Raw genomic sequence first — 55,918 nt, forward strand, 5'->3', positions numbered from 1 at the left:
GGCTTGTGGGGTGCCGCTAAATCCCTAAGGCCTCTCTTGTTGTGCGTTCCATTGGTCGGATTGGGCGTGCCCGTAAATCCATTTTTCTCCCCCTTTTGTGCCGAGCCATGCTCGGCACTACATGTGCAATTCCGGCGCCGCGCAACATCACAGCTGCCAGCCCCATCTGCACCACGCATATGGATAGTCCTGTGCTCGCTCGCATAGGCCCGCCCGCACCGGGTTATGCAGCAGGTAATTGGCCACACCTCGCAGCGACGCATCTCGCCTGATTGCGTGATCGTGATAGCCGGTCTGCCAAATTGATCCTGCGTCGCCGATGGCCCTTGCTGAGCGCGATTTCAGGCGCTGCAGGCAGGCGCCCAGCGATCCGGATTGGAGCTGTAGCAGCCAATGCAGGTGATCAGGCATCACTACCCAGGCAAGGCTGTGGGTGATTCCGGCGAGTTCGCAATGATGGAGCGCCTCGATCACCTGCTCGGCGTTATGCGGGTTGGCGAACAGCGGCATTCGCCCGTCGGTTACCGTGGTGATTGAGTAAGTGCTATTGAGCAGCGAAACGCGTCCGAGCAACAATTTTGAACTAGACATCGCTGCAGCCTGAGGCCGGCGATCAAGAAGGTCTGTCAGTGATTCAAGGAAGCACCTGTAGTGCCGAGCCATGCTCGGCATGTGGCATTACCGGTAAAGCCCCTGCCGAGCATGGCTCGGCACTACAGATGGTGCACTACCGGTAAAGCCTCTGCCGAGCATGGCTCGGCACTACAGGTGATGCTTTGCCGGGAACGCTCCTGCCGAGCATGGCTCGGCACTACAGGTGCGACCATCAGCCTTGTTTGCGGACGATGGCCATGGCGATCTCCAGCGATTGCTCGTAGTTCAAACGCGGGTCGACACTGGAGCGGTAGGCGCGTTCCAGGTCGCGCTCGGTGAGCTCACGCGCGCCACCAGTGCATTCGGTGACATCCTCGCCGGTCAACTCCAGGTGCACGCCACCCAGACGCGTTCCGGCCGCCGCATGCAGGTCGAAGGACAGCTCAACCTCGCTACGGATATTGTCAAACCGCCGGGTCTTGTAGCCGTTGCTGGTGCTCTCGGTATTGCCGTGCATGGCGTCGCAGACCCACAGCACGCGGCGACCATCGCGCTTGATCGCATCCAGCAGCGGCGGCAGCTTGTCGGCAATCTGCGCCGCCCCCATGCGGTGGATGAAACTCAGCCGCCCCGGCTCGTCGTCCGGGTTCAATACGTCGATCAATCGCAGCAACTGATCCGGCTGCACCGACGGCCCCACCTTGATCGCAATCGGATTACGCACACCACGCAGGTACTCCACGTGCGCACCATCCAGCGCCGCGGTGCGCATGCCGATCCACGGGTAATGCGTGCTCAGGTTGAACCAGCCGTTCTGGCGTGGCACCTGCCGGGTCAGCGCCTGCTCGTACGGCAGCAACAGGGCTTCATGCGAGGTGTAGAAGTCCACCCGATTGAGGTTGTGCACCTGCGAGCCCGACAAGGTCTCCATGAAGCGCACCGCATCGCCGATCGAGGCCACCATCTTCTGGTACTCCTCGGCCAGCGGCGAGCAGCGCATCCACGCCAGGTTCCAGTACTCGGGGTGGTGCAGATCAGCGAAGCCGCCATCGATCAGCGCACGCACGAAGTTCATCGTCAGCGCCGAGCGCGAATGCGCGGTGATCATCCGCTGCGGATCAGGCACGCGCGCAGCCTCGGTGAACGCCGGCGCATTGATCACGTCGCCGCGGTAGCTGGGCAAGGTCACCCCGTCGCGGGTTTCGGTATCGGCCGAGCGCGGCTTGGCGTACTGGCCGGCAAAGCGGCCAACGCGGATCACCGGCATGCGCAGGCCATGCACCATCACCAGGCTCATCTGCAGCAGCACCTTGAGCCGATTGGAGATCGTTCCCGATTCGCAGTCGACGAAGTTCTCGGCGCAGTCACCGCCCTGCAGCAGGAAACGCTTGCCTTCCTGCGCCTCGGCCAGCTGCTGCTTGAGCGCGAAGATCTCCCACGAGGTCACCAGCGGCGGCAGTTGCCGCAGCTCGCTCAACGCGGCCTCCAGCGCCTGCGGATCGGGGTACGTCGGCATCTGCAGCGCGGGCTTGCCACGCCAGCTATCCGGCGCCCAGCTGCTGGCGGTGGCGACGGATGACGGGGAGGAGGAAGCGTTCATGCAGATACCAGTTGAAGAAGTGAAAGAGTCAGATCAAACGTTTTTTTCGTGTGCGCAGGCCGGCATACAGGGCCCAGCCAGCAAGCAGCACAAACCACACCAGGCTCCACATCGGCATGCTCAGGCCGAGGAAGGTCCAGTCGATGTTGCCGCAGTCACCGGTACCGGTCAGCACGGTGCGGAACACTTCGAACGGGCCCATGGTTTCGGCGAGGAAGCTCAATGGCGGGCCACAGCTGCTACCCAGGTCCTTCGGCAACAACTGCACGTAGACATGGCGCCCGGCGATGCCGACGCCCACCAGCGCGGCCAACAAGGTCAATACGCCATAGCCGGCACGACCGCCGCGACTGGACGGCCCGTGCAGCGCACCGAGCAGGAACAACACCCCGACGGCGGCAAATGCGATGCGCTGGTAGATGCACAGCGGGCACGGTTCCAGCCCCATCTGGATCTGCATGTAGATCGCAAATGCGAGCAGGCCTGCGCAGGTCAGGAAGCCCAGCAGGCACTGCGCGCGGAAACTCCAACGCAAAGGGTTCATCGCAACTTTCCGGAGTGAACAATGCAACAAGAGTAACAGGCCATCCGCGCGCGATCAGCAGTGATGGCAGCTGTAACCACATACACAAAAAAGCCCGGCATAGGCCGGGCTTCTCCTGCATCCGTCGTTGGACGGAAGCGTGCGATTACTCGCCGACTTCTTCCGCAACGGCGACCGGACGGTCAACCAGTTCAACGTAAGCCATCGGAGCGTTGTCGCCAGCGCGGAAGCCGCACTTCAGCAGGCGCAGGTAGCCGCCCGGACGGTTGGCGTAGCGCGGGCCCAGGATGGTGAACAGGATGCCTACGGCTTCCTTGTCACGCAGGCGGGCGAACGCCAGACGACGGTTGGCAACCGAATCAACCTTGGCCAGGGTGATCAGCGGCTCGGCAACGCGGCGCAGTTCCTTGGCCTTCGGCAGGGTGGTCTTGATCAGCTGGTGCTTGAACAGCGACGCAGCCATGTTCTTGAACATTGCTTCGCGGTGGGCGCTGGTGCGGTTGAACTTGCGGCCCGACTTCATATGACGCATGGGTGTATTCCTTGGTTAATGGTGAAACGTTGGACATCGTTGTCGCCATCCTGGCGTTGAAAGTGGACTGCGGATGGTCCTGGTCGCCCGTCCTGGACGACCGGCATTGCGGCGTTGTTTAACCGTCAATGCGGGTACTGCTGAAACAATATTCCCCCGCATGGTCGCCCATGCGGGGGAACAGGTAGTACTTATCAGCCGAGCATGCCGTGAGCGGCGACACCGGCCGGCGGCCAGTTCTCCAGCTTCATGCCAAGCGACAGACCGCGCTGGGCCAGCACTTCCTTGATCTCGGTCAGCGACTTCTTGCCGAGGTTCGGGGTCTTGAGCAGTTCAACTTCGGTCTTCTGGATCAGATCGCCGATGTAGTAAATGCTCTCAGCCTTGAGGCAGTTGGCCGAACGCACGGTCAGTTCCAGGTCGTCGATCGGGCGCAGCAGCACCGGATCCACGCCGTTGTTGGCCGGCTTGGCTGCACCGCGGTCGCGGTGGGTGAAATCACCGAACACCGACAGCTGATCGCTGAGGATGTCGGCCGCGGTGCGGACAGCTTCCTCGGCATCGATCGTGCCGTTGGTTTCGATATCAATGACCAGCTTGTCCAGATCGGTACGCTGTTCGACGCGAGCGGCTTCCACCGCATAAGCGACGCGGCGGACCGGCGAGAACGAAGCGTCCAGCACCAGACGACCAATCGCACGCGATTCTTCGTCCGGACGACGACGCGCAGCAGCCGGCTGATAGCCGAAACCGCGCTCGACCTTCAGACGCATGTTGATCGCAGTGTCCTTGGTCAGGTTGCAGATCACATGGTCGCCGTTGATCACTTCGACGTTGTGGTCAACCTTGATGTCGGCAGCGGTGACAACACCCGGACCCTGCTTGGACAGGGAAACGGTGGCGCTGTCGCCGGTGTGCATACGGATCGCCACGTCTTTCAGGTTCAGCAGGACGTCAAGCACGTCTTCCTGCAGGCCTTCCAGAGTGGTGTACTCGTGCAACACGCCGTCGATCTCGACTTCGGTAATGGCGAAGCCCGGGATGGACGACAGCAGCACGCGACGCAGGGCGTTGCCCAGCGTATGCCCGTAACCACGCTCCAAAGGCTCGATCACGACCTTGGCGCGGGTCTCGGTAAGGCGTTCGATCTGCGGACCGCGAGGACGCAGAACCTGGTTTGCGGTAACCGTCATGTTGCGGGTTCTCCTGCGAACCTCCGGTGCAACCCGGAGGTTCTCCATTGTGAATTACTTCGAATACAACTCGACGATCAGCGCTTCGTTGATATCCGCAGGCAGGTCCGCACGATCCGGCACAGCCTTGAAGACGCCGCTGAACTTCTTCGAATCGACTTCGACCCACGACGGGCTGAGGTCGTGCTGTTCGGCAACGACCAGGGCTTCCTGGACGCGCAGCTGCTTGGCAGCCTTTTCAGACAGCGCAATCGCGTCGCCGGCCTTGATCTGGTACGAAGCCAGGTTGACCGACTTGCCGTTGACCGTGACACCGCGGTGCGAGACCAGCTGACGAGCAGCCGGACGGGTCACTGCGAAGCCCATGCGGTAGACGACGTTGTCCAGACGGGTTTCCAACAACTGCAGCAGGTTCTCGCCGGTGTTGCCCTTCTTGGTCGAGGCCTTCTTGTAGTAGTTGCGGAACTGACGCTCCAGCAGACCGTAGATACGCTTGACCTTCTGCTTTTCGCGCAGCTGGGTAGCGTAGTCGGACAGCTTGCCCTTACGGGCAGTGGCGCCGTGCTGGCCGGGCTTCTGCTCCAGCTTGCACTTGGAATCCAGCGCGCGGGCCGGGCTCTTCAGGGAGAGGTCGGCGCCTTCGCGGCGGGCGAGCTTACAGGTAGGACCGATATAACGAGCCATTTCTTATCGCTCCTTTAGACGCGACGCTTCTTCGGCGGACGGCACCCGTTGTGCGGGATTGGCGTCACGTCGATGATGTTGGTGATCTTATAGCCGACGTTGTTCAACGAACGTACGGCCGACTCACGGCCCGGACCCGGACCCTTGATGCGGACTTCCAGCGACTTCAAGCCGTAATCCAGCGCAGCCTTGCCAGCCTTTTCGGCGGCAACCTGAGCAGCAAACGGAGTCGACTTACGCGAACCACGGAAGCCAGCGCCACCGGAGGTCGCCCAGGACAGTGCATTGCCCTGACGGTCGGTGATGGTCACGATGGTGTTGTTGAACGAAGCGTGGACGTGGGCAACGCCATCAGTGATGACGCGCTTGATCTTCTTCTTGGTTTTTGCAGCAGCGGGCTTAGCCATTTCTTAGGTCCCTTACTTCCTGATCGCCTTGCGCGGACCCTTACGGGTGCGGGCGTTGGTACGGGTACGCTGGCCACGCAGCGGCAGACCGCGACGATGACGCAGGCCGCGGTAGCAACCCAGGTCCATCAGACGCTTGATTGCGATACCGATTTCGCGGCGCAGATCGCCTTCGACAATGTACTTGCCGACTTCGAGACGCAGGCGCTCGATTTCCGGCTCCGACAAATCGCGGATCTTGGTGGTCGAAGCAACGCCTGCGACTTCGCAGACCTTCTTCGAACGGGTACGGCCGATGCCGTAAATGCTTTGCAACCCGACCCAGACATGCTTCTGGGCTGGCAGGTTGACGCCTGCAATACGCGCCATGACGCGGTTCTCCAGCTGAGTGATGGCCGAATACGCACCATGAGGCGCGCCAATCCGGCAGGATGGATCAAAAATGTGAACTAGCGATACTAACAAGGCTTCGGTTTGCTTGGAAGCCCGTGGAACATACAGTTCCACAAGCCCGGCGTGGGGAGTGTGCCCATGCTCCGGCGCCGGATGTGCCTGGCAAGGAGAGAGGTCTCCAAGCCGCCCGCGCTACTCCCGCGCGGAACAACCACATCACACCCCCACCCGAAACCGCTGCAGGGGCCGCCCTTCTGTTTGGAAAGCCGCCCCGGGAACCGGAGCGGGTTTCTCGCTATGAAGCGGAAAGTATAACCGGTGAATCAGCCGCGTGCAAAACCGCCGCGGTTGCCGCCCTTCAGGTTGGCCTTCTTCAACAGGCTCTCGTACTGGTGCGACATCAGATGTGCCTGAACCTGTGCGATGAAATCCATCACCACCACCACCACGATCAGCAGCGAAGTGCCGCCGAAGTAGAAGGAGGCGTTGAGCTGGGTGCGCATGATTTCCGGCAGCAGACAGACGATCACCAGATACAGCGAGCCAGCAGCCGTCAGACGGGTCAGCACGGCATCGATGTAATCAGCGGTAGCCTTGCCCGGACGGATGCCCGGAATCAGCGCGCCCGACTTCTTCAGGTTGTCAGCGGTTTCCTGCGAGTTGAACACCAGCGCGGTGTAGAAGAACGCAAAACCGGTGATCAACGCAGCGAACACGATCATGTGCAGCGGCTCGCCCGGACCCAGCGCGTTTGCCACCTTCTGCAGCCACGTGGCCGAGCTGGCCTGACCGGACCACATCGCCAGCGTTGCCGGGAAGGCAAGGATGCTGGATGCGAAGATCGCCGGGATCACACCTGCCATGTTGAGCTTCAGCGGCAGGAACGAGGTCTGGTTCATATAGGCATTACGGCCACCCTGACGGCGGGCGTAATTGACCGTGATACGACGCTGACCGCGCTCCACGAACACCACGAAGTAGGTGAAAGCCAGCACCACCAGCACGATGATCAGCAACGAGATGAAGCTCATGTTGCCGTCACGGTAGGCTTCGACGGTGTGGATCACCGCAGCCGGCAAGCCGGCCACGATGCCTGCGAAGATGATCAGCGACACACCGTTGCCGATGCCACGCTCGGTCACCTGCTCACCCACCCACATCAGGAAGATGGTGCCTGCGGTGAGCGCGATGATCGCGGTCAACACGAAGCCCATGCCCGGGGCATACACCACCGGTGCACCGCCCGGCGACACCTGGTTCTGCAGTGCCAGCGCGATACTGCCGCCCTGCACTACCGCCAGGAGCACCGCGCCAATGCGCGAATACTGGGTGATCTTGCGACGACCAGACTCACCTTCCTTCTGCATGGCCTTCAAGGCCGGGAAGATGTGGACCGCCAGCTGCATCACGATGGATGCCGAGATATACGGCATCACATTCAACGCGAAGATACTGAAACGGTGCAGGGCGCCGCCCGAGAACATGTTGAACATGTCCACGATGCCGCCGCCCTGCGCCTGCATCAGCGCAAGCATGGCCTCGGGATTGACGCCCGGCACCGGCACATAACAGCCGATGCGATAGACGAGCAATGCCCCAAGTACGAACAGAAGGCGTTGGCGAAGTTCAGTGAACTTGCCTGCCCCTGCCGCGAGGTTACCGATGCCAGCTTGCGCCATGTTCCAGTTACTCCTGTACGCTGCCGCCGGCAGCTTCGATCGCGGCCTTGGCGCCGGCAGTAGCAGCAATACCCTTCAGGGTGAATGCCTTGCTCAGCTCGCCCTTGAAGACGACCTTGGCCTTCTTCGCGGTCGACGGGATCAGCTTGGCTGCACGCAGTGCGGCCAGATCGATCTCACCAGCTTCCAGACGATCAAGGTGGTAGGACAGCACTTCTGCAGTGTCCTTGGCCTTGTGCGAGAAGAAGCCGATCTTCGGCAGACGACGCTGCATCGGGGTCTGGCCGCCTTCGAAGCCAGCCTTGATCTTGCCGCCACCCTTACGAGCGAACGAACCCTTGTGGCCGCGGCCGCAGGTCTTGCCCAGGCCGGAGCCGATACCGCGACCGACGCGGGTACGCTCGGTACGAGCGCCCGGTGCCGGGCTCAGTTCATTGAGACGCATAGTCATGGTCGATTACTCCTCAACCTGGACGAGGTACTGAACCTTGTTGATCAGACCGCGAACCTGCGGGCTGTCTTTCAGTTCACGCACATCATTGAGCTTGTTCAGGCCCAGGGCACGCACCGACAGGCGGTGACGCGACTGGGTGCCACGCAGGCCGCGCACGAGGCGCACCTTGACGGTCTTGGCAACTTCATTAGCCATGGTTCAGATCCTCCACCTTCTTGCCGCGCTTGGCAGCAATACGGGCCGGGGACTGTGCACCTGCCAGACCCTTCAGGGTGGCACGGACCAGGTTGATCGGGTTACGCGAACCCACAGCCTTGGCCAGCACGTTCTTCACGCCAACGGCTTCCAGCACGGCGCGCATGGCACCGCCGGCGATGACGCCAGTACCTTCCGAAGCCGGCTGCATGAACACGCGAGCTGCGCCGTGACCATCTTTGATGGTGTGCCACAACGTGCCGTTGTTCAGATCAACGCTGACCTGGTTCTTGCGAGCCTGCTCCATCGACTTCTGGATGGCGACCGGCACTTCGCGTGCCTTGCCGTAACCGAAGCCAACCTTGCCTTCGCCATCACCGACCACGGTCAGTGCGGTGAAGGTGAACTGGCGACCGCCCTTGACGGTCTTGCTGACGCGGTTGACCGCGACCAGCTTTTCGATCATGCCATCGTCGACTTTCTCTTCGCGGTTACGGTCGCGATCGCGACCCCGCTGCTGACGCTCTTCTGCCATTTCGATTCCTTGATTGATTGGGTTATGTACGGCTCGAAGCCGCTTATGGTTGTGTAGTGACGCAATGAATCGCCAGACGCTGCAGAAGAACGAAGGGCGCCCGGTACAAACCCGTACCGGCAGGCAGGCGGAAAGGGGCCAATGGCCCCTTTCCTGTATTGCTTAGAACTGCAGGCCGCCTTCGCGGGCAGCATCAGCAAGAGCCTTGATGCGACCGTGGTAGCGGTAGCCCGAGCGGTCGAAAGCGACCTTCTCGATACCAGCAGCCTTGGCGCGCTCTGCAATCAGCTTGCCAACCTTGGTGGCGGCTTCCATGTTCTTGCCGCTCTTCAGGCCTTCCTTGACGTCGGCCTGTGCGGTGTTGGCAGCAGCCAGCACCAGCGAACCGTCGGCAGTGAAGATCTGTGCGTACAGGTGCTGACCGGTGCGCAGGACCGACAAGCGCGCAACACCCAGGGTACGGATGTGCGAACGGGTCGACTTGGCGCGACGCAGACGGGCGATGTTCTTGTTCATGTTCTTTATCCTCGAAAGCTGAAAACCTAAGAATTAGGCCTTCTTGGCTTCCTTGCGAATGATGACTTCACCGGCGTACTTCACACCCTTGCCCTTATAGGGCTCCGGCGGACGGAAACCACGGATCTTGGCGGCGACTTCACCAACAACCTGCTTGTCCACGCCCTGCACGACGATTTCGGTCTGCGTCGGGGTCGAGATGGTGATGCCTTCCGGCGCCACGAACAGGACAGGGTGGGAGAAGCCCAGCGACAGGTTCAGGTCCTTGCCCTGCATGGCAGCGCGGTAACCCACGCCGACCAGCTCAAGCTTGCGCTCGAAGCCTTCGGACACGCCCTGCACCATGTTGGCCAGGATCGCACGCACGGTGCCAGCCAGCGCGTCGAAGGAGATGTCCTTCGGGTTCAGCGTGGCAACGCCGTTGTCGAGAGTGATTTCAACGCCAGCGGTCTTGTTCAGCGACAGGGTGCCCTTCGGGCCCTTCACGCTCACAACTTCCGGCTGGATGGTCAGTTCAACGCCCTTGGGCAGGTTGATCGGCTTCTTGGCTACACGGGACATAGTGGACTCCTTCCCTTAGGCCACGAAGCACAGGACTTCGCCGCCGACGCCCAACTGGCGCGCCTGCGCATCAGTCATGATGCCCTTGGAGGTGGAAATGATCGAGATACCCAGGCCATTCATGACCTTCGGCAGCTCGGACTTGCCACGGTACTGGCGCAGACCCGAACGCGAGAAGCGCTTCAGGGTCGCGATGACCGGCTTGCCTTCGAAATACTTCAGGACGATTTCGAGCTCGGCCTTGTTGTTTTCGATGTTGTTGACGCGCAGGTCGGTGATGTAACCCTCGTCCTTCAGGACCTGGGCAATAGCCACCTTGACCTTGGACGACGGGGCTTTCACCGTCTGCTTGCCAACCGCGGCCGCATTTCGAATGCGTACCAGCAGGTCGGCGATGGGATCAGTCATGCTCATGTAGATACCTTTGAGTGCACCGATATCCGCTTTCGCGAAAATCTTGTGTTTTCCTGGGATGGGCCAGGGCCCTTGACGCACCTGCCGCCTGTTTCGGGCAGGCAAGGAGCGGGATTATACGACAAAAAGCCCGACTTGCGTCGGACTTTTTGCTTTGCCTTCAGATTGACCCGAAAGCCCTGCTGGGCGGGCCTTTCGGTCCGCCCAGCGGGTTGTTGCTTACCAGCTTGCCTTGCGCAGGCCCGGCACGTCACCGCGCATGGTGGCTTCGCGCAGCTTGTTGCGGCCGAGGCCGAACTTGCTGTACACGCCACGCGGACGACCCGACAGTTCGCAACGGTTGCGATGGCGGCTCGGCGACGAATCGCGCGGCAGCTTCGACAACTTGATCACGGCTTCAGCCTTCTCTTCGTAGCTCGCGTCCACCGAGGACACGATCTTCTTCAGAGCTGCACGCTTGTCGGCGAACTTCAGAGCCAGCTTCTTCCGCTTGATGTCGCGGTTGACCATTGAGGTCTTTGCCATTTCGGTATCCTCGACGAATCAGTTACGGAACGGGAACTTGAACGCTGCGAGCAGCGCCTTCGCTTCCGCGTCGGTCTTGGCGGTGGTGGTGATGGCGATATCCATACCGCGGATCGCATCGACGGCGTCGAAATCGATTTCCGGGAAGATGATCTGTTCCTTCACACCCATGTTGAAGTTGCCACGACCGTCGAACGAACGACCCGACACGCCGCGGAAGTCACGCACGCGCGGCAGCGAGATGTTGATCAGGCGATCCAGGAACTCAAACATGGTGTCACGACGCAGCGTGACCTTGCAGCCGATCGGCCAACCATCACGGATCTTGAACGATGCCACCGAGACGCGCGACTTGGTGATGACCGGCTTCTGGCCGGTGATCTTGGTCATGTCGCCAACGGCGTTCTCAAGAACCTTCTTGTTGGTCGCAGCTTCACCAACGCCCATGTTCAAGGTGACCTTGACCAGACGCGGGACCTGCATCGGATTGGTGTAACCGAACTGCTTGGTCAGCGCCGGTACCACTTCTTCCTTGTAAAACTTTTCGAGACGTGAATTCATCGGTCAGTCCTTAGGCGTCGAGCGCCTCACCGCTGGAGCGGAACACACGCAGTTTGCGTCCATCCTCCAGCACCTTGAAGCCAACGCGCTCGCCCTTGCCCGAAGCCGGGTTCAGCACATTCACGTTGGAGATATGGATCGACGCTTCACGCTCGACCACGCCGCCGGCAACGCCTGCCTGCGGGTTCGGCTTGGTGTGGCGCTTGACGATGTTCACGTTGGCGACGATCACACGATCGCCGTCGACGCGGACGACTTCGCCCTGCTTGCCCTTGTCCTTGCCGGTGTTGACGACGACCTGGTCGCCCTTCTTGATACGGTTAGCCATGATTATCTCCTGGCGCTCACAGAACTTCGGGAGCGAGCGAGACGATCTTCATGAACTTCTCGGAACGAAGTTCACGGGTCACCGGTCCGAAGATGCGGGTGCCGATCGGCTCTTGCTTGTTGTTGAGCAGGACCGCAGCGTTGCCGTCGAAACGGATCAGCGAGCCATCGGCGCGACGCACACCCTTACGGGTACGCACCACGACGGCGTCATACACTTCACCCTTCTTGACTTTGCCGCGCGGGATTGCGTCCTTCACGGTGACCTTGATGATGTCGCCGATGTGGGCATAACGGCGCTTGGAACCACCAAGCACCTTGATGCACATCAGTTCCTTGGCACCGGAATTGTCCGCAGCATCAAGGTAGCTCTGCATCTGGATCATGAGTCAGATCTCCTTATTCAGCCGCACGCATGATGACTTCCACCACGCGCCAGTTCTTGGTCTTGGACATCGGAGCAATCTCGGTCACACGAACGACATCACCTTCTTTACAGGTGTTGTCGGCGTCGTGTGCGTGCAGCTTGGACGAGCGCTTGATGTACTTGCCGTACAACGGGTGCTTGACCTGGCGCTCCACCAACACGGTGACCGTCTTGTCCATCTTGTTGCTGACGACACGGCCTTCGACCGTGCGCAGCGTCTTCTTTTCAGTATTTTCGCTCATAGCAGCCATCCTTACTTCGTGCTGCCGATCAGGTGCTTGACGCGAGCAATCTCGCGACGCACCCGGCGGGTTTCGTGGGTCTTCGGCAGCTGGCCGGTGACCTGCTGCATACGGAGCGAGAACTGCTCCTTACGCAGGTCGGTCAGGTGGGCCTTGAGTTCGTCAGCCGACTTCTCGCGGAGTTGTTTGATGTCCATCAGCGCACCGTCCGGGTTACGAAAGTGGTGGTCACCGAGAGCTTGGCAGCGGCCAGGCGGAACGCCTCGCGTGCCACTTCCTCGGTCACACCCTCGACTTCATAAATCATGCGGCCCGGCTGGATCTGAGCGACCCAGTATTCCACGCCACCCTTACCAGCACCCATTCGGACTTCGATGGGCTTCTTGGTGATCGGCTTGTCGGGGAACACACGGATCCACATCTTGCCACCGCGCTTGACGTAGCGGCTGATCGAGCGGCGAGCCGCTTCGATCTGACGCGCGGTCAGCTGACCGTGGGCAGTAGCCTTCAGGCCGAACTCGCCGAAGCTGACGGCGTTGGCGCTCCAGCTCAGGCCGTCATTGCGGCCCTTGAACATCTTGCGGTATTTGGTTCGCTTGGGTTGCAACATTGCCGTTACCTCGCTTCACGAGCCGGGCGCGACGGACGGTCACCGCGGTCGCCGCGATCGTTACGATCGTTGCGCGGGCTGTCGTCCTGCTTTTCCTGGCCAACCTGGGAGAAATCAAAGACTTCACCCTTGTAGATCCAAACCTTGATGCCGATGATGCCGTAGGTGGTGCTGGCTTCAGCGAAACCGTAGTCGATATCCGCACGCAGGGTGTGCAACGGCACGCGGCCTTCGCGGTACCACTCCGAACGGGCGATTTCAGCGCCGTTCAAGCGGCCGCCGACGTTGACCTTGATGCCCAAGGCACCCAGGCGCATCGCGTTGCCGACCGAGCGCTTCATTGCACGGCGGAACATGATGCGGCGCTCCAGCTGCTGCGCGATCGACTCGGCAACCAGCTGTGCGTCCAACTCCGGCTTGCGCACTTCGGTGACGTTGATGTGCGCCGGGACGCCCATCATTTCGCTCACTTCCTTACGCAGCTTTTCGATGTCCTCACCACGCTTGCCGATCACCACGCCCGGACGGGCGGTGTGGATCGTCACGCGAGCCGTCTTTGCCGGACGCTCGATGAGGATCTTGGAGATACCGGCCTGAGCAAGCTTCTTGCGCAGCATCTCGCGAACTTTCAGGTCGGCTGCCAGGTAACCAGCAAACTCGGCCTTGTTGGCGTACCACTTGGAGTTCCAGTCCTTGGAAATACCGAGGCGGATACCAACCGGATGAACTTTATGACCCATGGTCTTTATCCTTTCCGCTTACTTGCCGGCGCCCACAACCACAGTGATGTGGCTGGTGCGCTTGAGGATGCGGGTACCGCGGCCTTTCGCCCGCGCCATGAAACGCTTCAGGGTCGGACCTTCATCTACCATGATGGTCTGGACCTTCAGCTCGTCGACGTCAGCGCCCTGGTTGTTTTCGGCATTTGCGATAGCCGACTCCACCACCTTCTTGATCAGGTGGGCAGCCTTCTTATCCGAAAACTTCAGCAGGTTGACCGCACGCTCGGCCGGCAGACCGCGCACCTGGTCAGCGACCAGACGAGCCTTCTGCGCAGAGATGCGCGCGGAGCGCAGGATTGCTTTCGCTTCCATTGTCATCTCTCCTTACTTGCCCGACTTCTTGTCGCCACCGTGACCCTTGAAGGTCCGGGTGACGGCAAATTCGCCGAGCTTGTGGCCGACCATGTTCTCGTTGACGAGCACTGGAACGTGGTTCTTACCGTTATGAACGGCGATGGTGACGCCTACCATTTCCGGCAGGATCATCGAACGGCGCGACCAGGTCTTGATCGGCTTCTTGCTACCCGCAGCGGCCTCCACCTTCTTGACGAGGTGGTGATCGACGAACGGGCCCTTCTTAAGTGAACGTGCCATGGTCGATTAGCCCCTACGATCGCGGACGATGAACTGCTGAGTGCGCTTGTTATGACGCGTCTTGTAACCCTTGGTCGGAACACCCCACGGGGTGACCGGATGCGGATTACCCTGGCCGGCCTTGGCTTCACCACCACCGTGCGGGTGATCCACCGGGTTCATGGCCGCACCGCGGACGGTCGGCTTGACGCCGCGCCAGCGCTTGGCACCAGCCTTGCCCAGCTTTTCCAGGTTGTGCTCGTCGTTACCGACTTCACCGATGGTGGCGCGGCATTCGACCGGCACCTTACGCATTTCACCCGAGCGCAGACGCAGGGTGGCGTAGATACCTTCACGAGCGACCAGCTGCACGCCTGCACCAGCGGCACGAGCGATCTGAGCGCCCTTGCCCGGCTTCAGCTCGATCCCGTGGACGGTGGTACCGACCGGGATGTTGCGCAGCGGCAGGGTGTTACCGGTCTTGATCGGGGCGTGAGCACCCGAGATGACCTGGTCACCAGCCTTCAGGCCCTTCGGGGCGATGATGTAGCGACGCTCGCCGTCGACGTAGCACAGCAGGGCGATATGGGCAGTGCGGTTCGGATCGTATTCGATACGTTCCACGCGTGCCGGAATGCCTTCCTTGTTGCGCTTGAAGTCGATCAGACGGTAGTGCTGCTTGTGACCACCACCCACGTGACGGGTGGTGATGCGGCCGTGGTGGTTACGACCGCCGGACTTGCTCTGCGGCTCCAGCAACGCAGCATGCGGCGCGCCTTTGTGCAGATCAGGAGTGACCACGCGCACGGCCGAACGACGGCCGGGAGAAGTGGGTTTGAATTTCATCAATGGCATGGGATGTACCTCAGGCCTTGGCCGTTACATCGATGGACTGGCCATCGGCGAGACGCACATACGCCTTGCGCCAATCGCCGCGGCGGCCTGCACGGTTACGGAAGGACTTGTTCTTGCCCTTCACGTTCAGCACATTGACCGACTCGACCTTGACGTCGAACAACTGCTCAACCGCGGCCTTTACATCGGCCTTGGTGGCTTCGTTCGAAACTTCGAAGACGTATTGGTTGGAGATTTCCTGCAGGCGCGCGGTCTTTTCAGAGACTCGCGGTGCACGCAGCACGCTGAAGATTTTTTCGTTGGCGCTCATGCCAGCCACTCCTCGACCTTCTTGACCGCGTCAGCGGTGATGACGACCGTGTCGGCACCGACCAGCGAAACCGGGTCCAGACCCTGCACGTCACGCACTTCCACGTAGGGAATGTTGCGAGCCGACAGGTACAGGTGCTCGGAAGCTTCTTCGGTGACGATCAGCGGGCGCTTGCCCACTTCCAGGCCAGCCAGCTTGGTGATCAGAGCCTTGGTGCTGGTCGCTTCGACATCGAACGACTCAACGATGGTCAGGCGGCCCTGGCGGTTCAGCTCGGACAGGATGGCGCACATGGCGGCGCGATACTGCTTACGATTGACCTTCTGTTCGAAGCTACGCGGCTTGGCCGCGAAGGTGACACCACCGCCGACGAAGATCGGAGCGGTCAGGGCACCGTGACGAGCGCCACCACCCTTCTGCTTCTTCGACTTCTTGGTGGTACCAGCCACTTCAGAACGCGTCTTCTGTGCCTTGGTGCCCGAACGTGCGGCGTTGCGGTAGGCAACGACGACCTGGTGAACCAGATCTTCGCTGAAATCGCGACCGAACACGGCGTCGGAGACCGAGACCTTGTTGTTGCTACCCGTGATAACGAGTTCCATCGTCATCTCTCCTTATGCCTTGCTAGCCGGACGCACGATCACGTCACCACCGGCTGCGCCAGGCACGGCGCCGCGGATGGCAATCAGACCACGCTCGACATCGACCTTGACCACTTCCAGATTCTGCGTGCTCTGCTGCACCGAACCCATGTGGCCGGACATCTTCTTGCCCGGGAAAACGCGACCCGGGGTCTGGCGCTGGCCCAAGGAACCCGGCGCGCGATGCGACAGCGAGTTACCGTGGGTTGCATCGCCCATACGGAAGTTGTAGCGCTTGATGGTGCCCTGGAAGCCCTTACCCTTGGTGACGCCCTGGACGTCAACCGTCTGGCCGACTTCAAAGATGTCTGCCTTGATTTCGCCACCGACGGCGAAATCGCCGATCTGTGCGTCTTCAACGCGGAATTCCCACAGGCCACGACCGGCTTCGACCTTCGCCTTGGCGAAGTGACCGGCTTCCGGCTTGTTGACCAGCGCAGCGCGACGAGCGCCGACGGTCACCTGCACGGCGCTGTAGCCGTCGGTTTCGACGGTCTTGATCTGCGCGATGCGGTTCGGGGTTGCTTCAATCAGGGTCACTGGGATGGACTGGCCATCTTCAGTGAAAACGCGGCTCATGCCAGCCTTGCGGCCCACGAAGCCCAACGAATATTTCTTCGTCATGGTCGTAGTCCTTAGGTCAGCTTGATCTGAACGTCGACGCCGGCAGCCAGTTCGAGCTTCATCAGCGCGTCCACGGTCTTGTCGTTGGGGTCGACGATATCGAGCACGCGCTTATGCGTGCGGGTCTCGTACTGGTCACGCGCGTCTTTGTCGACGTGCGGGGAGACGAGGATGGTGTAACGCTCGATCTTGGTGGGCAGAGGGATCGGGCCACGCACTTGCGCGCCGGTCCGCTTTGCCGTTTCAACGATCTCGCTGGCCGAACGGTCGATCAAACGATGATCAAACGCCTTCAACCGAATTCGGATCTTTTGGTCCGCCATGACGGTATTCCTATGGGTCTAAAGAGCGACAGGTTCGGCCCCTGAGTGTGCCGAACCCCATGAAAACGACGTTTAGCGCCGAAGCACTGCCCGTCGCGCGAATCCTTTCATAACAGCAAGGCGGCCCGGTTTCCCGGCCCGCCCCAGACTTGTTCAAACGCACAAAAAACACCCCGTTGAACGGAGTGCCTCCCATGCGACCTGTCCTTGTCTGGCGAATACGAGGTGCGTCCTGCCCCTCTTTTCGCTGGTTGCGGAATTCTCGTAAACGAGCCCTTCCGCGAGTGGTCGTGCATTCTGTCAGTATTCTTTTCCTATTGCAACTCACCCCTCTGCCGAGGTATGGGGTACTTCAGCTGGCAGCAGGATTTACGGCGTTTTTCGCGTATACGCGGGTTTTGGCCCTGGCAACCGCGCGGCGGATCTGCGCGGCTGCGGATATCCCGGCTAACTGCGGGATGAATGGCCGGATGGCAGGCGCGACAGCGGGAAGGCCGGGAAACCCGCGTAACGCTACTGCGCTGGCACCCTACCCCGCCCCAGGCCCAGCACCCGTGCTGGCCGAAGCCAGCCAGGCCCTGGACAGACCCGAATGTGAATGCGCCGCCCCCGCCACTTCCACTGGAGAACACCATTATCCATGCGGGCCGAGCCGAAGTAAAAATCCGCCGCGACTGCAGTCGCGCCTATTCAGATTTTCCGAACTTTCCGCGAAAAGCTGCCCTCACCCCAACCCCTCTCCCGTAAACGGGAGAGGGGCCAGGATTGCGTGCGCTCGCAGTGCACCAGCAGTCGACGCATTGCGAGCCCCTCTCCCGTTTACGGGAGAGGGGTTGGGGTGAGGGGAAGCTTTTGACTTTTTGCTTTTGACCCCCGACTTCCAGCTTCTGGCTTTTTAGCCAATTGAAGCCTCGAACCGTCAAAGCCCATCACCCTTGGAGCTTTTGCCGCCGAAACCTCCAGCCTCTGAAGCATCCGCCACAAGCGTCAAACAGAAACGCCGCACGAAGCCCCAACTACGCCCCACCCCGCCCACAGAACAAACAAAAAAGGGCGGCCCAGAGGCCGCCCTTCTTCAACACCTTGCTTCGCGAGGAAGCGTGGCGTTATTAGGCAACGATCTTTGCAACCACGCCGGCGCCGACGGTACGGCCACCTTCACGGATTGCGAAGCGCAGGCCTTCGTCCATTGCCACCGGGTTGATCAGGGTGACGGTCATCTTGACGTTGTCGCCCGGCATCACCATCTCGACGCCTTCCGGCAGCTCGCAAGCGCCGGTGATGTCGGTGGTACGGAAGTAGAACTGCGGACGGTAGCCCTTGAAGAACGGGGTGTGACGGCCGCCTTCGTCCTTCGACAGAACGTAGACTTCGGCTTCGAACTGGGTGTGCGGCTTGATCGAACCCGGCTTGGCCAGAACCTGGCCACGCTCGACGTCGTCACGCTTGGTGCCGCGCAGCAGCAGACCGGCGTTGTCACCTGCCTGACCCTGGTCCAGCAGCTTGCGGAACATTTCCACGCCGGTGACGGTGGTCTTCTGGACCGGACGGATACCGACGATTTCGATTTCTTCGCCGACCTTGATCACGCCGCGCTCGATACGACCGGTCACCACGGTGCCGCGGCCCGAGATCGAGAACACGTCTTCCACCGGCATCAGGAACGGCTTGTCGACGTCGCGCTCCGGGGTCGGGATCCAGCTGTCCAGTGCATCGACCAGCTTCAGGATGGCCGGCACGCCGATCTCGCTCTGGTCGCCTTCCAGCGCCATACGAGCCGAACCGTGCACGATCGGGGTGTCGTCGCCCGGGAAGTCGTACTTGCTCAGCAGCTCGCGGACTTCCATTTCGACCAGTTCCAGCAGCTCGGCATCGTCAACCATGTCGGCCTTGTTCAGGAACACAACGATGTACGGCACGCCGACCTGACGCGACAGCAGGATGTGCTCGCGGGTCTGCGGCATCGGGCCGTCAGCAGCCGAGCAGACCAGGATCGCGCCGTCCATCTGGGCAGCACCGGTGATCATGTTCTTGACGTAGTCAGCATGGCCCGGGCAATCCACGTGCGCGTAATGGCGCGAAGCGGATTCGTACTCGACGTGTGCGGTCGAGATCGTGATACCACGTGCCTTTTCTTCCGGCGCGGCATCGATCGAGGAGTAATCCTTGAACTCGCCGCCGAAGCGCTCTGCACCGATCTTGGTCAGTGCTGCGGTCAGGGTGGTCTTGCCATGATCGACGTGGCCGATGGTGCCGACGTTGACGTGCGGCTTGGTGCGCTCGAACTTACTCTTGGACATTGTTGTTCCTTAATTAGCTAAGACTTGGAAGGAGAGGCTGAGTCTGAGACTCAGCCCTTCTTGATAACGGTTTCGGCGATGTTGTTCGGCGCCGGCTCGTAATGGTCGAATTCCATCGTGAAGGTTGCGCGACCCTGGGTCTGCGAACGCAGCGCGGTGGCGTAACCGAACATTTCGCCCAGCGGGATCATCGCATTGATGATGCTGGCCGAGCCGTCACCGGTGGTGCCCGAACCCTGCAGAACGCCACGACGACGGCTTACGTCGCCCATCACGTCACCCTGGTATTCCTCCGGGGTCACGATCTCGACCTTCATGATCGGCTCCAGCAGAACCGGCTTGGCCTTGGCGAAGCCCTGCTTGAAGGCCATCGACGAAGCAAGCTTGAACGCCATTTCCGAGGAGTCAACGTCATGGTACGAGCCGAACACCAGCTTGACCTTGACGTCCACCACCGGGAAGCCCGCCAGCGGACCACTGGTGATGGTTTCGCGCAGGCCCTTTTCCACGGAAGGAATGAATTCCTTCGGGATCACGCCGCCGGTGATGTCGTTGATGAACAGGAAGTCATCCTTGATCGCCGCAGACAGCTTCGGATCGGCACGGTCTTCAGCGGTGATCGGCGACAGCTCGATCACGACGTGACCGTACTGACCCTTACCACCGGACTGCTTGGCGTGCTTGTAATCCGACTTGACGTCGGCCATCTGGATGGTTTCGCGGTAGGCCACCTGCGGCTTGCCGACGTTGGCTTCAACGTTGAACTCGCGCTTCATGCGGTCAACGATGATGTCCAGGTGCAGCTCGCCCATGCCGGAGATGATGGTCTGGCCGGATTCTTCGTCGGTCTTGACGCGGAACGACGGATCTTCCTGTGCCAGACGGCCCAGTGCCAGACCCATCTTTTCCTGGTCCGACTTGGTCTTCGGCTCGACAGCCATCGAGATCACCGGCTCCGGGAACACCATGCGCTCGAGCACGATCGGTGCTTCAAGCGAGCACAGCGTGTCACCGGTGGTGGTGTCCTTCAGGCCAACAGCAGCCGCGATGTCACCAGCCAACACTTCCTTGATTTCTTCGCGGTTGTTGGAGTGCATCTGCAGGATGCGGCCGATGCGCTCCTTCTTGTTCTTCACCGAGTTCAGCACGGTGTCGCCACCGTTCAGAGTGCCCGAGTAGACACGGAAGAAGGTCAGCGCGCCAACGAACGGATCGGTGATGATCTTGAACGCCAGCGACGAGAACGGAGCCTTGTCGTCCGACTTGCGGGTCATCTCGATGGAGTCATCGTCAACGTCGGTGCCCTTCACGTCCGGCACGTCGATCGGCGACGGCAGCAGCTGGATCACGCCGTCGAGCATGGCCTGCACGCCCTTGTTCTTGAACGCCGAGCCGCAGAACATCGGCACGATTTCCACGGCCAGCGTACGGGTACGCAGGGCCTGGATGATCTCAGCCTCGTTCAGCTCTTCGCCGCCCAGGTACTTTTCCATCAGCTCTTCGCTGGCTTCAGCCGCGGTTTCGATCATGAAGGTGCGGGCTTCTTCAGCCGCTGCCTGCATGTCAGCCGGGACTTCGCCGTACTCGAACTTCATGCCCTGCGAAGCGTCATCCCAATGGATGGCCTTCATCTTGAGCAGATCGACCACGCCCTTGAAGCCTTCTTCAGCGCCGATCGGCAGCTGCATCGGCACGGCGACAGCGCCGAGCTTGGCCTTCAGCTGGTCACGGACCTTCAGGAAGTTGGCACCGGTACGGTCCATCTTGTTGACGAACGCGATGCGCGGCACTTCGTAACGGTTGGCCTGGCGCCACACGGTCTCGGACTGCGGCTGCACGCCACCAACGGCGCACAGCACGAACACCGCACCGTCGAGCACGCGCAGGGAGCGTTCGACTTCGATGGTGAAGTCAACGTGCCCGGGGGTGTCGATGATGTTGAAACGGTGCTCCGGCAGGGACTTGTCCATGCCCTTCCAGAACGCGGTGGTAGCAGCGGACTGGATCGTGATGCCACGTTCCTGCTCCTGCTCCATCCAGTCCATGGTGGCGGCGCCGTCATGCACTTCACCGAGCTTGTGGCTCTTGCCGGTGTAGAACAGGATGCGCTCGGACGTGGTGGTCTTGCCGGCATCGATGTGGGCCATGATGCCGAAGTTACGGTAACGCTCGATAGGAGTGGTGCGGGCCACGGGAGCCTCTCAATTTCTTGGAATTCGGATGGCCGAACGCCGCCTTGCGGCGGCCTTCGGATTTAAGCAGCGCTCAAAGCGCTACAAGCAGCACCAACATGGGTGCCAGGGGCCCTGTTTCCAAGGCCCCCACAACTCACCAGCGGTAGTGAGCGAAGGCCTTGTTCGCTTCCGCCATACGGTGGGTTTCTTCGCGCTTCTTGATGGCGCCGCCGCGGTTTTCCGAAGCGTCCAGCAGTTCAGCAGCCAGCTTGCGCGGCATGGTGTTCTCGCCGCGCTTACGCGCCGAGTCGATCAGCCAACGCATGGCCAGGGCCATCTTGCGCGAAGCACGCACTTCGACCGGCACCTGATAGGTGGCACCACCGACGCGACGCGACTTCACTTCCACGCCCGGAGCAACGTTGTCCAGTGCCTTCTGCACCAGCTCGATTGCGTTCGGGTTCTTTTCGCCGATCACGTCCATGGCGCCATAGACGATCTTTTCAGCAACGGACTTCTTGCCGCTCAACATGACCATGTTGATGAAGCGGGCAATGGTTTCGCTCTTGTGCTTCGGATCCGGCAGGACCGAACGCTGGGGAGTATTACCTTTACGTGACATGTCTTATTCCTCAGGCCTTCGGACGCTTTGCGCCGTACTTGGAACGCGCCTGACGACGCTTGGCGACGCCGGCGGCATCGAGCGAGCCACGGACGGTGTGGTAACGCACACCCGGCAGATCCTTGACGCGACCGCCGCGGATCAGGACCACGGAGTGCTCCTGCAGGTTGTGGCCTTCACCACCGATGTAGGAAATCACTTCTTCCTGGTTGGTCAGGCGGACCTTTGCAACCTTACGCAGAGCCGAGTTCGGCTTCTTCGGGGTGGTGGTGTACACGCGCGTGCAGACGCCACGGCGCTGCGGGCACTTGTCGAGTGCCGGCGAGGCACTCTTGTAGGTGGTGGCTTGGCGCGGCTTGCGCACCAGCTGGTTGATCGTCGCCATCAGTAGGTTCTTCTGATTGGGGCCGCAAAAAACGGCCAGGATGCGGAAATTGTAAAGCAGGCCAAAATTTTGGCCTGCTGAGACAGACGATTGTAGCAACTTGTCAAGAGCCCAGTCAAACAAGCCCATGCCAAGCCAGCCCTGATCCAGAGCTGTTACAGGGGTATCTCCATATGCCCCGTTCAGGTCGAACTGCCGGTCCGCGAGCGGACCGGCCGATCAAACTACTTACTCTTCACCAGTCGCCGGTTCAGCTTCCGGTACCACGACCGCCGGTTCAGCGACCACGGCCGGACCGGCCAGGGTTGCGATTTCCGAATCGGTCAGACCCGACGCGTTACGGCGGCGCTGGGCATGGTACGCAAGGCCGGTACCCGCCGGAATCAGGCGGCCGACGATCACGTTTTCCTTCAGACCGCGCAGGCCGTCGGAGGTACCGCGGACGGCAGCTTCGGTCAGCACGCGGGTGGTTTCCTGGAACGAAGCCGCCGAAATGAACGACTCGGTGGCCAGCGATGCCTTGGTGATACCCAGCAGCACCGGCTCGAAACGTGCCGGCAGCTCGTTACGGGCGATCAGCTTGGCGTTCTCCTCGATCACGCGCTGGCGCTCGGCCTGCTCGCCATTGAGGAACTTGCTGCTGCCCTGGTCAACGATTTCCACCTTGCGCAGCATCTGACGCGAGATCACTTCAATGTGCTTGTCGTTGATCTTCACGCCCTGCAGGCGGTAAACGTCCTGGATTTCCTTGACCAGGTAACGGGCCAGTTCTTCCACACCCTTCAGGCGCAGGATGTCCTGCGGGCTCGGCTCGCCGTCCACCACGGTTTCACCGCGGGTCACGTGCTCACCTTCGAACACGATGATCTGACGGTACTTCGGAATCAGCTCTTCGTGCTCCGAACCATCGGTGTCCTTGATGATCAGGCGCTGCTTGCCCTTGGTGTCCTTGCCGAAGCTGATGATACCCGAACGCTCGGCCAGGATCGCCGGGTCCTTCGGCTTGCGGGCTTCGAACAAGTCGGCAACGCGCGGCAGACCACCGGTGATGTCGCGGGTCTTCGAGGCTTCCTGCGGGATCTTGGCAACCACGTCGCCCACGCCTACCGGCGCGCCATCCTGCAGGTTGACGATCGAGCGCGGCGGCAGCAGGTACTGTGCCGGCAGGTCGGTGCCCGGGATGGTCAGGTCATTGCCCTTGCCATCGACGATGCGGACCAGCGGACGCAGATCCTTGGCCTGCGAGCCACGACGCTTCGGATCGGTGATTTCGCGCGAGGCCAGACCGGTCAGTTCGTCGGTCTTCTCGATCACGGTCACGCCATCGATGAAGTCGATGAAGCGCACGAAACCAGCCACTTCCGACACGATCGGGTGGTTATGCGGATCCCAGTTGGCCACGGTCTGGCCAGCCTTGATTTCCGCACCGTCCTTGACGCCAATGCTGGCACCGTACGGCAGCTTGTAACGCTCACGCTCACGGCCATGCGGGTCGAGCACGGAGATTTCACCCGAACGCGAGACCGCAACCAGCGAACCGCTGGCCTGCTCGACGTGCTTCAGGTTGGAGAACTTCACCGAACCAGTGGTCTTGACGGTGATGTTGTCGACCGCAGCCGCACGCGATGCCGCACCACCGATGTGGAACGTACGCATGGTCAGCTGGGTACCCGGCTCACCGATCGACTGTGCGGCGATGACGCCGACCGCTTCACCGATGTTGACGATGTGGCCACGGGCCAGATCGCGGCCGTAGCACAGGCCACAGACACCGAACGAGGAGGCGCAGGTGATGGTCGAACGGACCTTGATGGTCTGCACGCCAGCTTCTTCCAGCTTGTTCACCCACTGCTCGTCGAGCACGGTGTTGCGGGTCACGATCGGATCTTCGTCGTTGCCCGGCAGGAACACGTCCTCGGCCACAACGCGACCCAGCACGCGGTCCTTCAACGGCTCAACCACGTCGCCGCCTTCCACGATCGGAATCATGGTCAGGCCTTCGGAGGTACCGCAATCGACCTCGGTGATCACCACGTCCTGTGCCACGTCGACCAGACGACGGGTCAGGTAACCCGAGTTCGCCGTCTTCAACGCGGTATCGGCCAGACCCTTACGGGCACCGTGGGTGGAGTTGAAGTACTCCTGCACGTTCAGGCCTTCACGGAAGTTCGCCTTGATGGGCGTCTCGATGATCGAGCCATCCGGACGCGCCATCAGGCCACGCATACCGGCCAGCTGACGGATCTGTGCCTGGCTACCACGGGCACCGGAGTCGGCCATGATGTACAGCGAGTTCATCGACTTCTGGTCGACCAGCTCACCGTCGCTACCAATGACTTTTTCGGTACCGATGGTTTCCATCATCGCCTTGGCGATGCGCTCATTGGTGCGCGACCAGATGTCGACCACCTTGTTGTAGCGTTCGCCAGCGGTGACCAGACCGGACTGGTACTGCTCCTGGATTTCCAGCACTTCGGCTTCGGCTTCGCCGAGGATGCCCTTCTTCTCGTCCGGGATCAGCATGTCGTCGATACCGATCGACACACCAGCGCGGGTTGCGTAGGCATAGCCGGTGTACATCAGCTTGTCGGCGAACACCACGGTGTCCTTCAGACCCAGCAGACGGTAGCTCTGGTTGATCAGGCGCGAGATGTTCTTCTTGGTCATCTCGGTGTTGCACAGCTCGAACGGCAGGCCTTCCGGCATGATCTCGCTCAGCAGCGCACGGCCGACGGTGGTGTCGACGATCGAGGTCTTCTTGACCTTGTTGCCGTCTTCGTCACGCTCGACCTGCACGATGCGCACCTTGACGCGGGCGTGCAGTTCAACCAGACGGTTGTCGTAGGCACGCTTCACTTCGTCGGTGTTCGCGAACACCATGCCCTCGCCCTGCTTGTTCACCAGCGAGCGCGCCATGTAGTACAGGCCCAACACGACGTCCTGCGACGGCACGATGATCGGCTCGCCGTTGGCCGGCGACAGGATGTTGTTGGTGGACATCATCAGCGCACGCGCTTCCAGCTGGGCTTCCAGCGAGAGCGGCACGTGGACGGCCATCTGGTCACCGTCGAAGTCGGCGTTGAATGCGGTACACACCAGCGGATGCAGCTGGATGGCCTTGCCTTCGATCAACAGCGGTTCGAACGCCTGGATGCCCAGACGGTGCAGGGTCGGCGCACGGTTCAGCAGCACCGGATGTTCGCGGATGACTTCTTCCAGGACGTCCCAGACTTCGCCTTCTTCGCGCTCGACCAGCTTCTTGGCAGCCTTGATGGTGGTAGCCAGGCCACGACGCTGCAGCTTGGCGAACACGAACGGCTTGAACAGCTCAAGCGCCATCTTCTTCGGCAGGCCGCACTGGTGCAGCTTCAGGTACGGACCCACGGTGATCACCGAACGGCCCGAGTAATCGACGCGCTTGCCCAGCAGGTTCTGACGGAAGCGACCCTGCTTACCCTTGATCATGTCGGCCAGCGACTTGAGCGGGCGCTTGTTGGTGCCGGTGATGGCACGGCCACGACGGCCGTTGTCCAACAGGGCGTCAACCGATTCCTGCAGCATGCGCTTTTCGTTGCGCACGATGATGTCCGGAGCGTTGAGCTCCAGCAGGCGGCGCAGACGGTTGTTACGGTTGATGACGCGGCGGTACAGATCGTTCAGATCCGAGGTCGCGAAGCGGCCACCGTCCAGCGGCACCAGCGGACGCAGATCCGGCGGCAGCACCGGCAGCACGGTCATCACCATCCACTCCGGGCGGTTGCCCGACTCGAGGAAGGCTTCGACCAGCTTGATGCGCTTGGTCAGACGCTTGAGCTTGGTTTCCGAACCGGTCGAGGCGATTTCCTCGCGCAGGCGAATCATTTCGGCCTGCAGGTCGATGGTGCGCAGCAGCTCGTACACGGCCTCGGCGCCCATGGCGGCGTCGAAGTCATCGCCATGTTCCTGGCGTGCCTGCAGGTACTGTTCTTCGGTCAGCAGCTGGCGGCGCTCCAGGGCGGTCAGGCCCGGCTCGGTCACCACGTAGGCTTCGAAGTACAGCACGCGCTCGATGTCACGCAGGGTCATGTCCAGCATCAGGCCGATGCGCGACGGCAGCGACTTGAGGAACCAGATGTGCGCGACCGGCGATGCCAGGTCGATGTGGCCCATGCGCTCGCGGCGCACCTTGGCCAGGGTGACTTCGGTGCCGCACTTTTCGCAGACGACGCCGCGGTGCTTCATGCGCTTGTACTTGCCGCACAGGCACTCGTAGTCCTTGACCGGTCCGAAGATGGCGGCGCAGAACAGGCCGTCACGTTCCGGCTTGAAGGTACGGTAGTTGATGGTTTCCGGCTTCTTCACTTCGCCGAAGGACCACGAACGGATCAGGTCCGGCGAGGCCAGCGCGATCTTGATCGCGTCGAAGTCCAGCGTCTGGCGCTGCTGGTTGAAGAGGTTGAGCAGGTCTTTCATGGTGTTCTCCGAAAGGAGGAAATCTGTGTCGATGGGCTGTCAGTCAGTGCTGGCGGCGCTGCTGCATCACTGCAGCAGCGCCTGCGCAATCAACCGCCTTCCAGTTCCATGTTGATGGCCAGCGAGCGGATTTCCTTCACCAAAACGTTGAAGGATTCCGGCATGCCCGCAACCATCTCGTGCTCACCGTCGACGATGTTCTTGTACATCTGGTTACGGCCCTGTACGTCATCGGACTTCACCGTCAGCATTTCCTGCAGGGTGTAGGCCGCGCCGTAGGCTTCCAGTGCCCAGACTTCCATTTCACCGAAGCGCTGACCACCGAACTGCGCCTTACCACCCAGCGGCTGCTGGGTAACGAGCGAGTACGGACCGGTCGAACGGGCATGCATCTTGTCGTCGACCAAGTGGTTCAACTTCAGGTAATGCATGTAGCCGACCGTGGTCTTGCGGTCGAAGGCTTCGCCGGTGCGGCCGTCATACAGCTGCATCTGCGTCTTGCTGGCGTTGAAGCCCAGGCGAGCGGTTTCCGGTGCTTCATCCGGGTAGGCCAGATTCAGCATCTCGCGGATCTCGTCTTCCGCCGCACCGTCGAACACCGGGGTTGCCATCGGCACGCCGTCGGTCAGGTTCTTGGCCAGGTTCAGCAGCTCTTCGTCGCTGAACTGGGACAGGTCCACGCGCTGCTCGGAAATGGCCGAGTCATGGTTGTAGATCTTGCCCAGGAACTCACGCAGTTCGCTGACCGCACGCTGCTGTTCCAGCATGCCCTGGATGCGCTTGCCCAAGCCCTTTGCGGCCCAGCCCAGGTGCACTTCCAGAATCTGGCCGATGTTCATACGCGACGGCACGCCCAGCGGGTTCAAGCAGATGTCCACGGTGTTGCCGTCAGCCATGTACGGCATGTCTTCGACCGGCACCACGTTGGAGACCACACCCTTGTTACCGTGGCGGCCTGCCATCTTGTCACCCGGCTGGATGCGACGCTTCACGGCCAGGAACACCTTGACCATCTTCAGCACGCCCGGTGCAAGATCGTCGCCCTGGGTGATCTTGCCGCGCTTGTCGGCGAAGCGACGCTCGAATTCCTTCTCGTGTGCCTGGATCTGCATCTGGGCACGTTCGATGGCGTCGGACGCGTCGTCGTCCTTCATGCGCAGGGTGAACCAGTCGGACTTCTTCAGGCCGTCCAGCAGCGCGTCGGAAACAACGTCACCCTTCTTCAGGTTGGCGCCGCCGTTGGCAACCTTACCCACGATCTGCGAACGCAGACGTGCATAGATGGCGCCTTCCAGGATGCGGAACTGGTCGTCGAAGTCCTTCTTGACGCGCTTGATCTCGTTTTCTTCGATCTGGCGTGCGCGCTTGTCCTTCTCGATACCGTCGCGGGTGAAGACCTGCACGTCGATGACGGTGCCGTCCATGCCCGGCGGAACGCGCAGCGAGCTGTCCTTAACGTCCGAAGCCTTCTCGCCGAAGATCGCGCGCAGCAGCTTCTCCTCCGGGGTCAGCTGGCTCTCGCCCTTCGGCGTGACCTTGCCAACCATGATGTCGCCGGAGCGCACTTCCGCACCGATGTACACCACGCCGGATTCGTCCAGACGATTCAACGCCTGCTCGGACACGTTCGGGATGTCGGCGGAAATTTCCTCCGGCCCCAACTTGGTGTCACGTGCAACGCAGGTCAGCTCTTCAATGTGGATCGTGGTGTAACGATCCTCTTCCACCACGCGCTCGGACAGCAGGATGGAGTCTTCGAAGTTGTAGCCGTTCCACGGCATGAAGGCGATCAGCATGTTCTGACCCAGCGCCAGTTCACCGATATCGGTGGACGGACCATCGGCCAGCACGTCGCCGCGCGCGATCACGTCACCCACGTTCACCAGCGGACGCTGGTTGATACAGGTGTTCTGGTTCGAACGGGTGTACTTGATCAGGTTGTAGATATCCACGCCGGCATCTGCCGGATCGGTGATCTCGTTCTCGTTGGCCTTGACCACGATGCGGCCGGCGTCGATCTGCACGATCTCGCCGCCACGCAGGGCGTTCACGGTCACACCGGAGTCACGTGCCACGGCGCGTTCGATACCGGTACCCACCAGCGGCTTCTGCGCACGCAGGGTCGGCACGGCCTGACGCTGCATGTTGGCGCCCATCAGTGCGCGGTTTGCGTCATCGTGCTCCAGGAACGGAACCAGTGCCGCAGCGACCGACACGGTCTGCATCGGCGAGACGTCCATGAAGTGGACTTCTGCCGGCGGCTTGAGCAGCGACTCACCCTGGAAGCGGCACGGTACGAACTGCTCGGTGAGCATGTTCTTGGCATCGGTCAGGGCGTTGGCCTGGGCGATGACGTACTCGTTTTCTTCGATGGCCGACAGGAACTCGATCTCGTCGGAGACCTTGCCGTCATGCACCTTGCGGTAAGGGGTTTCCAGGAAGCCGTACTTGTTGGTGCGTGCGAACACGGCCAGCGAGTTGATCAGGCCGATGTTCGGGCCTTCCGGCGTTTCGATGGTGCAGACGCGGCCGTAGTGGGTCGGGTGCACGTCGCGGACTTCGAAGCCAGCGCGTTCGCGGGTCAGACCGCCCGGGCCCAGCGCCGAGACGCGACGCTTGTGCGTCACTTCCGACAGCGGGTTGTTCTGATCCATGAACTGCGACAACTGCGAGGAGCCGAAGAATTCCTTGATCGCGGCAGCCACCGGCTTGGCGTTGATCAGTTCCTGCGGGGTCAAGCCTTCCGACTCGGCCATCGACAGGCGCTCCTTGACCGCGCGCTCGACGCGGACCAGGCCCACGCGGAACACGTTCTCGGCCATTTCGCCGACCGAACGCACGCGACGGTTGCCCAGGTGATCGATGTCATCGACCACGCCGCGACCGTTGCGGATCTCGGTCAGCACCTTGATCACGTCAAGGATGTCCGAACCTTCGCCGTGTGCAGCGACCAGGCGCTTGGATTCCTCGTCGTTACGCTCGCCGAAGTACTTGCGGTCGTACAGCACCGACTCACCGGTGACTTCCTTGCGGCCGACACGACGGTTGAACTTCATGCGGCCAACCGTGGACAGGTCGTAGCGCTCGAAGGTGAAGAACAGGTTGTGGAACAGGTTCTGCGCGGCGTCCTTGGTCGGCGGCTCGCCCGGACGCATCATGCGATAGATTTCGACCAGCGCTTCGAGCTGGGTCTTGGTGCCATCGATGCGCAGGGTGTTGGACAGGTAGGGGCCACGATCCAGATCGTTCACCCACAGCGTGCCCACTGCATCAACGCCCGCCTTGCGGAAGTTCTGCAGCTGCTCGTCGCTGATTTCGTCGTTGGCCTGGGCCAGCAGCTCACCGGTGTTGGAATCAACCACGTCGTGCGACAGGATGCGGCCGACGATGTAATCGTCCGGCACGGCCAGGGCAGCAATGCCCGATGCCTGCAGCTGCTTGATGTGGCGTGCGGTGATGCGCTTGCCGGCTTCCACGATGACCTTGTCGCCGTCAGCCAGGTCGAAGTTCAGCGTTTCGCCACGCAGACGCTCCGGCACCAGCTCCAGCTGCACGCCTTCGTCCGGGTTGATGTGGAAGGTGTTGACCTCGAAGAACTCGGCCAGCATCTCTTCGTTGTTGTAGCCCAGCGCACGCAGCAGCACCGACACCGGCAACTTGCGGCGGCGATCGATACGGGTGAACAGTGCGTCCTTCGGGTCGAACTCGAAGTCCAGCCAGGAACCGCGGTACGGAATGATGCGGGCGCTGTACAGCAGCTTGCCCGAGCTGTGGGTCTTGCCACGGTCGTGGTCGAAGAACACGCCCGGCGAACGGTGCAGCTGCGACACGATGACGCGCTCGGTACCGTTGACGATGAAGGTGCCGTTGTCGGTCATCAACGGGATTTCGCCCAGATAGACCTCCTGCTCCTTCACATACTTGATCGCCTTGGTCGACGACTCGCGGTCGTAGATGACCAGACGCACGGTGACGCGCAGCGGCGCGCCGTAGCTCATGCCACGCTGACGGCACTCGCGCTCGTCAAACACCGGGTCGCCCAGCTTGTAGCCGACGTATTCCAGGGCAGCATTGCCGCTGTAGCTGGAAATCGGAAACACCGACTTCAGCGCAGCATGCAGGCCGTGGTCGGAGCGCTTGGCCGGGTCGATGTTTTCCTGCAGGAATTCGCGGTACGAATCAACCTGGATCGCGAGCAGGAACGGCACCTCGAGGATCGAGCGCTGCTTGCCGAAATCTTTGCGGATGCGCTTTTTTTCGGTGTACGAATAGGACGTCATGAGGTCTTCCACCTTGTTGTGCGAGCCGTGCGTCCACGACCCGTAAGGAAATCTTGAAATTGTCAGTTGGAAGTCGCTGGTATTGCCGGCACCAGCACGCCTTCTATTGCTACTTCCAACTGCCAACTCGCTTGTATCGGCTGCGGGTCACCCCATCGTCTGGAGCGCAGCGCCTGACACTTGCCACGTTGGTCTTTCTATTGCCTGCCAGGCACGCCCGGCATTACAACGGTTTGAAACGACCAAAGGCCGGGGGCTTTACGCCCCCAGCCTTGGCTGCATCGCCGTGAATCGATGACGATGCAAGAACTGATTACTTCAGCTCGACGGTCGCGCCGGCGGCTTCCAGTTCCTTCTTGAACTTGTCGGCGTCTTCCTTCGAAGCGCCTTCCTTCACGACGCCGCCGGCTTCAGCCAGGTCCTTCGCTTCCTTCAGGCCCAGGCCGGTGATGGCGCGGACAGCCTTAATCACTTCGACCTTCTTCGCGCCGGCATCCTTCAGGATGACGTTGAATTCGGTCTGCTCTTCAACGACAGCAGCCGGGCCAGCAGTAGCAACTGCAACCGGGGCAGCAGCCGACACGCCGAACTTCTCTTCGATGGCCTTGACCAGCTCCATCACTTCCATCAGGGACTTTTCGGCGATCGCGTCGACGATCTGATCATTGGTAAGGGACATTTTGATTACCTTTTGAAAATATTCTGGATTGAGGTTCCTTGCGGAACCACGTGGACGTCGAACTTAGACGGCTTCAGCTTCAGCGGCCGGCGCTGCAGCTTCCGCTGCGCCACCTTCCTGCTTCTCACCGATAGCCTTGACGGCGCGGGCGAACATGGTGACCGGCTCGGTCAGGACGCGGGCCAACATGGCCAGGGCCTGATCACGGGTCGGCAACGATGCCAGCACGTCGACGTGGCTGGCCGGGAAAACTTCCCCGCCGATTGCCACGACTTTCGCCTTCAGCTTGTCGTTACCCTTGGCTGCATCCTTGATCAGGCGACCGGCAGCGCCGGGCTCCTCAAGCGAAAACGCATACAGCAGCGGACCAACCATCTGGTCTTTTGCAACTGCGAAATCGGTGCCTTCAACGGCGCGCGAGGCCAGCGTGTTCTTGACAACTTTCAAGAAAACACCGGTTTCGCGGGCCTGCTTACGCATCGCGGTCATCTGAGCGACCGTGGTGCCAGCGTATTCGGCTGCGATCAAGGAGTGAGCCTTGGCGGCGATGTCTGCCAGCTCGGCGACTACTTCTTGCTTCTGGGACAGATTGAGAGCCATTGCACTCCTCCGTTTAAGCGGGGACTGGGGATTCGGAACCAGCGCAGGCAGATAAACCACTCCGCCGACAACGAACCGCAGATCTCTGCTTCAAACATATTCCGCTTACGGCTCCTAGCCGTGTGCGGTCCTGGGCGGCATCCGTCCTGGACGCCGGGAACATCGGGTGATGTTCCGGTGGTGGCCGTTCTAGAGCTGGAGTGTGCAGACCTGGGCGGACCCAGACATACGTGAACCAGAAAAATCCAGAAGGGCGGCACCATCTACGCAGGGTGATCCGAGAACGAATCGATTAAGCGACCTCGCTGTGCCGGCGGCGACTCCTTGCCAAATCGAGCTTCCGTGCCCGTCGCCGGTATGCGCTGACCGCGCCTGCGGTCTTTGACGGCTCCACGCAGGTAAACCTGCGCGACGCCTTCAAAAGTCAGCATCACCGTTGCCGATGACGCTGGTGTTTCTTTGTGCTTTGAATCTTTACAGCAAGAGCCTAAAAGCTTCAGAGCGATCCCCGCCTGCGCGGGGATGACGTGCCGGCAAAACCGTGCGCGTTATACGCGCACGGGCCGGTACGTCACTTGAGGGTCAGCGAGGACTGGTCAACAGTCACGCCCGGGCCCATCGTCGAGCTGACCGACACCTTCTGCAGGTACAGGCCCTTCGAAGTGGCCGGCTTGGCCTTGATCAGGTCAACCAGCAGTGCCTGCAGGTTCGACTGCAGCGCGCCGTTTTCGAAGCTGGCCTTGCCGATGGTGCAGTGGATGATGCCGGCCTTGTCGGTGCGGTAACGCACCTGACCCGACTTGGCATTCTTGACGGCTTCGCCCGGGTTGGCCGAAACGGTGCCGACCTTCGGGTTCGGCATCAAGCCACGCGGGCCCAGCAGGGTGCCCAGCTTACCGACAACGCGCATCGCGTCCGGGGTAGCAATGACGACGTCATAGTTCAGATCGCCGGCCTGCATCTTCTCAGCCAGGTCGTCCATGCCGACGGCTTCGGCGCCAGCGGCCAGGGCTTCGTCAGCCTTGGCACCAGCCGGAGCGAACACGGCAACGCGGACCGACTTGCCGGTACCGGCCGGCAGCACGGTGGAACCGCGCACCTGCTGGTCGGACTTCTTGGCGTCCACGCCAAGACGCACAGCAACGTCGATCGACTCGACGAACTTGGCCTTGGTGACGGTCTTCAGGATGTTGATTGCGTCCTCGAAGGCATACGCCTTACCCGGGACAACGGCGGCCTTGATGGCCTTCTCACGCTTGGTCTGTGCCATCAGATTAACCCTCTACCACCAGGCCCATGGAACGGGCAGAGCCCGCGATCGTACGCACGGCGGCGTCAAGGCTGGCAGCCGTCAGATCCGGCTCCTTTGCCTTGCAGATTTCTTCCAGCTGCGCGCGCGTCACCTTGCCCACCTTGTCGGTGTTCGGCTTCTTCGAGCCCGAAGAAATGCCAGCGGCCTTCTTCAGCAGCGTGGTCGCCGGGGTGCTCTTGGTGATGAAGGTGAACGTACGGTCCGAGTAGGCCGTGATGATCACCGGCACCGGCAGACCCGGCTCCAGCTTCTGCGTAGCGGCGTTGAACGCCTTGCAGAATTCCATGATGTTCAGACCACGCTGACCCAGCGCAGGACCGACCGGCGGCGAGGGATTGGCCTGACCGGCCTTTACCTGCAGCTTGATATAACCGACAACTTTCTTTGCCATTAGAGTGCTCTCCGGGTGCTAGCGCCTTGCGACAACAGGCTCCCCATCGGACCGGGAATCACGCGTCCCGGCATCGCGTTGTGAAATCGCACCAAAGGCCACCTTGCGGCAGCCCTTGATTTGCTCCCTCATTGGGGAGCCGAAAATTGTAGCAGCTTTTTGCGACGCCACCTGAACAGGCGGTACGCAGCGCCTTAGATCGCCTTCTCGACCTGGCCGAACTCGAGCTCGACCGGGGTGGCGCGACCGAAGATCAGCACCGAGACGCGCAGGCGGCTCTTTTCGTAATTGACTTCCTCGACAACGCCGTTGAAATCGTTGAATGGGCCTTCGGTGACGCGGACCATCTGGCCCGGCTCGAACAGCACCTTCGGACGCGGCTTCTCGACACCTTCCTGAACGCGATTCAGGATGGCAGCAGCTTCGCTGTCCTGAATCGGCAGAGGACGGTCAGCGGTGCCACCGATGAAACCCATGACCTTCGGGGTTTCCTTCACCAAGTGCCAGCTTTCGTTGTCAATGCGCGGGATACCGGCTTCTTCGTGGGTCTCGATCTGTACCAGCACGTAACCCGGGAAGAACTTACGCTCGGAGCGGCGCTTCTGGCCTGCGCGCATTTCCACCACTTCTTCAGTGGGGACCAGCACATCACCAAAAAGCTCCTGCATCTCGTCACGCGCAATGCGATCACGCAGCGCCTGCGCAACCGACTTCTCAAAACCTGAATAGGCGTGAACGACGTACCAACGCTTCACAGATATCTCCTTAACGACCCAAGAACCACTGGGTCAGCTTCTGGATCACGAAGTCAAAGCCACCCAACAGCAGGCTCAGCACGATCACCACCACAACCACTACCCACGTCATGCGGATAGCTTCCTGGCGGGCCGGCCACACAACCTTGCGCAGCTCAAAACGGGATTCAGAAAGGAATTCGATTGTCTGACGACCCTTCGTGGTCAGCATGAACACTGCACCACCTGCCACCAGACCCAAAACCACTGCCAGTGCACGCCACTGTCCAGCCCACGCGCCCAGCTGGGCTTGACGCGGCTGATCGGCGAACCAGAACCAGACAAACAGACCTGCCAGCACCAACAGCGCAGCGCCGACGTACTTGACGATATCACCACCCGATGAAGCGGCGGACTTGGAATGTTCGATCTTGCTGTTCATCCGACTCTTGTAGCTGGTGCGACCAAGGTCACTGGATAGAGAGTTGCAAGTGGCACGCCAGGAGGGACTCGAACCCCCAACCTGCGGTTTTGGAGACCGCTGCTCTGCCAATTGAGCTACTGGCGTATGACTTGACTGTTACACATCACCTTAGACGGCGAAGGCGGACCGAGTTACCCGGCCCGCCTTTCGCGCAACCAACAGCGTTTACTGCTGGCGCTACAGGCTTATTAAGCGACGATCTTTGCAACCACGCCGGCGCCGACGGTACGGCCACCTTCACGGATTGCGAAGCGCAGGCCTTCGTCCATTGCCACCGGGTTGATCAGGGTGACGGTCATCTTGACGTTGTCGCCCGGCATCACCATCTCGACGCCTTCCGGCAGCTCGCAAGCGCCGGTGATGTCGGTGGTACGGAAGTAGAACTGCGGACGGTAGCCCTTGAAGAACGGGGTGTGACGGCCGCCTTCGTCCTTCGACAGAACGTAGACTTCGGCTTCGAACTGGGTGTGCGGCTTGATCGAACCCGGCTTGGCCAGAACCTGGCCACGCTCGACGTCGTCACGCTTGGTGCCGCGCAGCAGCAGACCGGCGTTGTCACCTGCCTGACCCTGGTCCAGCAGCTTGCGGAACATTTCCACGCCGGTGACGGTGGTCTTCTGGACCGGACGGATACCGACGATTTCGATTTCTTCGCCGACCTTGATCACGCCGCGCTCGATACGACCGGTCACCACGGTGCCGCGGCCCGAGATCGAGAACACGTCTTCCACCGGCATCAGGAACGGCTTGTCGACGTCGCGCTCCGGGGTCGGGATCCAGCTGTCCAGTGCATCGACCAGCTTCAGGATGGCCGGCACGCCGATCTCGCTCTGGTCGCCTTCCAGCGCCATACGAGCCGAACCGTGCACGATCGGGGTGTCGTCGCCCGGGAAGTCGTACTTGCTCAGCAGCTCGCGGACTTCCATTTCGACCAGTTCCAGCAGCTCGGCATCGTCAACCATGTCGGCCTTGTTCAGGAACACAACGATGTACGGCACGCCGACCTGACGCGACAGCAGGATGTGCTCGCGGGTCTGCGGCATCGGGCCGTCAGCAGCCGAACAGACCAAGATCGCGCCGTCCATCTGGGCAGCACCGGTGATCATGTTCTTGACGTAGTCAGCATGGCCCGGGCAATCCACGTGGGCGTAGTGACGCGAAGCAGATTCGTACTCAACGTGCGCGGTCGAGATCGTGATACCACGAGCCTTCTCTTCCGGTGCGGCATCGATCGAGGAATAATCCTTGAACTCGCCACCGAAGCGCTCTGCACCGATCTTGGTCAGCGCGGCAGTCAGCGTGGTCTTGCCATGATCGACGTGGCCGATGGTGCCGACGTTGACGTGCGGCTTGGTACGCTCGAACTTGCTCTTGGACATGGCTGCTTCTTCTCGGTAACAGGGTTAGTTGTGCACTATCAGCGAAAGATGGTGCTCACGAAAGGAATCGAACCTTCGACCTCCTCCTTACCAAGGAGGTGCTCTACCGACTGAGCTACGTGAGCGAGTTGTCTATTATGCCGTGTTTTTTCGTTTCGTTCAATGGAGCGGGAGACGGGAATCGAACCCGCACCATTAGCTTGGAAGGCTAAGGTTCTACCGTTGAACTACTCCCGCACCGGGAAAACACGTCACAACATAAAACTGGTGGAGGGAGGTGGATTCGAACCACCGAAGGCGTAAGCCAGCAGATTTACAGTCTGCCCCCGTTGGCCGCTTGGGTATCCCTCCATTCCACTCCCTTGTCGAGGACCGCGGCCTTGCCGGTCAGGGGTGGGTGAGCTCGCTATTTTGGTGATCAGCGCCGATGCTGTCAACAGAAATCTTCACATTTGGTGAAATTTCTTTTTCGGCATCGGCGGTGCCGATCACTCGCCGGGCATCTTAATCTTTTCGTCAGCAAAAATCGCCACGTGCGGCACGCCATCGGCACCAATCCAACCGCGATACATGCCTTCGGTATTGAACGGCATCGCAGCCTTGCCATCAGCAGACAGAACGATGCCGCCACCATCACCACCGAGCTCGGGGATGCGCTTGACGATCACTTCATCGCCGGCCTGTGCAGGCGTTTCCTTCAAGTACTTCATGCGTGCACAGATCTCATGCGCGACGGACAGGCGGATGTAGTACTCACCCCAGCCCGTGCCTGATACTGCGCACTGGTCGCTGGCATAGGTTCCGGCACCGATGATCGGCGAATCACCAACCCGTCCATAGCGCTTGTTGGTCATGCCACCGGTGGAGGTGCCCGCCGCAAGCTTGCCCTGGCCATCCAATGCAACCGCACCCACGGTGCCGAAATGCTTGGCGGTCTCCAGGTCGGCATGCGCCTGCCCTGCAGCCTCTTCCTTCAATGCACGCTGCAACTGCTCCCAACGCTTCTCGGTACGGAAGTAGGACGGATCCACCAGTTCGATCTTCTGCTCGGCGGCGAACAGCTCCGCGCCCTGCCCCACCATCATCACGTGCGGGGAATGCTCCATCACCGCGCGCGACAGCAGGATCGGGTTCTTGACGGTATGCACGCCGGCGACGGCACCGGCGCGCAGCGTGGCGCCATCCATCAACGAGGCATCCAACTCATTCTTGCCGTCATGGGTGAACACCGCGCCCCGACCTGCATTGAAAGTCGGATCGTTCTCCAGCACGGTGATCGCAGCCGTCACTGCATCCAGCGCAGGCTTGCCAGCAGCCAAGGCCTGATGACCCTGGCGCAGCGCCTCGGTCAAGGCGGCGCGGGCAGCACGCTCTTCTGCAGCGCTGAAATCCTTGCGCTCAACCCCTGCCCCGCCATGGATGACCAGCAAGGGAGAGACCTCGGCTGCCGCGGCAGCCCCCGAGGACAGCGACGCCAGGCCCAGCAGTACTGCAGAAGTCAGCTTCATGTTTCTTCACTCCCGAATGGAACCCCGATTCTAGGCAGCTGCCAGCCACTCTGAACAGTCACCAACGTCGCCCACCCCCGCATTCCGACAGCTGCCGAGCCCGCCCCCACATTCCACCCCTGCAGCAACCACTCCCAACGACAACAAAAAAGGGGCCGAAGCCCCTTGATCTGTTGATCGCAAACGCTCAGTTGGGATGCAGCTCCAACTCGCCATCGACGACGCTGGCCATCGCAGTGAAAGCTGCGTTGTCGACCCTGAACCCATCCAGGTGCAGACGACTGCCCGCACCAACGCCAGTGACCGGAATCGAACTGAATTCCAAGGGCTCACCATTGCTCAGGCGATCTGCCGTGTGCCGTGGCATCACCAACCACGCATAGCCATCATTCAAGGAATACACCTGGCCACGGCCATCAGCTTCCACGCACAGGGCGGTGTCTTCATCGACGCCGATGCCGACGATATCGTCCTGGCCTTTCTCCTGCGCGGCACGGGCCACAAACACAATCAACCGGCCCAGGCGATCACGCTTGGCGAAGTGGGTATCGGTCACCACGTTGGACAGGTAGGGCATGGTCAGGAAATCCCGGTCCATGGTCACCTTGCTCCCCATCGGGTCACTCAAAGCGGCCGGTGAATTGACACTGCCGCCATCCAGCGCGCCATAGGCATAGCCACCGAGGATCGCCAGCCCAGCACTGGTACCGCCGATCGGCTTGCCGGCACGGACGTGCGCATTGAGCAGGTTGTTGAGCTCGGTGCCCTTCCAGAAACGGATGTAACGCGACTGGTCGCCGCCGGCGATGAAGATCGCATCGGCGCCGCGCACCACACGCAGCACGGCCGGATCATCAGCCGCCTTGCGGCTGTCGAACACCAGCGTCTGCACCGCGGTAACGCCGCCGATGTCGTAGTACAGCTCCTTCTGCATGTTGTCGTCGCCGGAGGCGCGCAGGATCACCACGCGACCGTGCCCCGCCCGTTCAACCCACCAGTGGAAGGCCTCCGGCACCCAGTCGCCGCCGCCCATCAACATCATGGCCGCCTCGGTCTTGCCCGGGCGCGGCGCATCCAGATCACCTACTTCGTAGTAGCGGTAGCCGGCGGCACTGATGCCACGCGAATCCTCGGCGTGGACCACGCCCCCCGCAGCGACAGCTGCGATAGCCAGAACGATTCGCCCCAGCCAGGAACTCTTACGTTTCATAGCACCCTCTACCTGATCCATGTAATCGCTTACAGCTGTAATGCCAGACTTTCTGGCAGTGGTCAAGCGTGTAAAAAAGGTGTTAGATGGCAAGAACCCATTCACATTACAGACAGGGTTGGCCGGCATTTCCCTACATGCCGACAGGACAAATTCGGACACTTTTCATCAGAGAGCTGATTCATGCGTAAGCACGCAATGGTGTGTTCAATCCAACTGGCCCTGCTGTCGATGGCCGCCCCCGCCCTGGCGCAGACCGCCACCCAGGGCCAACCGCAACAACTCGACACGGTGCAGGTCACCGGCTCGCGCATCCCGCGCGCCCAGGTGGAAGGCCCGGCCCCGGTCACCGTGGTGACCGCCGAGCAGATCAAGTCCGCTGGTTTCACCTCGGTTCCCGATGTACTGCGCTCGCTGAGCCAGAACAGCGGCAGTACCCAAGGGCAGCAGAACACCACCGGCGCGCAGTCCACGCCTGGCGCACAGGCAGTCGATCTGCGCGGCCTGGGCCCGAATCACACGCTTGTACTGGTCAACGGCCGCCGCATCGCCGACTTCCCGCTGCCGCTCAATGGCCGCAGCAACTTCACCGACGTCGGCAATATCCCACTGGGCATGATTGATCGCATTGAAGTGCTGACCGGCAGCGCATCGGCCGTGTACGGCTCCGACGCCATGGCCGGCGTCATCAACTTCATCCTGAAGAAGTCCACCGACGGCACCACCTTCGACTACCGCTTTGGCGACACCAGCCGTGGCGGCGGCTCATCGCAGAATCTGACGATCACTACCGGCTTCGAGCAGGACAAGTTCAGCGGCATCGTCGGCGTTGAACTGATCAACAAGCGCCCCCTGTGGGGCACCGACCGCAGCGTGCAGGATTCGACGCTGGATTCGCCGGCTGCAGAACGCCGCCTGCCGCGCCTCATCGCACAGCTGCAGAATTGGGACGACGACGAAAACATCGCCCCGGCTGACGGCTGCGCCGCCATGGCCGGCCTCAACGGCGGCACCACTGTACTCGCCGAGAACGACCTCGGCCCGTATTGCGGCAGCGAACGCGCCATTGCCTATCGCACCATCCAGAACGAGCGCAAAGGCTTCAATGCCTATGGTTCGTTCGAGTATCGGTTCAACGATGCGCTGTCGTGGTTTGCCGATGTCCAGCTTGGCCAGCAGAAGGTCAAGCTGCTGACCGGCACCAACAGCAACGATGTCGCCAGCGACCATATGGGCTGGGAGTTCCATGACCCGAACTCGACCGACAATTACCGCAACAAGATCTTCTACAACGCCACCACCGAGCGATACGAGAACTGGGCGCGCCAATTCAGCCCGGAAGAAGTGGGCGGTCTGCGCAACCGCATGAACACCACCACCCAGAAGACGTTTGCGGTGACTACCGGCCTCAAGGGCATGTTCGCCGAGGAATGGAACTGGGAAGCCGCCTACAACCACTCCCAGTACAAGGCTGACGTCAAAATGCCGCGCATCAAGGCAGCTGCGGCCAACAGCCTGTTCCTGGGCGAACTGCAGGGCTATGACGACGACGGCATCGCGATCTACACCCCGGATCCGGCACGCCTGTTCACGCCGCTGACCCAGGCCGAGTTCGCCTCGATCGCAGCAATGTCCACCTTCCGTCCGGAAGCCAAGAACGACAACCTCAGCTTCACCGTCGATACCGCCTCGCTGTTCTCGCTGCCTGCAGGTGACGTCGGCTTCGCTGGTGCCGTGGAGTACGGCGAGCAGTCCTACAAGATCAACCCCGACCCGCTCGCGCTCACCGAAGACGCGTACTACGGCCCGCGCTATGGCGATGGCAGCGGTGACCGTGATCACTGGAGTGCCGCCGGCGAATTGCGCCTGCCAATTGCGTCCACCCTTCAGGCGAGCGTTGCCGGCCGCTATGACCGCTATAGCTACGGCAACAAGAGCCCGGGCAAGTTCACCTACAGCGCCGGTCTGGAATGGCGTCCGCTGGATACGCTGCTGTTGCGCAGCTCCTACGGCACCGGTTTCCGCGCACCGGACATGCACTACCTGTTCGCCGGGAACGACTACTACCGCACCCGCAACGCCACCGATTACCTGGCCTGTCGTTCGGACAATGCCGGTGCAACCGACGGCGAATGCTACGACCGCGACTTTGGCAACTACGACGTCAGCACGTTCGATGTCTACAGCGGCAACATGAATCTGGATGAGGAGACGAGCAAGTCGTTCTCGGCCGGTTTCGTGTGGTCACCCGTGGCCAACTTCGATCTGGCGGTGGATTACTACAAGATCCGGATCGAGAATCAGGTGCAGACGCAGGACCGCGAACTGCTGCGCATCCAGGAAGCGGACTGCCGCCTGGGCAGTACCGACAGCGGCACGGCCGTCGACATCAACTCGCCGACCTGCGTGGACGCCTTGGCACGCGTGATCCGCGACGGCGACGGCACCATCACCAGCGTTCGCTTCGGACCGATCAACATCGCCAACGAGGAAACCTCGGGCATCGATGTCGCCGCCAACTACCGCCTGCAGACGGCGAACGCTGGCGATTTCAGCTTCACCGGCCAGTACAACTGGACCCATCGCCACACCCGCCAGCAGTTCCCCGGCGACCCGAAGGAAGACATGCTCGATGTCAGCTTCAGCGCCACCACGCTGCCGCGGGTGAAGTCGAACTTGGGCGTGAGCTGGGACAAGGGTGCCTGGGGCGCCAGCCTGTTCGGCAACTACCTGGGCAAGGTCGCCAACTACGACAACGACGCATGGACCAAAGCAACCTGGCGCTTCAACGCCGGCGCCCGCTACGACATCACTGATCACCTGCGGGTGTCGCTGTCGGTAAACAACCTGTTCGACAAGATGCCGCCGAAGGACCCGACCTGGTCGAACTACCCGTACTACGACACTTCGTGGTTCGACAGCATGGGCCGCAGCTACTACCTGCAGCTCACCTGGAAGCTGGGCGGCAAGGCGCTGTAAGGCCTGGTTCCATGCATTGCCAACAAGGCCCGCCATTGGCGGGCCTTGTTGTTTGTGCGGGCTTTGGTGGGTACCACCAGCCAGCACTGCACCGGCTACACCGTGGCAATTCTTCTCCACAGCCACTGTGTGCAATGGCTGGAGAAGGCTGTGGACAACTACGTGCAGGCCTTGCGCTGCAAGGCTTTCAAAATAGTGGTGATTTTTTGACCAATGTACTGCGACGAAGGCATGCGGCTCTTTGTAGGAGCAGCGTCAGCCGCGAAGCTCGTACATCTTCAGATGGCACATTCTCCCGCGGCTGCAAGAAGGTCAGCTTCGCGGCTTACGCCGCTCCTACAAATTCAGGCAAACCAGTCTTGTGGGAGCGGCGTCAGCCGCGAAGCTCGTGCATCGTCAGGTTGCACAGACGTGTGAGCTTCAAGAAGGCCAGCTTCGCGGCTTGCGCCGCTCCTACAAACAGTTGCCTGACCCGGGATTTCTCCACAACCGCTGTGTGCAATGAATGGAGAAGGCTGTGGACAACCGCGTGCAGGCCTTGCGCTGCAAGGCTTTCAAAATCATGGTCAAATTTTCACCATGATGAAAACGCCTGATACAACAAGGCCCCGCAGTGCGGGGCCTTGTTGGTACTGCAACATCAAAAGAATCAGACGTTGAAGCGGAAATGCAGTACGTCACCTTCCTTGACGATGTAGTCCTTGCCTTCCAGGCGCAGGCGACCGGCTTCCTTGGCGCCCTGCTCACCCTTGAGGTTGATGAAGTCTTCGTAGCTGATGGTTTCGGCGCGGATGAAGCCACGCTCGAAGTCGGTATGGATCACACCTGCTGCCTGCGGCGCGGTCGAGCCGGCGCGCAGCTGCCATGCACGGACTTCCTTCACGCCTGCGGTGAAGTAGGTCTGCAGGCCGAGCAGCTTGTAGCCGGCACGGATCACGCGGTTCAGGCCCGGCTCTTCCAGACCCAGGTCCTTGAGGAACTCGTCGCGGTCGGCGTCGTCCAGCTGCGCCATTTCTTCCTCGATGGCCGCACACACCGGCACCACTTCGGCACCTTCGGCTTCGGCGCGAGCGCGCACGACGTCCAGCAGCGGATTGTTCTCGAAGCCGTCTTCGGCAACGTTGGCGATGTACATCAACGGCTTCAGCGTGATCAGGAACATGTCACGGATCAGCGCCTTCTCATCGGCATCGAGGCCGGCGGCACGCGCCGACTTGCCCTGGTCCAGTGCCGAAGCCAGCTTCTCCAGCACCGGCTTGCGCGCCAGCGCTTCCTTGTCATTGGCCTTGGCTGCGCGGGTAGCGCGATCCAGCGCCTTCAACACCGATTCCAGGTCAGCCAGCGCCAGCTCGGTATCGATGGTCTCGATATCGGCGATCGGATCGACCTTGTTGGCAACGTGGATGACATTGCCGTCTTCGAAGCAACGCACAACATGAGCGATGGCATCGGTCTCGCGGATATGGGCCAGGAACTTGTTGCCCAGGCCTTCACCCTTGGACGCACCAGCGACCAGACCGGCGATGTCGACGAACTCCATCGTGGTCGGGATCACCCGCTCCGGCTTGACGATGGCCGCCAGCGCATCAAGGCGCGGATCCGGCACCGGCACCACGCCGGTGTTCGGCTCGATCGTGCAGAACGGGAAGTTGGCCGCAGCGATACCCGCCTTGGTCAGCGCATTGAACAGGGTCGACTTGCCGACATTGGGCAGACCGACGATGCCGCATTTGATACCCATGCTTGAACTCCCGTGAATGGAAAATCGGGAATGAAGAAGCGGAAGGGCCTAACGCCGTTCCATTCCCCATTCCCCATTTTTCGCTCACTTGGTGGTGTGCAGACGCTTCATCGCTTCGCTGTAATCACCGGCTACCGCCAACGGCATCACGTCGATGGCCGCATCGATGGCCTGTGCCATCAGCACGGCGTCGTCCGGCGACGGACGGCCCAATACCCAACCCACCACGCGGTCCTTGTGACCGGGATGGCCGATGCCAAGACGCAGGCGATGGAACTTGCCATGACCGAGCAGACGGATGGTGTCACGCAGGCCGTTCTGGCCGCCATGACCACCGTCGAACTTGAGCCGGGCCACGCCGGGCGGCATGTCCAGTTCGTCGTGTGCAAGCAGGGTCTCTTCCGGCTCGATCTTCCAGAACCGCTGTGCGGCGGTGACCGATTTGCCAGAGAGGTTCATGTAGGTGGCCGGCTTCAACAGCCATACCGGCTGTCCAGCAATCTCGACCTTGGCGACTTCGCCAAACAATTTGCTTTCCAGCGCCCAGCGCGCGCCCTGCCGCTCTGCCAGGGCCTCAACGAAATGAAACCCGGCATTGTGCCGGGTCCGGGCGTGTTCGGGTCCGGGGTTGCCCAGACCAACGATCAATCGCAAGCCAGTCATCTGTCAGATACACCTGCTGCGCCCGCTCCGAAGAGCGGGCGCAACATGGCCGATTACTCGGCTGCTGCTTCTTCTGCAGCGGCGGTCTTGGCGATGACAACTGCGTCGTCATGGCCCTTGCCCAGCTTCAGCGCCGGAATTTCCACGCCAGCCGGCAGCTTCAGGCCCGACAGGTAGATGATGTCGCCAGCCTTCAGCTCGCCCAGGTCGACTTCGATCGACTCCGGCAGGTCCTTCGGCAAGCAGGCAATCGCCACTTCCTTCAGTTCGTGAGTGACCAGCACGTCGGCAGCCTTGCCAGCCGGCGAGGTGTCTTCGTTGATGAAGGTCAGCGGCACCGAAGCGTGCAGCACTTCATTTTCGTTCACGCGCTGGAAATCCAGGTGCATGACCAGCTGCTTGTACGGGTGACGCTGCATGTCACGCAGCAGCACCTTGTGGATGGTGCCGTCGAGGTTCAGGTCGATGATCGAGGAGTAGAACCAATCGTTGAACTGGGCCAGCCAGATCTCGTTGTGGTTGAACTCGACCTTCACCGGCTCCTTATCACCGCCGTAAACGATACCCGGGACCACACCGGCATGACGCAGGCGGCGGCTCGCACCCTGACCTTGCACGTCACGACGGGCGACTTTGATTTCGTGGGACTTTGCCATGTTGACTACTCTAGGTTGTTGCACCGCCTCGCGGCGCTGCGTAAAGACTCTTCCGCGACCAGAAGAGCCTGTTGTGATCCCCGGACAAGCCGGGGACCGGATCCATCAATCCACGTACATCGAGCTGACCGACTCACCGAAGGCGATGCGGCGCATCGTCTCGGCCAGCATTTCGGCCACGCTGATCTGGCGGATCTTGGGACAGACGCGGGCCACTTCGGAAAGCGGAATCGTGTCGGTCACCACCAGCTCATCGAGCTGGGAGTTGTTCAAATTGTCCACCGCCGGGCCCGAGAGCACGGCGTGGGTGCAGTACGCGGCAACCTTCAGTGCACCGCGCGCCTTGAGGGCAGCAGCGGCAGCACACAGGGTGCCGGCGGTGTCGACGATGTCGTCGACCATCACGCAGGTCTTGCCTTCAACGTCACCGATGATGTTCATCACGGTGGCGACGTTGGCACGCGGGCGGCGCTTGTCGATGATGGCCAGGTCGGCATCATCCAGGCGCTTTGCCACGGCGCGGGCGCGTACCACGCCGCCTACGTCCGGGCTGACCACGATCAGGTTGTCGGTGCCGTAGACGCGCCAGATGTCGGCCAGCAACAGCGGCGACGCATAGACGTTATCGACCGGCATGTCGAAGAAACCCTGGATCTGATCGGCGTGCAGGTCGACCGTGAGGATCTGGTCGGTGTGCACAGCCGAGAACATCTTTGCAGCAACCTTCGCGGTGATCGGCACGCGCGAGGAGCGCATGCGGCGATCCTGGCGGGCGTAGCCGAAGTACGGCACCACCGCGGTAACGGAAGCGGCGCTCGCGCGCTTGAGCGCGTCGATGATCACCAGCAGTTCCATCAGGTTTTCGGCACTTGGAGCGCCGGTGGACTGAACCACGAAAACGTCCTGCTTACGCACGTTCTCCTGGATCTCGACCTGCACTTCACCATCGGAAAACTTGGAAACCAGTGCCTTGCCCGGTCTTACCCCGAGTTCCTTGCAGATGCTCTGCGCAAGGTGTTTATTGGCATTGCCGGAAAAAACCAGCAGGTTCGGGGAATCTTGCATGACAGCTCTCTCGGGCGGGGGCGAGTAGCAAAAGAAACGTGATTACTGCGGTGATGGCGCGGGTTCGTTTCGCGCACATCCAATGCGCTTGCAGCGTTGGGAGTGTGTGGCAGGGGCGGTAGGATTCGAACCTACGAATGCCAGGATCAAAACCTGGTGCCTTGGGCCTCTTGGCGACGCCCCTGCATCAAACAATTCCCGTCGTTTCCAGCGCATCAAGCAGTGGCGAGCGATCAACACCCGCAGCTACCCAAGCTCGCAGTTGCGGCGGCAACTCCGCCAAGGCCTGCTCTGCAGCAGCGCGCGTAGCGAACTCGACGAAACAACCGCTTCCCGACCCCGTGAGTCGTGCCCGACCAATACCTGACAAGGCCTGGAACGTCGCCTCGATGGCAGGTTCCTGGCGCCGTAGTACCGGCTCGAACGCATTTCCGAGGACGGTCCCGGAAGCGAAGTCCGCTATTTTCACGGGCTTGGCATCCCGCGTCAAATGCTGTGAACGAAAAAGTTCAGCCGTGGGCACGTGAACACCCGGATCAACCAGCAAATACCACGCTTCCGGCAAATCTATCGGCGTCAGCAATTCGCCCACACCTTCGGCCCAGGCGCTGCGCCCGCGCACAAATACCGGAACATCGGCGCCTAGACCGACACCGAGTGCGGCCAGTGCGTCCTCGTCCAGCCCGGCGCCCCACAGCGCGTTCAGTGCCACCAGCACGGTTGCCGCATCGGAGGAGCCACCACCAAAGCCACCACCGGCCGGAATCCGCTTTTCGACCCGGATATCGACACCTTTGTCGCAATTGGTCGCATTTTTCAGCGCGATAGCCGCACGAACCACAAGATCATCAGCCTCGGCAACGCCAGCTACCGATAGCCCGTCGCGATGTACCCGGCCGTCTTCACGCAGGCGCAGGCCGATACGATCGCCCCAATCCAGCAGCCGGAATACAGTCTGCAGCACGTGGTAGCCATCAGCGCGACGGCCGGTGATATGCAGAAACAGGTTCAGCTTGGCCGGGGCTGGCCAGTACGACCAGCCCGCAGCATCGACAACGGCAGTCATGGCGCGTCCGCACCCCATTCATCCACGATCAGGCGGACCTTGGCATCGCCGTTGACCGCCTCGATCCGGCGCGGCAGCGACGGACGCCCGGCGTCGGCCGGGTACCAGTCCAGATAGTCCACCTGCCAGCCCTGCTGGCGCAGCACCCGTGGCCGCCCTTCGGCGTCGAAACCGAGGTATTCGGGGCTGGCTCCGGCACTTGGCAGGCCACGCACCCACTCGGCCAACTGGGCGACCGGGATTTCCCAGCCGGTGGCCTGCAACAGCAGCTGACCAGCGTCATCGGCCGTGCGCGGACCGCCTTCAAGTCCGTCCAGACGCACCGCCTGGCCCGGCTCACCACCACTGAGCTGCCAGCTCTGGCGGGTTACCGGCGCAGCCAGACTGACCTGATAGGCAGGCCCCTGCTGCAGCCAGTCGATCCGACCATTGCCGCCGTTGCGCCCCTTGCTGATCGCCACCCGGCCCTGGAATGACCAGTTCGGCTGCGCCTGCAGCGCGGCCTGCCGCTGCTGTTCCGCCGCCTGCGCCTGCGCGGACACTTGCTCCACTTCAGCCGCTACCGGCGCCGCCTGGCGCTTGGGCACCGAGCCACAGGCCGCGAGCGCGCCTACTACCAGCAGCGCCAACGGCGCCCGCCACATCATTACGTTCATACACCCAACTTTTCGATCGCACGCTGCAGCGCGCGGTTGTCCGGATCCAGCTTGCGGGCCTCGTCGAAGTAGCGCCGGGCTTCGTCTTTCTGTCCCAGCACCCACAGCACTTCGCCTACGTGCGCAGCGATTTCCGGGTCTTTGTTCAAGGTCCAGGCGCGGCGCAGATGCACCAGCGCTTCGTCATTACGGCCCAGTCGATACAACACCCAACCGTAGCTGTCGACGATGGCGGCATTGTCCGGCTCGGCCACGCGCGCACGATCAATCAGCTCCAATGCCTCCTGGTAGCGCTGGGTGCGGTCGGCCAAGGTGTAGCCCAATGCGTTCAGCGCCGCCACGTTCTCGGGCTCGGCCACCAGTACCTTGCGCAGGTCAGCCTCGGCGCGCGGCACATTGTCAGTGCGTTCCCAGGCCAGCGCGCGGGCGTAAAGCAAGGCACTGTCATCCGGGAATGCAGCAAGACCACGCGCCAACACATCGAACTCAGCCTTGGTTTCGCCATCACGCAGCTGCAGCTCAGATTCGAGCAGATAGGCGTCGCGGCGCACATCGTCATCCAGTGAGGCATCGGCCTGGATCGACTGCACCTCTTTGGCAGCGCGCGCCTTGTCACCCATCAGGTGCAGCGCATTGACCGCACGCAGCTGCGCCTCACCGCGATGCTCGCCACCGGGCACGCCGTGATACCAATCCACGGCTTCCTGGTAGCGCTTCAGGTATTCGGCGATTTTGCCCAGCAGCAGGCGCTGGTCCGGGTCAGGCTTGCTGGCCTTGGCCGCAATGTCCTGATACAGCGCCAGCAGCGCCACATCGTCCTTCTGCTTGGCCAGCAGCGAGGCACGCATGCCCCAGCTCTGCAGGTTCTGCTCGCCTACCGACAGCACATGTTCGGCAGCGGCTGTCTCGCCCAGCGTGTCATAGGCGATGGCCAGCGCACCGCGCAGCTCGTCGTCCTTCTCCGCCTTGGGCTCGATGCCTTTGAGCAGGGCCAGCGCCTCGTCCTTCTTGCCGGCCTGATTGAGCTGGGAGGCATGCAGCAGCGCCACCCGCGGCTCATCCGGAAAGCGCCGCACCACCTCGCCCACCATGCGCCGCGACAGCTCCGGGCTCTCCATGCGCAGGGCCAGCCGGCCGAATTCCTGCCAGGCCTCCAGATCATTGGGGATCGCATTGGCGTCCACCAGCATGCCCAGCACCTGCGCCGGTACCGCCGGGTCACGACCACCAGTAGCCAGCGCCAGCAGCGCATAGCGCCAGGACCGTGGTTCAGGCGAACGCAACACCGCCAACAACTCCTTGCGGGCCAGCTTGGCGTCGCCATTGCGCATGGCCAGCGCACCACGGGTGCCGCGCACCGCGACCGAACCAGGGTCACGCTGCGCCCAAAGCGCCAGCGCCTGTTCGGCTCGGTCGGCATCATCGGCCAGCATGGCGATGCGGGTGGCGCGTTCAGCCAGGCCTACGTCGCCCTTGGCTTCCTGGGCCGCCTGCAGGTACCAGCGGGCGGCATCGGGCAGTTTGCCGGCCTGCAGCGAGAACTCGCCGGCCAGCACCGGGGTCAGCGGCAGGCCTTCGGCCGCCAACTGCGCCTGGACCGGCGCAACCGGGGCCGCCAGCACCGGAAAAACCGGCAGGGAAAGCAACAGAACGGTGCATATGCGATTGAATACGGGCATCTGACGCAACCGGGCCGTAAAATGGCGGCCTTCAACAGCCAGCAGCTTATCGCAAGCAACTGAACAGATGACCCTGTGGGTGCTCGGACTGAATCACCAGACTGCGCCGGTAGAACTGCGCGAACGCGCTGCCTTTGGCGGAGACGCCTTGCCGCGCGCGATGGATTCATTGCGGCAGACCCCGCAGCTGGCCGAAGCGGTGCTGCTGTCCACCTGCAACCGTACCGAGCTGTATGCCGTTGCCGAGGACAGCAAGGCCCTGAGCCATTGGCTGGAACACCACGCCGGCAGCCTGCAGGGCTATCTCTACCAGCACAGCGAAGGTGAAGCCGTACGCCACCTGTTCCGGGTCGCCACCGGCCTGGATTCGATGGTGCTGGGCGAGCCGCAGATCCTGGGCCAGGTAAAAGACGCTTGGGCGTTGGCGCACGACAGCGGTGCAATCGGGCAACAATTGGACCGGTTGTTCCAGCAGACCTTCTCCGTGGCCAAGCGTGCCCGCACCGATACCCGCGTCGGCGCCAACCCAATCTCGGTGGCCTCCACCGCGGTGCGGCTGGCGCAGGACTCGTTTGCGCGCATGGATGAATCCACCGTGCTGCTGGTCGGCGCCGGCGAAACCATGGAACTGGTCGCCAAGCACCTCAGCGATGCCAAGGTGAAGCGGCTGCTGATCGCCAACCGCACCGTGGCCAATGCCCAGGACCTGGCCAGCCGGCACGGCGGCGTGGCGCTGCCCTTGACCGAGCTGGAGCGCCATCTGGGCGAAGCCGACGTGGTGTTCTCGGCCACCGCCGCGCGCGAGCCGGTGATCCTGCATCGCCAGGTCGCCAACGCGCTGCGCCTGCGCCGGCACAAGCCGATGCTGCTGTTCGACCTGGCCGTGCCGCGCGATATCGACGCCGAGGTCGGCAAGCTGGCCGACGCCTACCTGTATACCGTGGATGACCTGGAACGGGCCGTGGAAGAAAACCGCCGCGGCCGCCGCGAGGCCGCCGCCGAGGCCGAATCCATCATTGACCTGCAGGTCACCCGCTATCTGGAAAACCTGCGCGCCGCTCGCCTGCAGGCGCCCATCCGGCAACTGCGCGCGTTCGGCGAGGCCACCCGCGCCGAATTGCTGGCCAAGGCCCGGCAACAGCTTGCCCATGGCAAACTGCCGGACGAAGTACTGGAGCAACTGGCGCACGGCCTGACCAACCGCCTGCTGCATCCGCCCACCGCCGCCCTGCGCCAAGCCGCGCAGGATGGCGATACCGATCTCACCCGCGCCGCCGAGCGCCTGTTCCCGGCCACCCCCGGGTATCACCACCCCGCTGCGAGGAATGATGACGCCGACCCTGCGCCGTAAGCTGCTGGCACTGGCCGAGCGCCGAGAAGAACTGGAACGCCTGCTTTCCGACCCTGATGTGGTCGCCGACAACGAGCGCTTCCGCAATTTTTCCCGTGAGTTCTCGCAACTGGAACCCATCGCCACTGCATTGGCGAACGAAACCCGTGCGCTGGAAGACCTGGCCTCGGCCGAAGCCATGCGCAACGACCCGGAACTGCGCGAGCTGGCCGAGGAAGAAATAACCGCAGCGCAGGCCCGCCTGCAGGCCTTGGACGAAGAACTGGCACTGCTGCTGGTACCGCGCGACCCGCGCGACGAAGGCAATCTGTTCCTGGAAGTGCGCGCCGGCACCGGCGGCGACGAAGCGGCGATTTTTGCCGGCGACCTGTTCCGCATGTACGCCCGCTATGCCGAGCGCCAGGGCTGGAAGGTGGAAATCGAATCCGACAACCCCGGCGAACACGGCGGCTACAAAGAAGTCGTGGCGCGCGTGGTTGGCCGCGGCGCCTATTCCAAGCTGAAGTTCGAATCCGGCACGCACCGTGTGCAACGCGTGCCGGCCACCGAATCGCAGGGCCGCATCCACACCTCGGCAGCAACGGTGGCGATCATTCCCGAAGCCGATGATGTCGAGGACGTGGTGATCAACCCTGCCGATCTGCGCGTGGACACCTACCGTTCCTCCGGCGCCGGTGGTCAGCATGTCAACAAGACCGAGTCGGCGATCCGCATCACCCACATCCCCACCGGCGTAGTGGTGGAATGCCAAACCGAGCGCAGCCAGCACGCCAACCGCGACAAGGCGATGAAACGCCTGAAGGCGCAGCTGCTGGATGCCGAGCGCAGCAAGCAGGCCGCAGCGCAGGCCGAATCGCGCCGTCTGCAGGTAGGCAGTGGCGACCGCAGCCAGCGCATCCGCACCTACAGCTTCCCGCAGGGCCGCATCACCGACCACCGCGTCGAAGGCCTGACCCTGTACGACCTGCCCAACATCATCGAAGGCGGCCTGGACGACCTCGTCGCACGCCTGCAGCACGAACACCAAGTGGATGAGCTGGCGCGTTTGGCTGAAGGGACCTAATACGCTCCCTCCCTTATGCGCAGCATAGGGGAGGGCTGGGGAGGGGTAGCTTTTGGCTTTGGCTTTGGCTGCTGCCTCTGGATTTGGCCTTAATCACCAGCCCAGAGCAAAATCAAAAGCCCCCCCTCCCCAACCCTCCCCTGCGCTGCGCGCAAGGGAGGGGGCAAAGCCAGCACAATGACCAACGCTCTCAACGAACGCGACCAGCTCCGCAATGCCGTCACCCGCCAACCCGGTGACTTCATCGCCTGGGTGATGCTGGCCGACGCCGAGCTCGGCGCAGGCGACATGGCCGCAGGTGAGGCCGCAGCCGCAAAAGCCTTGCAACTGCGTCCACAACACCCCGAAGCCCTCGCCCGGCTCGGTCGCGCCCGCTGGATGCAAGGCAAGCACGACGAAGCCGCCGCCCTGCTGCAGCAGGCCTGCCAGCTCGCCCCGCAGCACCCCGGCATGGCCTTGTGGCTGGGTCACGTATTGGAAGATGCCAACCAGCCCGAAGCCGCCGCCGATGCCTATCGACGCGCGCATGCCCTGGCACCGGACGAAGCCTATATGGCCGCACAGCGCCTGAACTGGCAGCGCCGGCTCTGCGACTGGCGCGATATCGATGCACTTTCGCAACAAGTGCGGCGCGCGGTAGCGCAAGGCAATCCCGCCGTGGAGCCCTTTGCCTTTCTCAGCGAAGATGCCAGCGCCGCCGAACAGCTTGCCTGCGCGCGGCAACGCGCCAGCGTGCTGGCTCAAGCCATTCCGCACCTTCCCGCAACCCAGGTGCGTGCACAGGGCGCGCTGCGCGTCGGCTTCCTTTCCAACGGCTTCGGCGCGCACCCAACCGGGCTGCTGACGGTCGCCCTGTTCGAGCAGCTGCGCGCGCAGCCGCAATTGCAGGTGCACTTGTTTGCACTCAACAGCGACGATGGCAGCAGCATCCGCCAACGCCTGCAGGCCGCTGCCGAGCAACTGCACGACGTCAGTAGCCAAGCACATGCGGCGATTGCCCAGCGCATCCGCAACACCGGCATTGATCTATTGTTCGACCTGCGCGGCTGGGGTGGCGGTGGCACACCCGAAGTACTGGCCATGCGCCCGGCACCGCTGCAATTGAACTGGCTGGCCTACCCCGGCACCTCTGGTGCGCCATGGATCAACTACGCCGTCGCCGATGACTTTGTGCTGCCGCCCGTCCTGGAATCAGGCTTCAGCGAAAAGGTGTTGCGCCTGCCGCGCGCCTTCCAGCCCTCGGACAACACCCGCATTGTTCAGTCGCCGCCGTCGCGCGGCGACTGTGGCCTACCGGAAGCCGGCGTGGTGTTCTGTTGCTTCAACAACAGCTACAAGCTCAACCCGCGCAGCGTCGAACGCCTACTGCAGGTACTGCTTGGCGTGCCCGGCAGCGTGCTGTGGCTGCTGTCCGGCCCGGGCAAGGCCGACCAGCGCCTGCAGCAAGTCGCCCGCCAACGCGGCGTGGATCCAGCGCGGCTGGTGTTCATGCGCAAACTGCCGCATCCGCAGTATCTGGCCCGCTACCAGCATGCCGATCTGTTCCTGGATACACACCCTTACAACGCCCACACCACCGCCTCGGACGCACTATGGGCCGGCTGCCCAGTACTGACCGCACCCGGCACTACCTTTGCCGCGCGGGTGGCGGGCAGCCTCAACCATCACCTCGGCATGGATGAGATGAATGTCGCCGATGACCAGGCCTTCATCGCCAAGGCAATCGCGCTGGGTAACGATGCCGCCACCCTGCAGGCCACCCGCCAGCGACTGGCCGAAGCCCGCGAGCGCAGCAGTCTGTTCGACATGGCCGGCTTCGCCAGCGACCTGACCCAGCTGCTGCAAAAGCTGGCGAGCGCCCACGGCTGGCGTGGCGCAGACATTGGCTGACATTCGATTGGGTTAGGCTCGGCATTCCACGAGGAGTGACCATGGGCAAGCTCAAGCGCAAGGCGTACGAACAGTTGCTGGAACCGATGCAACTGGAACTGGCCAACATGGCACGCTGGGCCCAGCACTGCGGGCAGCGCGTGCTGGTGCTGTTCGAGGGCCGCGACACCGCCGGCAAGGGCGGCGTCATCCAGGACATCGCCAAGCACGTCAATCCGCGTCAGTGCCGGGTGGTTGCCCTGCCCAAGCCCAACGAGCGCGAAGACAGCCAGTGGTATTTCCAGCGTCATATCGCGCACCTGCCCGCGGCCGGCGAGATCGTGCTGATGGACCGCAGCTGGTACAACCGTGCCGGCGTGGAGAAGGTGATGGGTTACTGCACCGATGCGCAGTACAAGACCTTCCTCAAGCAGACGCCTGCGTTTGAAAAGCTGCTGGTGGACGATGGCATCCTGCTGTTCAAGTACTGGCTGTGCGTGGACCAGGAGCAGCAGGAAAAGCGCTTCGCCGAGCGCCGCGACGATCCACTCAAGGGCTGGAAGCTGTCACCGATCGATCTGAAATCGCGGCAGGAATACAACGCCTACACCCAGGCCCGCGAAGCCATGCTGGAGACCACCCACACCACACAGGCGCCGTGGACGCTGGTGGATTTCAATGACCAGAAACGCGGCCGCCTGACCCTGATCCGCGACCTGCTGGATCGCCTGCCAGATACCCACGTCGACGAACCGGTGGTCGAACTACCGCCGCTGCCAGGCAAACCCAAGAAAGAAAAGTACGGCGTGGTGAAGCCGATTGCGCCGTTTGCGGTAGACGAAGAAGCAGCCAAGCCATAGCGCACCTCCGGCTCCCTGTAGTGCCGAGCCATGCTCGGCAGGAGCTTTCCCGGCGATGCCCCAAAGGCGCCCCTCACCCCAACCCCTCTCCCGTGAACGGGAGAGGGGCTTGTAGTGCCGAGCCATGCTCGGCAGGGGCATTCCCAGCGATGCTGCAGGAGCGGCGTGAGCCGCGAAGCTGGGATTGCGCGAAGAGCTGAAAAGCTACCCCTCCCCAACCCTCCCCTTCGCTGCGCGAAAGGGAGGGGGTAGCAGCGGCACCGCGACCATCTGACAGATGCCGAGAACAGCCCCCTCCCTTTCGCGTAGCGAAGGGGAGGGTTGGGGAGGGGTGCTCTTGGCTTCAAAGCTATTTGCTGCTGTCGCCTGGAAGCTACGTCCCGCGAAAAACCACCATCCCTTTAAACCGCCTTACCCCCCGCAGCCACAATCGCCTGCTCGATCTCCTGTGCATTCACCGGCCCCAGGAACTGCCTGGCCACCTTGCCGTCGGGCCCGATCAGGTAGGTCATCGGCAAGCCACGCGGCGTCGCGAAATCCTTGGGCGGACTGAAGGTGTCGATGATGGCGATTGGATAGGCCACCGGATGTTCCTTCAGGAACGCCTGCATCTCGTCCAGCTCGATGTCCTCATACGCCAGGCCAACCACTTCCACATT

At 61.8% G+C, this 55,918-nt stretch carries 58 protein-coding genes and 5 tRNA genes (1 of these 63 cut by a window edge); 5 read left to right on the plus strand and 58 right to left on the minus strand.

The genetic code is table 11. The features are described 5' to 3' along the window. Positions 1–147 precede the first annotated feature (147 nt). The 49 genes from ACVOLL_RS11595 to ACVOLL_RS11835 form a co-directional block, all read right to left on the minus strand. A complete protein-coding gene (locus tag ACVOLL_RS11595) occupies positions 148–591 on the minus strand; it encodes an REP-associated tyrosine transposase (RefSeq protein WP_481513083.1) in 444 nt (147 codons plus the stop codon). 235 nt (positions 592–826) lie between these two features. After that, the gene (locus ACVOLL_RS11600; RefSeq protein ID WP_481513033.1) at positions 827–2,194 is read right to left on the minus strand and encodes a class II 3-deoxy-7-phosphoheptulonate synthase; all 1,368 of its coding nucleotides are present in this window, start codon (positions 2,192–2,194) and stop codon (positions 827–829) included. 28 nt (positions 2,195–2,222) lie between these two features. After that, entirely contained in the window at positions 2,223–2,738 is a 516-nt protein-coding gene (locus ACVOLL_RS11605) for a disulfide bond formation protein B (protein WP_481513034.1), read from the minus strand. 145 nt (positions 2,739–2,883) lie between these two features. After that, the gene (gene rplQ, locus ACVOLL_RS11610) at positions 2,884–3,270 is read right to left on the minus strand and encodes a 50S ribosomal protein L17 (protein ID WP_481509903.1); all 387 of its coding nucleotides are present in this window, start codon (positions 3,268–3,270) and stop codon (positions 2,884–2,886) included. A gap of 194 nt (positions 3,271–3,464) precedes the next feature. Continuing rightward, a complete protein-coding gene (locus tag ACVOLL_RS11615) occupies positions 3,465–4,463 on the minus strand; it encodes a DNA-directed RNA polymerase subunit alpha (RefSeq protein ID WP_062169013.1) in 999 nt (332 codons plus the stop codon). A 54-nt stretch (positions 4,464–4,517) separates the two neighbouring features. After that, the gene (gene rpsD / locus ACVOLL_RS11620; RefSeq protein WP_057629607.1) at positions 4,518–5,147 is read right to left on the minus strand and encodes a 30S ribosomal protein S4; all 630 of its coding nucleotides are present in this window, start codon (positions 5,145–5,147) and stop codon (positions 4,518–4,520) included. A 14-nt stretch (positions 5,148–5,161) separates the two neighbouring features. Continuing rightward, the gene (gene rpsK / locus ACVOLL_RS11625; RefSeq protein ID WP_057629606.1) at positions 5,162–5,554 is read right to left on the minus strand and encodes a 30S ribosomal protein S11; all 393 of its coding nucleotides are present in this window, start codon (positions 5,552–5,554) and stop codon (positions 5,162–5,164) included. 12 nt (positions 5,555–5,566) lie between these two features. After that, positions 5,567–5,923, minus strand: coding sequence for a 30S ribosomal protein S13 (gene rpsM, locus ACVOLL_RS11630; protein WP_057633111.1), 357 nt, complete (start codon positions 5,921–5,923; stop codon positions 5,567–5,569). A gap of 347 nt (positions 5,924–6,270) precedes the next feature. Continuing rightward, a complete protein-coding gene (gene secY / locus ACVOLL_RS11635) occupies positions 6,271–7,626 on the minus strand; it encodes a preprotein translocase subunit SecY (RefSeq protein ID WP_282270254.1) in 1,356 nt (451 codons plus the stop codon). A gap of 7 nt (positions 7,627–7,633) precedes the next feature. Continuing rightward, complete coding sequence (gene rplO, locus ACVOLL_RS11640) at positions 7,634–8,077, minus strand: 50S ribosomal protein L15 (protein ID WP_057629603.1); 444 nt, start codon at positions 8,075–8,077, stop codon at positions 7,634–7,636. Positions 8,078–8,083: 6 nt separating this feature from the next. After that, positions 8,084–8,275: a 50S ribosomal protein L30 gene (rpmD, locus tag ACVOLL_RS11645; protein WP_481513035.1), complete on the minus strand. Its 192-nt coding sequence runs from the start codon at positions 8,273–8,275 to the stop codon at positions 8,084–8,086. Then, on the minus strand, positions 8,268–8,810 hold the full coding sequence (gene rpsE / locus ACVOLL_RS11650) for a 30S ribosomal protein S5 (RefSeq protein ID WP_057629601.1): 543 nt from the start codon (positions 8,808–8,810) through the stop codon (positions 8,268–8,270). The genes rpmD and rpsE overlap by 8 nt, the downstream gene beginning before the upstream one ends. Before the next feature lie 162 nt (positions 8,811–8,972). Beyond that, the gene (rplR, locus tag ACVOLL_RS11655; protein ID WP_303749035.1) at positions 8,973–9,326 is read right to left on the minus strand and encodes a 50S ribosomal protein L18; all 354 of its coding nucleotides are present in this window, start codon (positions 9,324–9,326) and stop codon (positions 8,973–8,975) included. Between the two features lie 33 nt (positions 9,327–9,359). Then, positions 9,360–9,887: a 50S ribosomal protein L6 gene (gene rplF / locus ACVOLL_RS11660; RefSeq protein ID WP_346500432.1), complete on the minus strand. Its 528-nt coding sequence runs from the start codon at positions 9,885–9,887 to the stop codon at positions 9,360–9,362. 15 nt (positions 9,888–9,902) lie between these two features. Further along, positions 9,903–10,301, minus strand: coding sequence for a 30S ribosomal protein S8 (rpsH, locus tag ACVOLL_RS11665; RefSeq protein ID WP_481513036.1), 399 nt, complete (start codon positions 10,299–10,301; stop codon positions 9,903–9,905). Between the two features lie 219 nt (positions 10,302–10,520). Continuing rightward, the gene (gene rpsN, locus ACVOLL_RS11670) at positions 10,521–10,826 is read right to left on the minus strand and encodes a 30S ribosomal protein S14 (protein ID WP_481513037.1); all 306 of its coding nucleotides are present in this window, start codon (positions 10,824–10,826) and stop codon (positions 10,521–10,523) included. An 18-nt stretch (positions 10,827–10,844) separates the two neighbouring features. Then, positions 10,845–11,387, minus strand: coding sequence for a 50S ribosomal protein L5 (gene rplE, locus ACVOLL_RS11675; protein ID WP_057629596.1), 543 nt, complete (start codon positions 11,385–11,387; stop codon positions 10,845–10,847). A gap of 10 nt (positions 11,388–11,397) precedes the next feature. Next, positions 11,398–11,715 carry a 50S ribosomal protein L24 gene (gene rplX / locus ACVOLL_RS11680; protein ID WP_017355416.1) on the minus strand — a complete coding sequence of 106 codons (318 nt, stop codon included), beginning with the start codon at positions 11,713–11,715 and terminating at the stop codon, positions 11,398–11,400. A 16-nt stretch (positions 11,716–11,731) separates the two neighbouring features. Further along, complete coding sequence (gene rplN / locus ACVOLL_RS11685) at positions 11,732–12,100, minus strand: 50S ribosomal protein L14 (RefSeq protein WP_019186153.1); 369 nt, start codon at positions 12,098–12,100, stop codon at positions 11,732–11,734. Positions 12,101–12,113: 13 nt separating this feature from the next. Next, on the minus strand, positions 12,114–12,383 hold the full coding sequence (gene rpsQ / locus ACVOLL_RS11690) for a 30S ribosomal protein S17 (protein WP_481513038.1): 270 nt from the start codon (positions 12,381–12,383) through the stop codon (positions 12,114–12,116). Between the two features lie 11 nt (positions 12,384–12,394). Next, a complete protein-coding gene (gene rpmC / locus ACVOLL_RS11695) occupies positions 12,395–12,580 on the minus strand; it encodes a 50S ribosomal protein L29 (protein WP_054657204.1) in 186 nt (61 codons plus the stop codon). After that, complete coding sequence (rplP, locus tag ACVOLL_RS11700; RefSeq protein WP_282270271.1) at positions 12,580–12,993, minus strand: 50S ribosomal protein L16; 414 nt, start codon at positions 12,991–12,993, stop codon at positions 12,580–12,582. The genes rpmC and rplP overlap by 1 nt, the downstream gene beginning before the upstream one ends. A gap of 5 nt (positions 12,994–12,998) precedes the next feature. Then, positions 12,999–13,733 carry a 30S ribosomal protein S3 gene (gene rpsC, locus ACVOLL_RS11705; protein WP_057629592.1) on the minus strand — a complete coding sequence of 245 codons (735 nt, stop codon included), beginning with the start codon at positions 13,731–13,733 and terminating at the stop codon, positions 12,999–13,001. An 18-nt stretch (positions 13,734–13,751) separates the two neighbouring features. Beyond that, positions 13,752–14,087, minus strand: a complete 336-nt coding sequence (gene rplV, locus ACVOLL_RS11710) for a 50S ribosomal protein L22 (protein WP_017355410.1) — start codon at positions 14,085–14,087, stop codon at positions 13,752–13,754. Positions 14,088–14,099: 12 nt separating this feature from the next. Continuing rightward, positions 14,100–14,369, minus strand: coding sequence for a 30S ribosomal protein S19 (gene rpsS / locus ACVOLL_RS11715; protein ID WP_057629591.1), 270 nt, complete (start codon positions 14,367–14,369; stop codon positions 14,100–14,102). Between the two features lie 6 nt (positions 14,370–14,375). After that, positions 14,376–15,203, minus strand: a complete 828-nt coding sequence (gene rplB / locus ACVOLL_RS11720) for a 50S ribosomal protein L2 (RefSeq protein ID WP_057629590.1) — start codon at positions 15,201–15,203, stop codon at positions 14,376–14,378. Positions 15,204–15,213: 10 nt separating this feature from the next. Next, positions 15,214–15,513, minus strand: a complete 300-nt coding sequence (rplW, locus tag ACVOLL_RS11725; protein ID WP_057629589.1) for a 50S ribosomal protein L23 — start codon at positions 15,511–15,513, stop codon at positions 15,214–15,216. Beyond that, positions 15,510–16,115: a 50S ribosomal protein L4 gene (gene rplD, locus ACVOLL_RS11730; RefSeq protein WP_481513039.1), complete on the minus strand. Its 606-nt coding sequence runs from the start codon at positions 16,113–16,115 to the stop codon at positions 15,510–15,512. Before rplD ends, rplW begins: the two co-directional genes overlap by 4 nt. Positions 16,116–16,127: 12 nt before the next feature. Continuing rightward, the gene (gene rplC, locus ACVOLL_RS11735) at positions 16,128–16,778 is read right to left on the minus strand and encodes a 50S ribosomal protein L3 (protein ID WP_282270285.1); all 651 of its coding nucleotides are present in this window, start codon (positions 16,776–16,778) and stop codon (positions 16,128–16,130) included. A gap of 11 nt (positions 16,779–16,789) precedes the next feature. Beyond that, positions 16,790–17,101: a 30S ribosomal protein S10 gene (rpsJ, locus tag ACVOLL_RS11740; RefSeq protein WP_010341589.1), complete on the minus strand. Its 312-nt coding sequence runs from the start codon at positions 17,099–17,101 to the stop codon at positions 16,790–16,792. A 1,109-nt stretch (positions 17,102–18,210) separates the two neighbouring features. Further along, positions 18,211–19,401 (minus strand): elongation factor Tu, encoded by a 1,191-nt coding sequence (gene tuf / locus ACVOLL_RS11745; protein ID WP_481513040.1) that lies wholly within the window; start codon positions 19,399–19,401, stop codon positions 18,211–18,213. 50 nt (positions 19,402–19,451) lie between these two features. Continuing rightward, positions 19,452–21,593: an elongation factor G gene (gene fusA, locus ACVOLL_RS11750; protein WP_481513041.1), complete on the minus strand. Its 2,142-nt coding sequence runs from the start codon at positions 21,591–21,593 to the stop codon at positions 19,452–19,454. Positions 21,594–21,729: 136 nt separating this feature from the next. Continuing rightward, positions 21,730–22,197 carry a 30S ribosomal protein S7 gene (rpsG, locus tag ACVOLL_RS11755; RefSeq protein ID WP_303749028.1) on the minus strand — a complete coding sequence of 156 codons (468 nt, stop codon included), beginning with the start codon at positions 22,195–22,197 and terminating at the stop codon, positions 21,730–21,732. 10 nt (positions 22,198–22,207) lie between these two features. Then, positions 22,208–22,582 carry a 30S ribosomal protein S12 gene (gene rpsL, locus ACVOLL_RS11760; RefSeq protein WP_004145320.1) on the minus strand — a complete coding sequence of 125 codons (375 nt, stop codon included), beginning with the start codon at positions 22,580–22,582 and terminating at the stop codon, positions 22,208–22,210. A 228-nt stretch (positions 22,583–22,810) separates the two neighbouring features. Next, the gene (rpoC, locus tag ACVOLL_RS11765; protein ID WP_481513042.1) at positions 22,811–27,034 is read right to left on the minus strand and encodes a DNA-directed RNA polymerase subunit beta'; all 4,224 of its coding nucleotides are present in this window, start codon (positions 27,032–27,034) and stop codon (positions 22,811–22,813) included. Positions 27,035–27,123: 89 nt separating this feature from the next. Further along, complete coding sequence (rpoB, locus tag ACVOLL_RS11770; protein ID WP_481513043.1) at positions 27,124–31,314, minus strand: DNA-directed RNA polymerase subunit beta; 4,191 nt, start codon at positions 31,312–31,314, stop codon at positions 27,124–27,126. A 313-nt stretch (positions 31,315–31,627) separates the two neighbouring features. Then, the gene (rplL, locus tag ACVOLL_RS11775; RefSeq protein WP_481513044.1) at positions 31,628–31,993 is read right to left on the minus strand and encodes a 50S ribosomal protein L7/L12; all 366 of its coding nucleotides are present in this window, start codon (positions 31,991–31,993) and stop codon (positions 31,628–31,630) included. A gap of 63 nt (positions 31,994–32,056) precedes the next feature. Next, positions 32,057–32,593, minus strand: a complete 537-nt coding sequence (gene rplJ, locus ACVOLL_RS11780; protein ID WP_481513045.1) for a 50S ribosomal protein L10 — start codon at positions 32,591–32,593, stop codon at positions 32,057–32,059. 571 nt (positions 32,594–33,164) lie between these two features. Further along, positions 33,165–33,863 (minus strand): 50S ribosomal protein L1, encoded by a 699-nt coding sequence (gene rplA / locus ACVOLL_RS11785; protein ID WP_481513046.1) that lies wholly within the window; start codon positions 33,861–33,863, stop codon positions 33,165–33,167. Between the two features lie 4 nt (positions 33,864–33,867). Continuing rightward, entirely contained in the window at positions 33,868–34,296 is a 429-nt protein-coding gene (gene rplK / locus ACVOLL_RS11790) for a 50S ribosomal protein L11 (protein ID WP_057630030.1), read from the minus strand. A gap of 194 nt (positions 34,297–34,490) precedes the next feature. Then, the gene (gene nusG / locus ACVOLL_RS11795) at positions 34,491–35,051 is read right to left on the minus strand and encodes a transcription termination/antitermination protein NusG (RefSeq protein WP_057630031.1); all 561 of its coding nucleotides are present in this window, start codon (positions 35,049–35,051) and stop codon (positions 34,491–34,493) included. Positions 35,052–35,061: 10 nt separating this feature from the next. Next, positions 35,062–35,472 (minus strand): preprotein translocase subunit SecE, encoded by a 411-nt coding sequence (gene secE / locus ACVOLL_RS11800; RefSeq protein ID WP_481513047.1) that lies wholly within the window; start codon positions 35,470–35,472, stop codon positions 35,062–35,064. 50 nt (positions 35,473–35,522) lie between these two features. Further along, positions 35,523–35,598, minus strand: a tRNA-Trp gene (locus tag ACVOLL_RS11805). Between the two features lie 104 nt (positions 35,599–35,702). After that, a complete protein-coding gene (gene tuf, locus ACVOLL_RS11810) occupies positions 35,703–36,893 on the minus strand; it encodes an elongation factor Tu (RefSeq protein WP_481513040.1) in 1,191 nt (396 codons plus the stop codon). Between the two features lie 49 nt (positions 36,894–36,942). Beyond that, a tRNA-Thr gene (locus ACVOLL_RS11815) sits at positions 36,943–37,018 on the minus strand. Positions 37,019–37,056: 38 nt separating this feature from the next. Continuing rightward, positions 37,057–37,130 (minus strand) — tRNA-Gly (locus ACVOLL_RS11820). A gap of 28 nt (positions 37,131–37,158) precedes the next feature. After that, positions 37,159–37,244: transfer RNA gene (locus ACVOLL_RS11825), tRNA-Tyr, on the minus strand. Positions 37,245–37,381: 137 nt separating this feature from the next. Then, positions 37,382–38,401 (minus strand): isoaspartyl peptidase/L-asparaginase family protein, encoded by a 1,020-nt coding sequence (locus ACVOLL_RS11830; protein ID WP_481513048.1) that lies wholly within the window; start codon positions 38,399–38,401, stop codon positions 37,382–37,384. Between the two features lie 187 nt (positions 38,402–38,588). Beyond that, positions 38,589–39,632, minus strand: a complete 1,044-nt coding sequence (locus ACVOLL_RS11835; protein WP_481513049.1) for a cyanophycinase — start codon at positions 39,630–39,632, stop codon at positions 38,589–38,591. 162 nt (positions 39,633–39,794) lie between these two features. Here ACVOLL_RS11835 and ACVOLL_RS11840 point away from each other — a divergent pair, with 162 nt between their 5' ends. Further along, the gene (locus tag ACVOLL_RS11840; RefSeq protein WP_481513050.1) at positions 39,795–42,590 is read left to right on the plus strand and encodes a TonB-dependent receptor plug domain-containing protein; all 2,796 of its coding nucleotides are present in this window, start codon (positions 39,795–39,797) and stop codon (positions 42,588–42,590) included. A gap of 649 nt (positions 42,591–43,239) precedes the next feature. On the opposite strand, the gene ychF is transcribed toward ACVOLL_RS11840, so the two are convergent. The 8 genes from ychF to ACVOLL_RS11880 form a co-directional block, all read right to left on the minus strand. Continuing rightward, positions 43,240–44,331, minus strand: a complete 1,092-nt coding sequence (gene ychF, locus ACVOLL_RS11845) for a redox-regulated ATPase YchF (RefSeq protein ID WP_481513051.1) — start codon at positions 44,329–44,331, stop codon at positions 43,240–43,242. A gap of 84 nt (positions 44,332–44,415) precedes the next feature. Beyond that, a complete protein-coding gene (gene pth, locus ACVOLL_RS11850) occupies positions 44,416–44,994 on the minus strand; it encodes an aminoacyl-tRNA hydrolase (protein WP_282272531.1) in 579 nt (192 codons plus the stop codon). Between the two features lie 53 nt (positions 44,995–45,047). After that, positions 45,048–45,650 carry a 50S ribosomal protein L25/general stress protein Ctc gene (locus ACVOLL_RS11855; RefSeq protein ID WP_481513052.1) on the minus strand — a complete coding sequence of 201 codons (603 nt, stop codon included), beginning with the start codon at positions 45,648–45,650 and terminating at the stop codon, positions 45,048–45,050. 105 nt (positions 45,651–45,755) lie between these two features. Continuing rightward, entirely contained in the window at positions 45,756–46,715 is a 960-nt protein-coding gene (locus tag ACVOLL_RS11860) for a ribose-phosphate diphosphokinase (RefSeq protein WP_346498821.1), read from the minus strand. Positions 46,716–46,822: 107 nt separating this feature from the next. Beyond that, a tRNA-Gln gene (locus ACVOLL_RS11865) sits at positions 46,823–46,899 on the minus strand. 3 nt (positions 46,900–46,902) lie between these two features. Next, positions 46,903–47,781, minus strand: a complete 879-nt coding sequence (gene ispE, locus ACVOLL_RS11870; protein ID WP_481513053.1) for a 4-(cytidine 5'-diphospho)-2-C-methyl-D-erythritol kinase — start codon at positions 47,779–47,781, stop codon at positions 46,903–46,905. Continuing rightward, positions 47,778–48,437: a lipoprotein insertase outer membrane protein LolB gene (lolB, locus tag ACVOLL_RS11875; protein WP_481513054.1), complete on the minus strand. Its 660-nt coding sequence runs from the start codon at positions 48,435–48,437 to the stop codon at positions 47,778–47,780. The genes ispE and lolB overlap by 4 nt, the downstream gene beginning before the upstream one ends. Next, complete coding sequence (locus ACVOLL_RS11880) at positions 48,434–50,116, minus strand: tetratricopeptide repeat protein (protein ID WP_481513055.1); 1,683 nt, start codon at positions 50,114–50,116, stop codon at positions 48,434–48,436. Before ACVOLL_RS11880 ends, lolB begins: the two co-directional genes overlap by 4 nt. Before the next feature lie 67 nt (positions 50,117–50,183). Between ACVOLL_RS11880 and hemA the strand changes: the two genes are divergently transcribed. The 4 genes from hemA to ppk2 all read left to right on the plus strand — a co-directional run bounded on the left by hemA (position 50,184) and on the right by ppk2 (position 55,259). Then, positions 50,184–51,467, plus strand: coding sequence for a glutamyl-tRNA reductase (gene hemA, locus ACVOLL_RS11885; protein ID WP_481513056.1), 1,284 nt, complete (start codon positions 50,184–50,186; stop codon positions 51,465–51,467). Then, positions 51,445–52,530 (plus strand): peptide chain release factor 1, encoded by a 1,086-nt coding sequence (gene prfA, locus ACVOLL_RS11890; RefSeq protein WP_481513057.1) that lies wholly within the window; start codon positions 51,445–51,447, stop codon positions 52,528–52,530. The genes hemA and prfA overlap by 23 nt, the downstream gene beginning before the upstream one ends. Before the next feature lie 177 nt (positions 52,531–52,707). Then, positions 52,708–54,420 (plus strand): O-linked N-acetylglucosamine transferase, SPINDLY family protein, encoded by a 1,713-nt coding sequence (locus ACVOLL_RS11895; protein ID WP_481513058.1) that lies wholly within the window; start codon positions 52,708–52,710, stop codon positions 54,418–54,420. A 41-nt stretch (positions 54,421–54,461) separates the two neighbouring features. Next, positions 54,462–55,259: a polyphosphate kinase 2 gene (ppk2, locus tag ACVOLL_RS11900; protein ID WP_481513059.1), complete on the plus strand. Its 798-nt coding sequence runs from the start codon at positions 54,462–54,464 to the stop codon at positions 55,257–55,259. A 401-nt stretch (positions 55,260–55,660) separates the two neighbouring features. On the opposite strand, the gene ACVOLL_RS11905 is transcribed toward ppk2, so the two are convergent. Next, positions 55,661–55,918, minus strand: partial view of a TlpA family protein disulfide reductase gene (locus ACVOLL_RS11905; RefSeq protein ID WP_481513060.1) — the 3' portion only. 306 nt of this gene lie beyond the right edge of the window; only the last 258 of its 564 coding nucleotides appear in the window; its start codon lies beyond the right edge, outside the window — the gene reads right to left on this strand; it ends in the stop codon at positions 55,661–55,663.

The sequence above is a fragment of the Stenotrophomonas sp. STEN035 genome (assembly GCF_056759935.1).

Coding starts and splice junctions, on each gene's coding strand:
- rpsD (WP_057629607.1), bottom strand. CDS start 5,147: ATGGCTCGTTATATCGGTCCTACCTGTAAGCTCGCCCGCCGCGAAGGC.
- rpmD (WP_481513035.1), bottom strand. CDS start 8,275: ATGGCTAATGAAGTTGCCAAGACCGTCAAGGTGCGCCTCGTGCGCGGC.
- ispE (WP_481513053.1), bottom strand. CDS start 47,781: ATGACTGCCGTTGTCGATGCTGCGGGCTGGTCGTACTGGCCAGCCCCG.
- rplR (WP_303749035.1), bottom strand. CDS start 9,326: ATGAACAAGAACATCGCCCGTCTGCGTCGCGCCAAGTCGACCCGTTCG.
- rpoC (WP_481513042.1), bottom strand. CDS start 27,034: ATGAAAGACCTGCTCAACCTCTTCAACCAGCAGCGCCAGACGCTGGAC.
- rpsQ (WP_481513038.1), bottom strand. CDS start 12,383: ATGAGCGAAAATACTGAAAAGAAGACGCTGCGCACGGTCGAAGGCCGT.
- rpsC (WP_057629592.1), bottom strand. CDS start 13,733: ATGGGTCATAAAGTTCATCCGGTTGGTATCCGCCTCGGTATTTCCAAG.
- rplE (WP_057629596.1), bottom strand. CDS start 11,387: ATGAATTCACGTCTCGAAAAGTTTTACAAGGAAGAAGTGGTACCGGCG.
- rplF (WP_346500432.1), bottom strand. CDS start 9,887: ATGTCCCGTGTAGCCAAGAAGCCGATCAACCTGCCCAAGGGCGTTGAA.
- secE (WP_481513047.1), bottom strand. CDS start 35,472: ATGAACAGCAAGATCGAACATTCCAAGTCCGCCGCTTCATCGGGTGGT.
- rpsJ (WP_010341589.1), bottom strand. CDS start 17,101: ATGGCGGACCAAAAGATCCGAATTCGGTTGAAGGCGTTTGATCATCGT.
- ACVOLL_RS11615 (WP_062169013.1), bottom strand. CDS start 4,463: ATGACGGTTACCGCAAACCAGGTTCTGCGTCCTCGCGGTCCGCAGATC.
- ACVOLL_RS11835 (WP_481513049.1), bottom strand. CDS start 39,632: ATGGATCAGGTAGAGGGTGCTATGAAACGTAAGAGTTCCTGGCTGGGG.
- rpsN (WP_481513037.1), bottom strand. CDS start 10,826: ATGGCAAAGACCTCAATGGTCAACCGCGACATCAAGCGGAAGAAGCTG.
- rplW (WP_057629589.1), bottom strand. CDS start 15,513: ATGAGCGCCAACGAAAAAATCTTCAGCGTGCTGCGTGCACCGCGAGTC.
- rplC (WP_282270285.1), bottom strand. CDS start 16,778: ATGACGAAGAAATATTCGTTGGGCTTCGTGGGCCGCAAGGCTGGCATG.
- rplO (WP_057629603.1), bottom strand. CDS start 8,077: ATGACTATGCGTCTCAATGAACTGAGCCCGGCACCGGGCGCTCGTACC.
- rplV (WP_017355410.1), bottom strand. CDS start 14,087: ATGGAAGCGAAAGCAATCCTGCGCTCCGCGCGCATCTCTGCGCAGAAG.
- ACVOLL_RS11860 (WP_346498821.1), bottom strand. CDS start 46,715: ATGCAAGATTCCCCGAACCTGCTGGTTTTTTCCGGCAATGCCAATAAA.
- lolB (WP_481513054.1), bottom strand. CDS start 48,437: ATGAACGTAATGATGTGGCGGGCGCCGTTGGCGCTGCTGGTAGTAGGC.
- secY (WP_282270254.1), bottom strand. CDS start 7,626: ATGGCGCAAGCTGGCATCGGTAACCTCGCGGCAGGGGCAGGCAAGTTC.
- ACVOLL_RS11840 (WP_481513050.1), top strand. CDS start 39,795: ATGCGTAAGCACGCAATGGTGTGTTCAATCCAACTGGCCCTGCTGTCG.
- rplD (WP_481513039.1), bottom strand. CDS start 16,115: ATGGAACTCGTTATCACGGGTAGCAACAACAAGGTCTCGGTCTCCGAC.
- ACVOLL_RS11855 (WP_481513052.1), bottom strand. CDS start 45,650: ATGGCAAAGTCCCACGAAATCAAAGTCGCCCGTCGTGACGTGCAAGGT.
- rplQ (WP_481509903.1), bottom strand. CDS start 3,270: ATGCGTCATATGAAGTCGGGCCGCAAGTTCAACCGCACCAGCGCCCAC.
- rpsG (WP_303749028.1), bottom strand. CDS start 22,197: ATGTCACGTAAAGGTAATACTCCCCAGCGTTCGGTCCTGCCGGATCCG.
- rpsM (WP_057633111.1), bottom strand. CDS start 5,923: ATGGCGCGTATTGCAGGCGTCAACCTGCCAGCCCAGAAGCATGTCTGG.
- ACVOLL_RS11600 (WP_481513033.1), bottom strand. CDS start 2,194: ATGAACGCTTCCTCCTCCCCGTCATCCGTCGCCACCGCCAGCAGCTGG.
- rplP (WP_282270271.1), bottom strand. CDS start 12,993: ATGTTGCAACCCAAGCGAACCAAATACCGCAAGATGTTCAAGGGCCGC.
- rpmC (WP_054657204.1), bottom strand. CDS start 12,580: ATGGACATCAAACAACTCCGCGAGAAGTCGGCTGACGAACTCAAGGCC.
- ACVOLL_RS11830 (WP_481513048.1), bottom strand. CDS start 38,401: ATGAAGCTGACTTCTGCAGTACTGCTGGGCCTGGCGTCGCTGTCCTCG.
- rpoB (WP_481513043.1), bottom strand. CDS start 31,314: ATGACGTCCTATTCGTACACCGAAAAAAAGCGCATCCGCAAAGATTTC.
- rpsL (WP_004145320.1), bottom strand. CDS start 22,582: ATGGCGACGATCAACCAGCTGGTGCGCAAGCCGCGCCAAGCCACCACC.
- rplN (WP_019186153.1), bottom strand. CDS start 12,100: ATGATCCAGATGCAGAGCTACCTTGATGCTGCGGACAATTCCGGTGCC.
- hemA (WP_481513056.1), top strand. CDS start 50,184: ATGACCCTGTGGGTGCTCGGACTGAATCACCAGACTGCGCCGGTAGAA.
- rpsE (WP_057629601.1), bottom strand. CDS start 8,810: ATGGCAGAAGAGCGTCAGCAGCGGGGTCGCGATCGCGACCGTAACCGC.
- rpsS (WP_057629591.1), bottom strand. CDS start 14,369: ATGGCACGTTCACTTAAGAAGGGCCCGTTCGTCGATCACCACCTCGTC.
- tuf (WP_481513040.1), bottom strand. CDS start 19,401: ATGTCCAAGAGTAAGTTCGAGCGCACCAAGCCGCACGTCAACGTCGGC.
- ACVOLL_RS11880 (WP_481513055.1), bottom strand. CDS start 50,116: ATGCCCGTATTCAATCGCATATGCACCGTTCTGTTGCTTTCCCTGCCG.
- rplA (WP_481513046.1), bottom strand. CDS start 33,863: ATGGCACAGACCAAGCGTGAGAAGGCCATCAAGGCCGCCGTTGTCCCG.
- rplB (WP_057629590.1), bottom strand. CDS start 15,203: ATGCCATTGATGAAATTCAAACCCACTTCTCCCGGCCGTCGTTCGGCC.
- ACVOLL_RS11605 (WP_481513034.1), bottom strand. CDS start 2,738: ATGAACCCTTTGCGTTGGAGTTTCCGCGCGCAGTGCCTGCTGGGCTTC.
- rplL (WP_481513044.1), bottom strand. CDS start 31,993: ATGTCCCTTACCAATGATCAGATCGTCGACGCGATCGCCGAAAAGTCC.
- ychF (WP_481513051.1), bottom strand. CDS start 44,331: ATGGGTATCAAATGCGGCATCGTCGGTCTGCCCAATGTCGGCAAGTCG.
- rpsK (WP_057629606.1), bottom strand. CDS start 5,554: ATGGCTAAGCCCGCTGCTGCAAAAACCAAGAAGAAGATCAAGCGCGTC.
- rpsH (WP_481513036.1), bottom strand. CDS start 10,301: ATGAGCATGACTGATCCCATCGCCGACCTGCTGGTACGCATTCGAAAT.
- rplJ (WP_481513045.1), bottom strand. CDS start 32,593: ATGGCTCTCAATCTGTCCCAGAAGCAAGAAGTAGTCGCCGAGCTGGCA.
- ppk2 (WP_481513059.1), top strand. CDS start 54,462: ATGGGCAAGCTCAAGCGCAAGGCGTACGAACAGTTGCTGGAACCGATG.
- ACVOLL_RS11895 (WP_481513058.1), top strand. CDS start 52,708: ATGACCAACGCTCTCAACGAACGCGACCAGCTCCGCAATGCCGTCACC.
- rplX (WP_017355416.1), bottom strand. CDS start 11,715: ATGGCTAACCGTATCAAGAAGGGCGACCAGGTCGTCGTCAACACCGGC.
- pth (WP_282272531.1), bottom strand. CDS start 44,994: ATGACTGGCTTGCGATTGATCGTTGGTCTGGGCAACCCCGGACCCGAA.
- prfA (WP_481513057.1), top strand. CDS start 51,445: ATGACGCCGACCCTGCGCCGTAAGCTGCTGGCACTGGCCGAGCGCCGA.
- tuf (WP_481513040.1), bottom strand. CDS start 36,893: ATGTCCAAGAGCAAGTTCGAGCGTACCAAGCCGCACGTCAACGTCGGC.
- rplK (WP_057630030.1), bottom strand. CDS start 34,296: ATGGCAAAGAAAGTTGTCGGTTATATCAAGCTGCAGGTAAAGGCCGGT.
- ACVOLL_RS11595 (WP_481513083.1), bottom strand. CDS start 591: ATGTCTAGTTCAAAATTGTTGCTCGGACGCGTTTCGCTGCTCAATAGC.